Annotated in this window: 51 protein-coding genes and 1 riboswitch (1 of these 52 cut by a window edge); of the genes, 35 read left to right on the top strand and 16 right to left on the bottom strand. The window is 71.7% G+C overall.

Going from position 1 to position 56,700, the window contains the following annotated elements; all coding sequences use genetic code 11:
* The 15 genes from infB to dapB all read left to right on the top strand — a co-directional run.
* Positions 1–2,039: the 3' portion of a translation initiation factor IF-2 gene (infB, locus tag FLL47_RS03485; protein WP_144118930.1), read on the top strand. The gene continues 1,042 nt to the left of window position 1, outside the view; 2,039 of the gene's 3,081 nt are visible here — the last part of the coding sequence; the start codon falls outside the window, past its left edge; it ends in the stop codon at positions 2,037–2,039.
* A 130-nt stretch (positions 2,040–2,169) separates the two neighbouring features.
* The gene (locus FLL47_RS03480; protein ID WP_144118929.1) at positions 2,170–3,186 is read left to right on the top strand and encodes a TRM11 family SAM-dependent methyltransferase; all 1,017 of its coding nucleotides are present in this window, start codon (positions 2,170–2,172) and stop codon (positions 3,184–3,186) included.
* 21 nt (positions 3,187–3,207) lie between these two features.
* Entirely contained in the window at positions 3,208–3,501 is a 294-nt protein-coding gene (locus FLL47_RS03475; protein WP_144118928.1) for a DUF503 domain-containing protein, read from the top strand.
* 202 nt (positions 3,502–3,703) lie between these two features.
* On the top strand, positions 3,704–4,192 hold the full coding sequence (gene rbfA / locus FLL47_RS03470) for a 30S ribosome-binding factor RbfA (protein WP_144118927.1): 489 nt from the start codon (positions 3,704–3,706) through the stop codon (positions 4,190–4,192).
* Positions 4,189–5,286: a DHH family phosphoesterase gene (locus tag FLL47_RS03465; protein ID WP_144118926.1), complete on the top strand. Its 1,098-nt coding sequence runs from the start codon at positions 4,189–4,191 to the stop codon at positions 5,284–5,286. The genes rbfA and FLL47_RS03465 overlap by 4 nt, the downstream gene beginning before the upstream one ends.
* 174 nt (positions 5,287–5,460) lie before the next feature.
* On the top strand, positions 5,461–5,868 hold the full coding sequence (locus tag FLL47_RS03460) for a hypothetical protein (protein ID WP_144118925.1): 408 nt from the start codon (positions 5,461–5,463) through the stop codon (positions 5,866–5,868).
* On the top strand, positions 5,865–6,083 hold the full coding sequence (locus FLL47_RS03455) for a DUF6186 family protein (protein ID WP_186315536.1): 219 nt from the start codon (positions 5,865–5,867) through the stop codon (positions 6,081–6,083). Before FLL47_RS03460 ends, FLL47_RS03455 begins: the two co-directional genes overlap by 4 nt.
* Before the next feature lie 510 nt (positions 6,084–6,593).
* Positions 6,594–7,379 carry a hypothetical protein gene (locus FLL47_RS03450; protein WP_144118924.1) on the top strand — a complete coding sequence of 262 codons (786 nt, stop codon included), beginning with the start codon at positions 6,594–6,596 and terminating at the stop codon, positions 7,377–7,379.
* Positions 7,376–8,716: an MATE family efflux transporter gene (locus tag FLL47_RS03445; protein ID WP_144118923.1), complete on the top strand. Its 1,341-nt coding sequence runs from the start codon at positions 7,376–7,378 to the stop codon at positions 8,714–8,716. Before FLL47_RS03450 ends, FLL47_RS03445 begins: the two co-directional genes overlap by 4 nt.
* A 148-nt stretch (positions 8,717–8,864) precedes the next feature.
* Positions 8,865–9,773: a tRNA pseudouridine(55) synthase TruB gene (gene truB, locus FLL47_RS03440; protein ID WP_281286642.1), complete on the top strand. Its 909-nt coding sequence runs from the start codon at positions 8,865–8,867 to the stop codon at positions 9,771–9,773.
* Positions 9,773–10,708 carry a bifunctional riboflavin kinase/FAD synthetase gene (locus FLL47_RS03435; protein WP_144118921.1) on the top strand — a complete coding sequence of 312 codons (936 nt, stop codon included), beginning with the start codon at positions 9,773–9,775 and terminating at the stop codon, positions 10,706–10,708. The genes truB and FLL47_RS03435 overlap by 1 nt, the downstream gene beginning before the upstream one ends.
* A gap of 359 nt (positions 10,709–11,067) precedes the next feature.
* A complete protein-coding gene (rpsO, locus tag FLL47_RS03430) occupies positions 11,068–11,337 on the top strand; it encodes a 30S ribosomal protein S15 (RefSeq protein WP_120318568.1) in 270 nt (89 codons plus the stop codon).
* Positions 11,338–11,568: 231 nt separating this feature from the next.
* On the top strand, positions 11,569–13,896 hold the full coding sequence (locus FLL47_RS03425; RefSeq protein ID WP_144118920.1) for a polyribonucleotide nucleotidyltransferase: 2,328 nt from the start codon (positions 11,569–11,571) through the stop codon (positions 13,894–13,896).
* A 104-nt stretch (positions 13,897–14,000) separates the two neighbouring features.
* Positions 14,001–15,434 carry a M16 family metallopeptidase gene (locus FLL47_RS03420; protein WP_144118919.1) on the top strand — a complete coding sequence of 478 codons (1,434 nt, stop codon included), beginning with the start codon at positions 14,001–14,003 and terminating at the stop codon, positions 15,432–15,434.
* A 165-nt stretch (positions 15,435–15,599) separates the two neighbouring features.
* Positions 15,600–16,355 carry a 4-hydroxy-tetrahydrodipicolinate reductase gene (gene dapB / locus FLL47_RS03415; RefSeq protein ID WP_144118918.1) on the top strand — a complete coding sequence of 252 codons (756 nt, stop codon included), beginning with the start codon at positions 15,600–15,602 and terminating at the stop codon, positions 16,353–16,355.
* Positions 16,356–16,691: 336 nt separating this feature from the next.
* Here the strand turns inward: dapB and FLL47_RS03410 are convergent, their stop codons facing one another.
* Positions 16,692–17,264: a GNAT family N-acetyltransferase gene (locus tag FLL47_RS03410; RefSeq protein WP_144118917.1), complete on the bottom strand. Its 573-nt coding sequence runs from the start codon at positions 17,262–17,264 to the stop codon at positions 16,692–16,694.
* Positions 17,265–17,296: 32 nt separating this feature from the next.
* Between FLL47_RS03410 and FLL47_RS03405 the strand changes: the two genes are divergently transcribed.
* Complete coding sequence (locus tag FLL47_RS03405; protein ID WP_144119030.1) at positions 17,297–18,553, top strand: glycosyltransferase 87 family protein; 1,257 nt, start codon at positions 17,297–17,299, stop codon at positions 18,551–18,553.
* Here FLL47_RS03405 and FLL47_RS03400 read toward each other — a convergent pair.
* Positions 18,464–18,994, bottom strand: a complete 531-nt coding sequence (locus FLL47_RS03400) for a GNAT family N-acetyltransferase (RefSeq protein WP_144118916.1) — start codon at positions 18,992–18,994, stop codon at positions 18,464–18,466. The two genes, FLL47_RS03405 and FLL47_RS03400, sit on opposite strands and share 90 nt — an antisense overlap.
* Before the next feature lie 245 nt (positions 18,995–19,239).
* On the opposite strand from FLL47_RS03400, the gene FLL47_RS03395 reads away from it, so the two are divergent.
* Entirely contained in the window at positions 19,240–20,430 is a 1,191-nt protein-coding gene (locus FLL47_RS03395) for a winged helix-turn-helix domain-containing protein (protein WP_144119029.1), read from the top strand.
* A complete protein-coding gene (locus tag FLL47_RS03390; RefSeq protein ID WP_144118915.1) occupies positions 20,427–20,945 on the top strand; it encodes a DUF2752 domain-containing protein in 519 nt (172 codons plus the stop codon). Before FLL47_RS03395 ends, FLL47_RS03390 begins: the two co-directional genes overlap by 4 nt.
* A gap of 215 nt (positions 20,946–21,160) precedes the next feature.
* Here the strand turns inward: FLL47_RS03390 and FLL47_RS03385 are convergent, their stop codons facing one another.
* Positions 21,161–21,973 (bottom strand): DUF4097 family beta strand repeat-containing protein, encoded by an 813-nt coding sequence (locus FLL47_RS03385; RefSeq protein ID WP_144118914.1) that lies wholly within the window; start codon positions 21,971–21,973, stop codon positions 21,161–21,163.
* 12 nt (positions 21,974–21,985) lie between these two features.
* A complete protein-coding gene (locus FLL47_RS03380) occupies positions 21,986–22,465 on the bottom strand; it encodes a toxin-antitoxin system HicB family antitoxin (protein ID WP_144118913.1) in 480 nt (159 codons plus the stop codon).
* A 260-nt stretch (positions 22,466–22,725) separates the two neighbouring features.
* Between FLL47_RS03380 and thyX the strand changes: the two genes are divergently transcribed.
* The 4 genes from thyX (at position 22,726) to FLL47_RS03360 (ending at position 28,829) form a co-directional block, all read left to right on the top strand.
* Complete coding sequence (thyX, locus tag FLL47_RS03375) at positions 22,726–23,469, top strand: FAD-dependent thymidylate synthase (RefSeq protein ID WP_144119028.1); 744 nt, start codon at positions 22,726–22,728, stop codon at positions 23,467–23,469.
* 41 nt (positions 23,470–23,510) lie between these two features.
* Positions 23,511–24,407: a 4-hydroxy-tetrahydrodipicolinate synthase gene (gene dapA / locus FLL47_RS03370; protein ID WP_144118912.1), complete on the top strand. Its 897-nt coding sequence runs from the start codon at positions 23,511–23,513 to the stop codon at positions 24,405–24,407.
* Positions 24,408–24,545: 138 nt separating this feature from the next.
* Entirely contained in the window at positions 24,546–26,216 is a 1,671-nt protein-coding gene (locus FLL47_RS03365; protein ID WP_144119027.1) for a ribonuclease J, read from the top strand.
* A gap of 114 nt (positions 26,217–26,330) precedes the next feature.
* Complete coding sequence (locus FLL47_RS03360) at positions 26,331–28,829, top strand: FtsK/SpoIIIE family DNA translocase (protein WP_144118911.1); 2,499 nt, start codon at positions 26,331–26,333, stop codon at positions 28,827–28,829.
* A 203-nt stretch (positions 28,830–29,032) separates the two neighbouring features.
* Here FLL47_RS03360 and FLL47_RS03355 read toward each other — a convergent pair whose 3' ends face one another.
* The gene (locus FLL47_RS03355) at positions 29,033–29,293 is read right to left on the bottom strand and encodes a CBU_0592 family membrane protein (RefSeq protein WP_144118910.1); all 261 of its coding nucleotides are present in this window, start codon (positions 29,291–29,293) and stop codon (positions 29,033–29,035) included.
* A 12-nt stretch (positions 29,294–29,305) separates the two neighbouring features.
* Positions 29,306–29,362: riboswitch (guanidine-III (ykkC-III) riboswitch) on the bottom strand.
* Positions 29,363–29,533: 171 nt separating this feature from the next.
* On the opposite strand from FLL47_RS03355, the gene rimO reads away from it, so the two are divergent.
* The 5 genes from rimO to FLL47_RS03330 all read left to right on the top strand — a co-directional run bounded on the left by rimO (position 29,534) and on the right by FLL47_RS03330 (position 33,716).
* The gene (gene rimO / locus FLL47_RS03350) at positions 29,534–31,015 is read left to right on the top strand and encodes a 30S ribosomal protein S12 methylthiotransferase RimO (RefSeq protein WP_144118909.1); all 1,482 of its coding nucleotides are present in this window, start codon (positions 29,534–29,536) and stop codon (positions 31,013–31,015) included.
* A gap of 10 nt (positions 31,016–31,025) precedes the next feature.
* Positions 31,026–31,610, top strand: a complete 585-nt coding sequence (pgsA, locus tag FLL47_RS03345; RefSeq protein WP_186315535.1) for a CDP-diacylglycerol--glycerol-3-phosphate 3-phosphatidyltransferase — start codon at positions 31,026–31,028, stop codon at positions 31,608–31,610.
* Positions 31,607–32,581: an arylamine N-acetyltransferase family protein gene (locus tag FLL47_RS03340; RefSeq protein ID WP_144118907.1), complete on the top strand. Its 975-nt coding sequence runs from the start codon at positions 31,607–31,609 to the stop codon at positions 32,579–32,581. Before pgsA ends, FLL47_RS03340 begins: the two co-directional genes overlap by 4 nt.
* Positions 32,578–33,051 (top strand): CinA family protein, encoded by a 474-nt coding sequence (locus FLL47_RS03335; protein WP_144118906.1) that lies wholly within the window; start codon positions 32,578–32,580, stop codon positions 33,049–33,051. The genes FLL47_RS03340 and FLL47_RS03335 overlap by 4 nt, the downstream gene beginning before the upstream one ends.
* A 221-nt stretch (positions 33,052–33,272) precedes the next feature.
* Entirely contained in the window at positions 33,273–33,716 is a 444-nt protein-coding gene (locus tag FLL47_RS03330) for a helix-turn-helix domain-containing protein (RefSeq protein ID WP_144118905.1), read from the top strand.
* Positions 33,717–33,880: 164 nt separating this feature from the next.
* Here FLL47_RS03330 and FLL47_RS03325 read toward each other — a convergent pair whose 3' ends face one another.
* The 4 genes from FLL47_RS03325 to FLL47_RS03310 form a co-directional block, all read right to left on the bottom strand.
* Positions 33,881–34,756, bottom strand: a complete 876-nt coding sequence (locus FLL47_RS03325) for an SCO6745 family protein (protein ID WP_144118904.1) — start codon at positions 34,754–34,756, stop codon at positions 33,881–33,883.
* A gap of 244 nt (positions 34,757–35,000) precedes the next feature.
* On the bottom strand, positions 35,001–35,780 hold the full coding sequence (locus FLL47_RS03320) for an SAM hydrolase/SAM-dependent halogenase family protein (RefSeq protein ID WP_144118903.1): 780 nt from the start codon (positions 35,778–35,780) through the stop codon (positions 35,001–35,003).
* Between the two features lie 35 nt (positions 35,781–35,815).
* A complete protein-coding gene (locus FLL47_RS03315; RefSeq protein WP_144118902.1) occupies positions 35,816–37,099 on the bottom strand; it encodes an acyltransferase family protein in 1,284 nt (427 codons plus the stop codon).
* Between the two features lie 107 nt (positions 37,100–37,206).
* Positions 37,207–41,652, bottom strand: a complete 4,446-nt coding sequence (locus tag FLL47_RS03310; RefSeq protein WP_144118901.1) for an ATP-dependent helicase — start codon at positions 41,650–41,652, stop codon at positions 37,207–37,209.
* A 217-nt stretch (positions 41,653–41,869) separates the two neighbouring features.
* Here FLL47_RS03310 and FLL47_RS03305 point away from each other — a divergent pair, with 217 nt between their 5' ends.
* Positions 41,870–42,244: a hypothetical protein gene (locus FLL47_RS03305; RefSeq protein WP_144118900.1), complete on the top strand. Its 375-nt coding sequence runs from the start codon at positions 41,870–41,872 to the stop codon at positions 42,242–42,244.
* Between the two features lie 222 nt (positions 42,245–42,466).
* Here FLL47_RS03305 and leuE read toward each other — a convergent pair whose 3' ends face one another.
* Positions 42,467–43,123, bottom strand: a complete 657-nt coding sequence (leuE, locus tag FLL47_RS03300; protein ID WP_144118899.1) for a leucine efflux protein LeuE — start codon at positions 43,121–43,123, stop codon at positions 42,467–42,469.
* Between the two features lie 168 nt (positions 43,124–43,291).
* Positions 43,292–44,530, bottom strand: coding sequence for a bifunctional pyridoxamine 5'-phosphate oxidase family protein/GNAT family N-acetyltransferase (locus tag FLL47_RS03295; RefSeq protein WP_144119026.1), 1,239 nt, complete (start codon positions 44,528–44,530; stop codon positions 43,292–43,294).
* An 88-nt stretch (positions 44,531–44,618) separates the two neighbouring features.
* Here FLL47_RS03295 and FLL47_RS03290 point away from each other — a divergent pair, with 88 nt between their 5' ends.
* Positions 44,619–45,950: an aminotransferase class I/II-fold pyridoxal phosphate-dependent enzyme gene (locus FLL47_RS03290; protein WP_144118898.1), complete on the top strand. Its 1,332-nt coding sequence runs from the start codon at positions 44,619–44,621 to the stop codon at positions 45,948–45,950.
* 60 nt (positions 45,951–46,010) lie between these two features.
* Here the strand turns inward: FLL47_RS03290 and FLL47_RS03285 are convergent, their stop codons facing one another.
* Positions 46,011–46,316: a TFIIB-type zinc ribbon-containing protein gene (locus FLL47_RS03285; RefSeq protein ID WP_144118897.1), complete on the bottom strand. Its 306-nt coding sequence runs from the start codon at positions 46,314–46,316 to the stop codon at positions 46,011–46,013.
* 84 nt (positions 46,317–46,400) lie between these two features.
* On the opposite strand from FLL47_RS03285, the gene FLL47_RS03280 reads away from it, so the two are divergent.
* The 6 genes from FLL47_RS03280 to rny all read left to right on the top strand — a co-directional run bounded on the left by FLL47_RS03280 (position 46,401) and on the right by rny (position 53,175).
* Positions 46,401–46,907, top strand: a complete 507-nt coding sequence (locus FLL47_RS03280) for a GNAT family N-acetyltransferase (RefSeq protein WP_144118896.1) — start codon at positions 46,401–46,403, stop codon at positions 46,905–46,907.
* Between the two features lie 187 nt (positions 46,908–47,094).
* Positions 47,095–48,528, top strand: coding sequence for an MFS transporter (locus tag FLL47_RS03275; protein WP_144118895.1), 1,434 nt, complete (start codon positions 47,095–47,097; stop codon positions 48,526–48,528).
* Between the two features lie 4 nt (positions 48,529–48,532).
* Complete coding sequence (locus tag FLL47_RS03270; protein ID WP_144118894.1) at positions 48,533–48,733, top strand: DUF3046 domain-containing protein; 201 nt, start codon at positions 48,533–48,535, stop codon at positions 48,731–48,733.
* Between the two features lie 218 nt (positions 48,734–48,951).
* Entirely contained in the window at positions 48,952–50,001 is a 1,050-nt protein-coding gene (gene recA / locus FLL47_RS03265; protein ID WP_144119025.1) for a recombinase RecA, read from the top strand.
* A 26-nt stretch (positions 50,002–50,027) separates the two neighbouring features.
* Entirely contained in the window at positions 50,028–50,816 is a 789-nt protein-coding gene (locus tag FLL47_RS03260; protein WP_144118893.1) for a regulatory protein RecX, read from the top strand.
* Between the two features lie 502 nt (positions 50,817–51,318).
* Positions 51,319–53,175: a ribonuclease Y gene (rny, locus tag FLL47_RS03255; protein WP_144118892.1), complete on the top strand. Its 1,857-nt coding sequence runs from the start codon at positions 51,319–51,321 to the stop codon at positions 53,173–53,175.
* Positions 53,176–53,272: 97 nt separating this feature from the next.
* Here rny and FLL47_RS03250 read toward each other — a convergent pair whose 3' ends face one another.
* The 4 genes from FLL47_RS03250 to FLL47_RS03235 all read right to left on the bottom strand — a co-directional run bounded on the left by FLL47_RS03250 (position 53,273) and on the right by FLL47_RS03235 (position 56,658).
* Positions 53,273–54,184, bottom strand: coding sequence for an amino acid ABC transporter permease (locus FLL47_RS03250; protein ID WP_144118891.1), 912 nt, complete (start codon positions 54,182–54,184; stop codon positions 53,273–53,275).
* 43 nt (positions 54,185–54,227) lie between these two features.
* Positions 54,228–54,902 (bottom strand): amino acid ABC transporter permease, encoded by a 675-nt coding sequence (locus tag FLL47_RS03245; RefSeq protein WP_144118890.1) that lies wholly within the window; start codon positions 54,900–54,902, stop codon positions 54,228–54,230.
* A 68-nt stretch (positions 54,903–54,970) separates the two neighbouring features.
* The gene (locus FLL47_RS03240) at positions 54,971–55,831 is read right to left on the bottom strand and encodes a glutamate ABC transporter substrate-binding protein (protein WP_144118889.1); all 861 of its coding nucleotides are present in this window, start codon (positions 55,829–55,831) and stop codon (positions 54,971–54,973) included.
* Positions 55,832–55,914: 83 nt separating this feature from the next.
* A complete protein-coding gene (locus tag FLL47_RS03235) occupies positions 55,915–56,658 on the bottom strand; it encodes an amino acid ABC transporter ATP-binding protein (RefSeq protein ID WP_144118888.1) in 744 nt (247 codons plus the stop codon).
* Between the last annotated feature and the right edge of the window lie 42 nt (positions 56,659–56,700).

The raw sequence follows: 56,700 nt of genomic DNA, 5'->3' as shown, positions 1-56,700 counted from the left end.
CCGGTGGCGGCGGCGGTTACCGCGGCGGTCCCGGTGGTGGCACCGGTGGCCCGCCGGCGGGTGGCGCAGGCCGTCCGGGTGGCGGTGCCGGTGGTCGTGGCCGTGGTGGCGGCGCTGCCGGTGCGTTCGGTCGTGGCGGCGGCAAGTCGCGCGGCCGCAAGTCCAAGAAGCAGCGGCGTCAAGAGTTCGACAACCTGTCCGCGCCCACGATGAGCTCGGGCGCACCGCGTGGCCAGGGTCAAGAGATCCGGCTGCCGCGCGGCGCCTCGCTGTCGGACTTCGCCGACCGCATCAACGCCAACCCGGGTTCGCTCGTCCAGGAGATGTTCAACCTGGGCGAGATGGTCACGGCGACGCAGTCCTGCACGGACGAGACCCTGCAGCTGCTCGGCGCGCACCTCGGCTTCGAGGTGCAGATCGTCAGCCCCGAGGACGAGGACCGCGAGCTGCTGGCCCGGTTCAACATCGACCTCGATGCCGACGTCGACGAGGAGCGTCTGGTCAGCCGGCCGCCGGTGGTGACCGTCATGGGTCACGTCGACCACGGTAAGACCAAGCTGCTGGACGCGATCCGGTCGGCGAACGTGGTCGAGGGCGAGGCCGGCGGCATCACCCAGCACATCGGCGCGTACCAGGTGCACGTCGAGCACGAGGGTGAAGAGCGGGCGATCACGTTCATCGACACCCCGGGTCACGAGGCGTTCACCGCCATGCGTGCCCGTGGCGCCCAGGCCACCGACATCGTGGTCCTGGTCGTGGCGGCCGACGACGGCGTCATGCCGCAGACGATCGAGGCGCTCAACCACGCCAAGGCGGCCGACGTGCCGATCGTGGTCGCGGTGAACAAGGTCGACAAGCCGGAGGCCAACCCGGGCAAGGTGCGTCAGCAGCTGACCGAGTACGGCCTGGTCGCGGAGGAGTACGGCGGCGACACCATGTTCGTCGACATCTCCGCCAAGAGCCGGATCAACATCGACGGCCTGCTGGAGGCGGTCCTGCTGACCGCCGACGCCTCGCTGGAGATGCTGGCTCCGATCGACGGCCACGCCCAGGGTCTGGCCATCGAGGCCCGGCTCGACAAGGGTCGCGGTCCGGTGGCGACGGTCCTGGTGCAGAAGGGCACGCTGCGCGTCGGCGACTCGATCGTGGCGGGCAACGCCTACGGTCGCGTCCGGGCGATGCTCGACGAGAACGGCCACCCGCTGGCCGAGGCGGGCCCTGCCCGTCCGGTGATGGTGCTCGGTCTGACCGCGGTGCCGGGTGCGGGTGACACCTTCCTGGCCGCCGACGACGACCGCACGGTCCGTCAGATCGCCGAGCAGCGGCAGGCCCGTAAGCGGGCTGCCGAGCAGGCGAACCTGCGCGGCCGGGCCACGCTGGAGACGCTGCTCGAGAAGATCAAGGAGGGCGAGCGCACCTCGCTCGACCTCATCATCAAGGGCGACGTGTCCGGTTCCGTGGAGGCACTGGAGGACGCGCTGGTCGCGCTGCCGATCCCGGAGGAGATCCAGCTTCGGATCATCCACCGTGGCGTCGGTGCGATCACCGAGAACGACGTCAACCTGGCGTCGGCCTCGTCGAACTCGACCGCGATCATCATCGGCTTCAACGTGCGGCCGATGGACCAGGCACGCGACCTGGCCGACCGCAACGGCGTGGAGATCCGGTACTACACGGTCATCTACCAGGCCATCGAGGAGATCGAGGCGGCCCTCAAGGGCATGCTCAAGCCGGAGTACGAAGAGGTCGCCCTGGGCTCGGCGGAGGTCCGCGAGGTCTTCCGTTCGTCCAAGGTGGGTCTCATCGCCGGCTGCATCGTCCGGTCGGGCCTGCTGCGCCGCAACGGCAAGGCACGGGTCGTCCGCGACGGCGCGGTCGTGGCGGAGAGCGCCTCGATCAGCTCGCTCAAGCGGTTCAAGGACGACGCGACCGAGGTCCGCGAGGGCTTCGAGTGTGGTCTGACCCTGGGTGGCTACAACAACCTGCAGGTGGGCGACATCATCGAGACCTTCGAGATGCGCGAGAAGCCGCGGGTGTGATCCCGTGACGCGGGGCGGGGCCCCGGTGCGAAACTGCACCGGAGTCCCGCCCCGCTCCGTGCCCGCAGGTCATGCGGGCAACAGTTCTTGCTGGATCGTCGTTGAGAAGACGGCGGAAGGAGTGGCACAGGTGACCAGGTACGGGCTTCTGGTGGCGCCGTCGGCGAACCGGGTCTACACGCAGTCGGCGCCGGAGTTGATGGCGGCCGAGCTCGCCGTGTTCTCCGAGCGGGCGCTGGGCGGGCGGATCGAGCCGGCCGAGATCGTGGAGTTCGCCGGGCGGCCGTACCTGACGTTCGAGGTCGAGGACGGCACGCTCGGCACCGACGAGCTGCGGGTGCTGGCGAACCTGTCGTCGGCGTACGCCCTGTTCGAGATGGTCGAGGGCGGGCTGCTGCGGCCGCTCGGCGAGCCGTCGCTGGAGCGCTACGACGACGACCTGATCACCATCCAGAAGTACGCCGGCAAGACCAACGAGCACTTCACCAAGCTGCTGCTCAACGTCACCGCGCTGGCCACCTCCTGGGCCGAGCAGCTGCTCACCAAGCGGTTCACCGTGCTCGACCCGGTCGCCGGCCGGGGCACCACGCTCAACCAGGCGCTGATGTACGGCTGGGACGCGGTCGGCATCGAACTCGACGGCAAGGACGTCGAGGCGTACAGCGCGTTCCTCAAGACCTGGCTCAAGAACAAGCGCATCAAGCACACCACCGACATGACGCCGCTGCGCCGCGAGGGCAAGCGCCTCGGCCGCCGCTTCGACGCCCGCATCGGCGACGTGCGGGAGAGCCCGCAGCACCTGTCCCTGTTCGAGGCGGACACGATCCAGTCCCGGGCGCTGCTGAAGGGCAACTCGGTCGACATGATCGTGGCCGACCTGCCGTACGGTGTGGTCCACGGCAGCCGCAGCGCCAAGGGCCTCGCCCGTGGCCCGCTGGAGCTGCTGGAGGAGGCCCTGCCCGGCTGGACCTCCCTGCTACGCCCCGGCGGCGCGCTGGGCATGTCCTGGAACACCCACGTCGCCCCGCGCGAGGACGCCCTGGACCTGCTCGAGGAGCACGGCCTGGAGGCGGTCGACATCGAGGGCTTCGAGCACCGCGTCGACCAGGCCATCACCCGGGACATTCTGGTGGCCCGCAAGGTGTGATCTGGCGTACTGTCATCGCTCGTGTATACCGGAACATCCGTTTTCGACCTGCTCCTGCCCGGTGACTCCCGGTCGCTGAAGGAGAAGCGTTCGTACGTCCGTCCGATCATCGCGGCGCTGAAGAAGTACGAGGTGGCCGTCGCCGAGGTCGGCGCGATGGAGCTGCATGGCCGTGCCGAGATCGGGGTGGCCGTGGTCGCCGCCGACCCGGCCCACGTCAACGAGGTGCTCGACCACTGCGAACGCCTGGTGGTGGGCCGCCCCGAGGTAGAAGTTCTGTCCGTCAAACGCCGCTGGTACGGCGACGACGACTGACCCGCGTCCGCGCGGGTCCCGCAAACGCCGGTGTATCCGTGGTCACAGCCCCGTACGGGGTGTGCGGGAGCGCTCAGCTCCCACGCGTGACAGTCGGGCCCGGCGGGTAGTGTCATGGTGTTGGTTTCGACCCTGGCTCGTCACCGCGGCCGGCGTGAGTCGGCGCGGGCGCGTCGTGGTCGTCGGTCGCGGAGGTGACGTGATGGCTGATCCGGCCAAGGTTCGCAAGCATGCGGAGCGAGTGCGAGAGCTCGTCGCATCGGTGGTTCGTACCCAGATCAAAGACCCCAGGCTGGGGATGATCACGATCACCGACGCGCGGATCACCGCAGACCTGCGCGAGGCGACCGTCTTCTACACCGTGCTCGGCGACGCCGAGGAGCAGGCAGGCACCGCCGCGGCGCTGGAGAGCGCCAAGGGCATGCTGCGCGGCGTGGTGGGCCGGGCCCTCGGCCTGCGCCACTCGCCGTCACTGGCGTTCGTCTCCGACGACGTCCAGGAGCACGTGAAGCACATCGACGACCTGCTCGCCGAGGCGAAGCAGCGCGACGATCAGGTCCAGCAGCTGGCCGCGGGCGCGGCCTACGCCGGTGAGGCGCAGCCCTACAAGGTCGACGAAGACGACGACGAGGGCGCGCCGGACGACGATGACGAGGACGAGCCGGCGCTGCGCGCGGCAGCCCAGCGGTGAAGCCCGCGACGCCGGCAGCCGGGACCACGGGCCGCCCGACCGAGCAGGACTGGGCCGCCGCGGTCGACGCGGTGCGTTTCGGGCTGCGGCCGGGCGCCCGGGTCCTGCTGGTGTGCCACGTCAACCCCGACGGTGACGCGCTGGGCAGCATGCTCGGCTTCGCCCAGGGGTTGCGCCGGCTCGGGGTGACCTCGCTGCAGTGCACCTTCCCCGGCCTTCCGCAAGTGACCCGTCCCGACGGCCCGCCTGGACGGCGGCCCATCGAGGACTCCTCACCAGCGGTGAGCGTGCCGGAGCCGCTGCACATGCCGGCGATGGACCTGCTGATCCCCGAAGCCGAGGCCGACCCGGCCCCGGACCTGCTGGTGACCTTCGACGCGGCCAGCGAGTCGCGGCTGGGCGCGCTGGTGGACCGGCTGGAGACCGCGACGGTCAGCCTGGTGCTGGACCACCACGCCTCCAACACCGGCTTCGGCAAGGTGTCGCTGGTCGACCCGTGTGCCGCCGCCACCTCCGTGGTCGCCGCGGAGCTGCTGCGCCGGCTGGACGTGCCGCTCGACCGGGACATGGCCGAGTGCCTCTACATCGCCCTGGTCACCGACACCGGCTCGTTCAAGTTCGACCTGACCACGCCCGAGGTGCACGAGCTTGCGGCCCGGTTGGTGGCGACGGGCATCGACGTCGGCGCGATCTCGCGCCGCATCTTCGACAGCCGCCCCTTCGGCGCGGTCCGGATGTTCGGCGAGGTGATGGGTCGCGCGCAGCTGGAGCCGGAGTCGGCGGGCGGGCGCGGTCTGGTGTACGCCGTGGCCACCCTCGACGACCTGGCCAAGCACGGCCAGCCGCCGTACGTGCTGGAGGCCCTGATCGACTCGGTGCGCTGCGTGTCCGAGGCCGACGTCGCGTTGCTGCTCAAACAGGTCGCCCTCACCGAGTGGGCGGTCTCCATGCGCAGCAAGGGCGGCGCGGACGTGAGCCGGGTCGCGGTCGCCCTCGGCGGCGGCGGGCACCGGTTGGCGGCCGGCTTCACCGGCCACGGCACCGCGGAGCAGATCATCTCAGCGGTACGCGACCAGCTGGCCGCCCAGGCCTGACCGCCTCCGCCCCGCCGCTGCTCCTCGGTCGGCCGAGGCGGCGGGGAGATCGCTGTCTCGTGCGCATGATCTGCGGTCTCACCGCCGGTTCTGGCACCAAACGGCGATCTTGCCGAACGGGCTTACGGACGGAAAGATCTCCCGGAAGACCGGTCAACGGAGCACAATCAGGTCATGGAACAGCGTCCTGAGCTCACCGTGGAGCCGGTGTCGCCCTGGGCGCGCGCGCAGGTCATGCTGCCGGTGTTCGTCCCCTTCGCGCTGATCGGCGGGCTGCTCCCGTCGTTCTCGCTGGCCGCGAACCTGTACGTGCTGGCCCTGGGTGGCGGTCTGATGCTGGCGGGCATGTCCTCGCGGCTGCCGCGGCGGGTCGCGCCGATGACCCTGCTGCCCGGTGTCGCATGGTGGCTGGTGCCGGTGGCCATCTTCGTGGTGGTCGAGGTCGTCACCTTCGGCATGGGCTCCACCCACGACTATCCGACCCTGTCCCTGCTGGCCGACCCGCTGCTCGACGGCTACCTGCTGCGTTGCATGGCGTACTTCGGCTGGCTGGCCGGATTCTGGGGGCTGGTGCGCCGATGAGCCTGACCCGTGTGCTCGCCATCGCCGGGTTCGTCCTGGCCGGGCTGGCGGTGCTCGCCGTCGAGTGGGCCGCCCGCCGGCCGGATTCCCGCATCCCGACCATCGGCGACGTCTCCGCGCTGGTCATGCGCTACGACGTCGGCGGTATCCCGGTGGGGCGCCTGGCCATCCTCAGCTTCTGGTTCTGGCTCGGCTGGCACTTCCTCGCCCGCTGACGCCCACTTCCCGCCACCCGGCGCCGAACGCCTGCCGTCGCAAGGGTGTGACGAAACAGCAATCGGACATATCCGACTGGTCGTGCGTTAAGTCAACCCCCAGCAGCGTTGTCGTATGGCTGACGTTCCGTGATGTGGGAACGACTGTGCAGGATGTGGAACTGAACGATAGTTTTGTCTGCAGCGGTGCCGCCCGCGGTCCACGACGACCTGCGGCCCCGCGGCAGTCACACCGGCGATACAGCTCGGCGATCCCGAGAGCGGCGGCGGACTACAGAAGAGCACGGCGCGTCCCTGACGCGACCGCGCGACGAAGTTGACCCGTTGTTGTGCTTGGAAAGGACCGTCCCATGCCTACGTCGAAGAAGCCCCAGCCGCAGCCCACCGAGGAAGAGCGCGAGCGCGAGCAGGCTCGTCGCGCCCTGCAGACCTCGATGGACACCCGGCAGTAGTCCGCCCCGGCAACAAACGGGGACTCGGCGGGGTGATCGCTGCGTCTAGGCTGTCGTGATGTCCTCGACAGCCGTGCCTGCGGCCCCCGCCATCGACGAAGTTCTCGCGGACCTGGCACTGCAGACCAACCGGCTGCGTATCGCAGCCTGGGCCGTCGGCGGTGCCGGTCTGCTCGTCACGGCCGCCGTCGCGAACATCCCGGGAGACGCCGCAGCGCTGTGGCGGCTGGTGGCGATGCTGGTGTCGGTTGCGACGCCCTTCGCCTACATCTTCGCCGTCCGGCCGCTGTGGCGGTTGCGCAGGCAGCCCATGCTCACTCCGTCGGATTCGCGGCTCGGCTTCGTCACCGTGGTCGGGCCGCCGGGCCACGCACTTACGGCGTTCGTGCTGGCCGGTGGCGGGATTCTGCTGGGCTTGGGCAGGCCCGGCGCGGCGTTCGCGCTCGCACTGGTGCTTCTCGCGGTGCTGATGAGCCTGCGTCCGACCCGGATCGTGGTGACTCCCAGCGCGCTGCGGGTGCGCAGCCGGCTCAGGACACGATCGGTTCCGTGGGCGCGGCTCACCGGGGTGCGGGTGACGGGCGCGGGCGACGATCTGCGGCTCGCTGTCGACCGGGCCGGGCGTGCGCCGGGCACGGTGCGCCTCCGGCTCGCCGCCCTCGACGTCGACCCGGCGTTCCTCGTTCACCTGCTGCAGCACTACCGCACCGTGCCCGAGGACCGGACCGCGATCGGCGCGCCCGCCGAACTCGCCCGCCGCCGCGCGGCCTATCTCGCCTCCTCCGGGTCCGCCCCCGACCTTCGCGTCGATCCGAGCGCGCAGCCTGCCGCGGCACTGCCGTGAGCACCGTGGCGACGCCGACGGCCGGATACCGCCGGATCGCGGCGCTGGCGTTGCCCGCCCTGGTGGTGCTGGCGGCCGAACCGCTCTACGTGCTGGTCGACACCGCCGTGGTGGGTCATCTGGGCCGAGTGCCGCTGGCCGCGCTGGGCATGGCCGGCACGGTGCTCGGGCTGGCCGTCTGGCTCGGCAACGTGCTGGCGTACGGCACCACGGGCCGGGCCGCGCGCCGCTTCGGGGCGGGCGACCGGGCCGGTGCCGTGCGGGAGGGGGTGCAGGCGTCCTGGCTGGCCGTGCTCGCCGGGCTGGCGCTGCTGGTGGCGGCGCAGCTGTTCGCGGGCCCGCTGACCCGGGCGCTGTCCGGCAACGGACCGGAGTCCGCCGAGGTCGCCGCGCAGGCTGAGCTGTGGCTGCGGGTGGCCGTGCTCGGCGCACCGTTCATCCTGCTGGCGATGGCGGGCAACGGCTGGATGCGCGGCGTGCAGGACACCCGCCGCCCGCTGCGTTACGTGCTCGGCGCGAACCTCGCCTCGGCGGTGCTGTGCCCGCTGCTGGTGTACGGGCTGGGCTGGGGCATGGTCGGCTCGGCGTGGGCCAACGTGTTCGCACAGGCCGCCTCCGGCGGGCTGTTCCTGCGGGCGCTGGTCGTGGAGCGGGTGCCGCTCGCGCCGCAGTGGGACGTGCTGCGCCGTCAGCTGTCGGTCAACAGCAACCTGATCGTGCGGGGTGCGGCTTTCCAGGCATGCTTCCTGTCCGCGGCGGCGGTGGCGGCCAGGTTCGGCGCGGCCGCGCTGGCCGCCCACCAGATCGCACTGCAGCTGTGGTTCTTCAGCGCGATGGTGCTGGACTCGGTGGCGATCGCGGCCCAGTCGCTGGTCGGCGCGGAGCTGGGCGCCGGTGACGCGCCGGCGGCCAAGCGCACCGCGCGCCGCATCACCTGGCTCGGCGGCTGGTGCGGGGTCGCGTTCGCCGTCGTGCTCGGCGCGGGCGTGGCGGTGCTGCCCGCGCTGTTCATCGACGATCCCGCGGTATGGGACCAGGCGTCGCTGATCTGGCCGTGGTTCCTCGTGCTGCTGCCACTGGGCGGGATCGTGTTCGCGCTGGACGGGGTGCTGATCGGTGCGGGCGACGTGGCATACCTGCGGAATCTGACGATCATCGCGGCGGTGGCCGGCTTCCTGCCGTTGGCCTGGCTGGCCTACCACCTGCAGCTGGGCCTGGGCGGGGTGTGGGCCGGGTTGACCATGTTCCTGGTGGTGCGCTTCGTGGCGCTGCTGCTGCGGATGCGCACCGGCGGCTGGGCCGTGCCCAGCCCGGGACCGGTGACCGCCGCACCCTAGGCTGGACCCGGACCGCCGGCCCGCGGTGCCGACGCGAGGCGTCGGTGCGGACCGGGGCGCGACGGGTCGCTGCCGGCCGCTGCGGCTCCACGCCGACCCGCGGGAGCGCAGCCGGTCCGCGCCGTCGGGGAGCGCGATGAGGAGAAGCGTGAGCAGCAGGAAGAACGAGCGCCCGGTGACCGACGGGCTCATCGTGGTCGACAAGGCCGGCGGCATGACGTCGCACGACGTGGTGGCGCGGGTGCGCCGGATCGCCGGGACCCGCAAGGTCGGCCACGGCGGCACGCTGGACCCGATGGCGACCGGGGTGCTGGTGCTCGGCGTCGGCCGGGCCACCCGGCTGCTCACCTACGTCGTGGGCACGGCCAAGGTCTACCGGGGGGTCATCCGGTTGGGCCAGGACACGGTCACCGACGACGCCGAGGGCGACGTCACCGTCACCACGCCCGCCGGGCACGTCACCGACGAGCAGATCCGGGCCGGGCTGGCCGCGCTGACCGGCGAGGTCGACCAGGTGCCGTCCTCGGTCAGCGCGATCAAGGTGAACGGGGTGCGCTCGTACCACCGGGTGCGCCAGGGGGAGCAGGTCGAGCTGCCCGCGCGCCGGGTGACGATCTCCCGGATCGACGTGTCGGAGATCACCCGTACGGAGGACGTGGTCGACGTCGCCGTGGAAGTGGCCTGCTCGTCGGGCACCTACATCCGGGCCATCGCCCGTGATCTGGGCGCCGCGCTGGGTGTCGGCGGTCACCTCACCGCGCTGCGGCGCACCGCCGTGGGCGGGTTCACCCTCGCCGAGGCGTACACCCTGGAACAGCTCGCGGAGCTCGCCGACCCGGTGGCGCTGCCGCTGGCGCAGGCCCTGGGCCGCGCCATGCCGGTGCGCGAGGTCGACGCGGACGCCGCGAAGACCGTGTCGCACGGCGGGCCGCTGCCCGCCGTCGGCCAGGCCGGGCCGTACGGTGTGGTGGGCCCGGACGGGGCCGCGCTGGCGGTCATGTCCGAGCGCGGCGGCCGGGCCAAGGCGGAGATCGTCCTGGTGGGAGGCGAGCAGTGATGCAGCGTTGGCGGGGGTACGACGCGGCGCCGGGCGGCTGGGGCCGCGCGGTCGTCACCATCGGCGTCTTCGACGGCGTGCACACGGGCCACCAGCAGACCATCGGCCACGCCGTGAAGCGTGCCCGCGAACTGGGCCTGCCCGCGGTGGTGCTGACCTTCGACCCGCACCCGTCCGAGGTGGTGCGCCCCGGCTCGCACCCGGCGATGCTGACCTCCCCGCAGCGCAAGGCCGAACTGCTGGCCGGCCTGGGCGTCGACGTGCTCTGCGTACAGCCGTTCACGCTCGACTTCTCCAAGCTGGACGCGGACCGGTTCGTGCACGACGTGCTGGTCGAGCACCTGCACGCGGCGCTGGTCGTGGTGGGGGAGAACTTCCGGTTCGGGCACAAGGCCGCCGGGGATGTCGAACTGCTGGCCAAGCTGGGCCGCACGTTCGGCTTCGCGGTCGAGTCGGCCCCGCTGGTCACCGGCGACGGCACCGTCTACTCCTCGACATATGTGCGGGCCTGCGTGGACGCCGGCGACGTGGAGGCGGCCGCGGCGGTGCTGGGCCGCCCGCACCGGCTGGAGGGCGTCGTGGTGCGCGGCGACCAGCGCGGCCGGGAGATCGGCTTCCCGACCGCCAACCTGATGGTGGCCAAGTACGCGGCGGTGCCCGCGGACGGCGTGTACGCCGCCTGGCTGGTCCGCGGCAACGAGCGGCTGCCCGCGGCGGTGTCCATCGGGACGAACCCCACGTTCGCGGGACAGGACCGGCGAGTGGAGGCGTACGTGCTCGACTTCTCCGGCGACCTCTACGGCGAGCGGCTGGCCCTGGACTTCGTCAGCCACCTGCGCCCGACGCTCAAGTTCGACGGCATCGATGCTCTCGTGGAGGCCATCGGCGACGACGTCGCGCGCACGCGAGCGGTGCTGGGCGTGCCGAAGCCGTAGGATCGGCGGCTGTGAACACCCGTGGCGCGAGGTCGAGCCGCTGCCGAAACTGAACGGCGCGGTCTCACCGGTGCTGCTCACCATCGACTCCCTGCGCCGCCTCTACTGAGCCGCTCCGGGGAACGCTTCATGATCGGCGTTTGGTGTCGATTTGCTGCGTCTGGCTGCAGATCATGACACAAGTGGTGATCTTGGGTGGGGTGGGAAGGCGCGGGGAACGCGTAGTTTGCGTATCCCGGCGGGGTGGTATCTCACCGGCTGGTAGCCTGGAAGGGACACCGGGTCACCGGTGTGGGCCCGGTATGCCTGCACGACGCCGCGGGATATCGGGTGGCACAGAACCCACAGTTAGGGAGACCATGGCGCTCGACGCTGAAGTCAAGACCCAGATCATGGCGGATTACGCCGTCGTCGAAGGGGACACCGGTTCGCCGGAGGTCCAGGTGGCCGTGCTCACCAAGCGGATCCAGGACCTGACCGAGCACCTCAAGCTGCACAAGCACGACCACCACAGCCGTCGTGGTCTGCTGCTGCTGGTCGGCCGCCGCAAGCGGCTGCTGGCTTACCTGCAGAAGTCGGACATCGCCCGCTACCGTGCGCTCATCGAGCGCCTCGGCCTGCGCCGATAGTTCTGACGGGGGAGCGGCGCCAGTCGCTCCCCCGATGTTTGACCACACCTGGCACGTACCCGCCGTCGGGAAGAACACCGGGCCTGGCGCAAGCAACACACCCAGGCCAGCCGGTTTGGGTCGGTCCTCGGTAGTGGTGTCCGGAGCGAGCTCCGGGCGCTTCGATCGAAGACCGACTGTCCTACCCGGCAACGGGCGGCACGTGCCGCGACAGAAGGAGCACACAGCTTCATGACCGAGCACAACCTCGGCGAAAAGACCAGCAAAGCAGTGATCGACAACGGGTCGTTCGGTACCCGTGAGGTCATCTTCTCGACCGGACGGCTGGCCCGACAGGCCGCCGGCTCCGTCACTGCCCAGCTGGGCGACACGGTGGTCCTCTCCGCGACCACCGCGGGCAAGCAGCCCAAGGACCAGTTCGACTTCTTCCCGCTGACGGTGGACGTCGAAGAGCGGATGTACGCCACCGGCCGCATCCCGGGTTCGTTCTTCCGCCGTGAGGGACGTCCCAGCGAGGACGCCATCCTCACCTGCCGCCTGATCGACCGGCCGCTGCGGCCGTCGTTCGTGAAGGGCCTGCGCAACGAGGTCCAGGTCGTCGAGACGGTCCTCGCGCTCGACCCGGAGCACCCGTACGACGTGGTCGCGATCAACGCGGCCAGCATGTCCACCAAGCTGTCCGGCCTGCCGTTCAGCGGCCCGATCGGGGCCACCCGGGTGGCACACATCGACGGCCAGTGGGTGGCGTTCCCGACCCACACCGAGCTGGCGCGCGCCACCTTCGACATGGTGGTGGCCGGTCGTGCTCTGGAGGACGGCGACGTCGCCGTCATGATGGTCGAGGCCGAGGCCACCGCGAACACTCTCAAGCTGGTCGCGGACGGCGCGCAGGCGCCGACCGAGGAGATCGTGGCCGGTGGTCTGGAGGCCGCCAAGGTCGCCATCCGCGAGCTGTGCCGCGCGCAGAGCGAGCTGGCCGCGGTCGCCGCGAAGCCGGTGACCGAGTTCCCGGTGTTCCTGGACTACCAGGACGACGTGTACGCGGCCGTGAAGGCGGCGGCGGGCTCGGAGATCACCGAGGCTCTCAAGATCGCCGGCAAGGCCGATCGCGAAGAGGCCCTCGACCTGGTCAAGGAGAAGGTCGTCGGCCAGGTCGCGCCGCAGTTCGAGGGGCGCGAGAAGGAGGTCTCGGCCGCGTTCCGGTCGGTGACCAAGTCCGAGGTGCGCAACCGCGTGCTGCGGGACGGCGTCCGCATGGACGGCCGTGGGCTGCGGGACATCCGCCAGCTCACCGCCGAGGTGCAGGTGCTGCCGCGGGTGCACGGTTCGGCGCTGTTCGAGCGCGGCGAGACCCAGATCCTGGGCGTCACCACGCTGAACATGCTGCGCATGGAGCAGGCGCTGGACACGCTCTCGCCGGAGAAGACCAAGCGCTACATGCACAACTACAACTTCCCGCCGTACTCGACCGGTGAGACCGGCCGGGTCGGCTCGCCGAAGCGCCGCGAGATCGGCCACGGCGCGCTGGCGGAGCGGGCCCTCATCCCGGTGCTGCCGGCGCGCGAGGAGTTCCCGTACGCCATCCGGCAGGTGTCGGAGGCGCTGAGCTCCAACGGCTCGACCTCGATGGGTTCGGTCTGCGCGTCGACCATGTCGCTGCTGAGCGCCGGTGTGCCGCTGAAGGCCCCCGTCGCCGGTATCGCCATGGGCCTCATCTCCGACGAGGTGGACGGCAAGACCCAGTACGTGACGCTGACCGACATCCTCGGTGCCGAGGACGCGTTCGGCGACATGGACTTCAAGGTCGCCGGCACGCCGGACTTCGTGACCGCCCTGCAGCTGGACACCAAGCTCGACGGCATCCCGTCGGACGTGCTGGCCGCCGCGCTGCAGCAGGCCCACGAGGCGCGCCAGACCATCCTGGGTGTGATGGCCGCGGCCATCGCCGCCCCGGGTGAGATGAGCGAGTACGCCCCGCGGGTGACCTCGGTCAAGATCCCCGTCGACAAGATCGGCATGGTGATCGGGCCCAAGGGCCAGACCATCAACGCGATCCAGGACGAGACCGGCGCCGAGATCTCCATCGAGGACGACGGCACGATCTACGTCGGCGCGACCAACGGCCCGTCGGCGCAGGCCGCCGTGGACCGGATCAACGCCATCGCGAACCCGACCATGCCGAAGGTGGGCGACCGCTTCCTGGGCACCGTGGTGAAGACGGCGGCGTTCGGCGCCTTCGTCTCGCTGACCCCGGGCCGCGACGGCCTGCTGCACATCTCCAAGGTGGGCGACGGCAAGCGGGTCGACCGCGTCGAGGACTTCCTCAACGTCGGCGACAAGGTCGAGGTCGTCATCGCCGACATCGACGCGCGCGGCAAGGTCTACCTGGACAAGATCGGCCCCGACGGCAACCCGATCGTCAGCGACAAGCCGGCCCCCCGCGAGGGTGACCGGGGCGGCGACCGGGGTGGCGACCGCGGCCCGCGCCGCGAGGGCGGCGACCGGCCGGCCCGCAGCGGTGAGGGCGGCGAGCGCCGGCGCACCCAGCGCCGCGACTGACACTCGTCGGTGACCAGCCAGAACAGCTAGAACACAGCCCGCGGGGAAGGACAACCTTCCCCGCGGGCTGTGCCCATTACCTGCACCGGAGAGCCGCCGAGGCCATGCGTACCACTTCCACCGGCCCGACGGCCGGCACCCCGAGCACCGTTCCCGCGAACCCCGCCGCAGCCTCCCGGGCTCAGGGCGCGCCGCGCGGTGAGACCGCCGCGCCCGGCAAGAACGCGCCGCGGGCGGTGACCCGGGTCCTCGACAGCGACCCGCTCGGCGGGACGGTACGGCGTACCGTGCTGCCCAACGGGATGCGGATCCTCACCGAGGCCGTGCCCGCGATGCGCAGCGTGACCTTCGGCATCTGGGTCGGCGTGGGCTCGCGCGACGAGGCCCCCCAGCTCGGCGGGGCCTCGCACTTCCTGGAGCACCTGCTGTTCAAGGGCACCCGGAAGCGGTCCGCGCTGGACATCTCCGCGCAGATCGAGGCCGTCGGCGGGGAGACCAACGCGTACACCGCCAAGGAGTACACCTGCTACTACGCGCGGGTGCTCGACGAGGACCTGCCGCTGGCCATCGACGTCATGTGCGACGCGGTCGCCGACTCGGTGCTGGCGGAGGCCGACGTCGAGACCGAGCGCGGGGTGATCCTCGAAGAGATCGCCATGCACGCCGACGAACCCGGCGACGAGGTGCACGACCTGCACGCCGAGGTCCTCTACGGCGACCACCCGCTGGGCCGGCTGATCTCGGGCACCGTCGAGACCATCACGCCGATGACCCGGAAGCAGATCAACGGCTTCTACCGGCGGCGGTACACCCCGCCGGTGATCGTGATCGCGGCCGCGGGCAACCTCGACCACGCGACCGTGGTCAAGCAGGTCCGTGAGGCTTTCGCGGGCACCCCGCTCGGCGATGCGCTGCCGGCCTCTCCCGAGCCGACCCGCTCGCCGCACTCACGGGTCAAGCACCGCCCGCCGGCCACACTCGTGCGCCCGGACGACACCGAGCAGGCCCACCTGGTGCTCGGCGGCCCGGCCCTGCACCGCCACGACGAGCGCCGGTTCGCGCTCGGGGTGCTCAACAACGTGCTCGGCGGCGGCATGTCCAGCCGCCTGTTCCAGCAGGTCCGCGAGAAGCGCGGGCTGGCGTACTCGGTGTACTCCTACACCTCGCAGTACGCCGAGACCGGCTCGTTCGCGGTGTACGCCGGCTGCGCCCCGGCCAAGGCCGACGAGGTCCTGGCCCTGATCCGCCAGGAGCTGTCCGACACCGCCGCGCACGGCATCACCGCCGAGGAGCTGCGCCGCGGCAAGGGCATGCTGAAGGGCTCGCTCGTGCTGGGCCTGGAGGACACCGGCTCCCGGATGAGCCGCCTCGGCAAGGGCGAACTCCTGCACGGCGACCTGATGTCCGTCGACGAGCTGCTGCGCCGCATCGAGGCCGTCACCCTGGACGAGGTCAACCACATCGCCACCAAGGTCCTCACCGCCCCCATGTCCCTCGCCGTGGTCGGCCCCTTCGAAGAAACCGCCTTCCAGCTCTGACCGCCCTCGCCCTCCCGGGTTGATCATGAACTTATGGCACGGTTCGGCGGTGTGTCGCGGGCACAACTTCATGATCAAAGTGGTGGGTGGCGCAGGTCGGGCGGCGTGTTCCCGAATGCGCGTGGTCGGCGCGCCGGGGGCCGTCGCATCCGCTAGGTTGGGCGCGTGACTGATGAAGTGGAGCCGCTGCGGGTCGGCGTGCTGGGTGCTCGCGGCCGGATGGGTGTCGAGGTGTGTCGCGCCGTCGACCGGGCCGAGGACCTGGACCTCGTGGCGATGATCGACCAGGGCGACTGGCTGTTCAACGCGTCCGACGCCGCCGCCCAGGTCGTGGTGGACTTCACCGCGCCCGACGTGGTGATGGACAACCTGCACTGGTGCATCGACCAGGGGATCAACGTGGTCGTCGGCACCAGTGGCTTCACCGACGCGCGGCTGGAGCAGGTCAAGGGCTGGCTCGCAGCGAAGCCCGAGGTCGGCGTGGTGATCGCACCCAACTTCGGCATCGGCGCGGTGCTGATGATGGAGTTCGCCGAGCGGGCGGCCCGCTACTTCGACTCGGTGGAGATCATCGAGCAGCACCACCCGAAGAAGGTCGACGCGCCCAGCGGCACCGCCCTGCACACCGCCCGCCTCATCGAGCAGTCCCGCAAGGCGGCCGGCAAACCCGCGATGCCCGACGCGACCACGGACGAGATGCCCGGCGCGCGCGGAGCCGAGGTCGCGGGCGTACGCATCCACAGCGTGCGCGCCGCCGGCCTGGTCGCCCACCAGGAGGTCCTCTTCGGCACCACCGGCGAGACCCTGACCATCCGCCACGACTCCTTCGACCGAGCCTCCTTCATGCCCGGCGTCCTCCTCGCCATCCGCGAGGTCGTCAAACGCCCCGGCCTAACCCTCGGCCTAAGCCCCCTCCTCTAACCCGCCCCGCGCCCCCCCCCGCGCCCCCTACGCCCGCCAAGATCGCGACGATCTTGCGCGAACTGTGGGTACGACGCGCCCATTCCGGGCGAATCCCCAACAGTTCCCGCAAGATCGTCACGATCTTGAGCCGTGCTGCGCCGTGCCGGTTGTCGGTCGTGCGTTGATCATGAAGTTGTGGGCAGGACACGCCGTCGAGCCGTGCCATAAGTTCATGATCAACCGGCCCGTGCCCGGCCCGTGCCCGGCCCGTGCCCGGCCCGTGCCCGGCCCGTGCCCGGCCCGTGCCCGGCCCGTGCCGCGCGGTGCTGTGGGGCGGGCAGGTGGCGGGTGGGGTCAGAGGGTGGTGTGGAGGCGGAGTTGGGGGACGAGTAGGTCGTCTACGTCGAGGGCGCGGGTGGCGCCGTCGGGGGCCCAGCCGGCCGAGGTGAGGAACTTGCGGGTCGCGGCGTCGGCGTCGAAAGCCCAGCACACGGCGCTGTCGAAGCCGTCGCCGCGCCACAGGTCGACGCTGGCGGCCAGCAGCCGGCTGCCGTGGCCGCGTCGGCCCCAACGGGGTTCGACCAGCATGTCCGTGACGGCCGCCACGTTCTCACGCTCCGGCGTGTGATCCTCGTCCGCTGCCAGCGCCCCGTCGTCGAAGGGACCGGATGCGGCGAAACCCACCACGTATTCTTGGACGGCCTGCTCCACCGCGTTCTGCTCGACGGCGACGAGGACCCGATGGCGGGCGGTGGGGGGCGCGGTGACCGCGTCCGACCAGCGTTGCGCCAGGAACGCCTCGTCGATCTCGTCGAGGACGTGTTTGGGCAGCACCCGGCGATAGGCGACCCGCCAGGTCGCCAACTGGATACGTGCGATCTCGCCGGCGTCGTCGGGACGCGCCGGTCGGACGAACCCGACTGCCACGCCCGAAGCGTACCGAGCCCATCCGGGCACTGATCAGGAGGTCGAGCTTGAGCCGCGGACGGCAGATCGCGACCGTGTCGGCACTGGCCGTCGCGGCGCTGGTGTTCGTCGCGCTTTTCGCGCAGCGGCACGGCTTCTTCGACCTCAACGTCTATTACGGCGCTGTCCGGTTCTGGACCGCGGGTGGCGAGATCTACGACTTCGTCCGGCCCAACAGCACGTACGGCTTCACGTACCCGCCGTTCGCCGCGCTGACGATGCTGCCCATGGCGGTGCTGTCCTGGCCCGCGGCGATCGTGGTGAGCTCGGTCGCGACGGCGCTGGTCACGTGGTGGCTGCTGCGGCTGCTGCTCGGCCCGGTGATCGCGGCGCAGCGCTGGACGCCTTGGTTCACGGTGGCGGTGGCGCTGTGCCTGGTCGCCGTGTACGAGCCGATGCGCGAGACCTTCCTGTTCGGGCAGGTGAACATGCTGCTGCTCGGGCTGGTCGCGGCGGACTTGCTGCTGTTCACGCGCAAGGGCAGTAAATGGGGCGGCGTGGGCATCGGCCTGGCGACGGCGATCAAGCTGACCCCGGGCATCTTCATCGTGTACCTGCTGATCACCAAGCGCTGGCGCGCGGCGGCGGTGGCCAGCGGCACGGCCGCGGCGGCGACGCTGGCGGCGGGGGCGGTCGCGCCGGACGCCACACGCGAGTTCTGGACCAGCGCGCTGTGGGACACCGACCGGGTCGGCGTGCTGTCGTTCATCTCGAACCAGTCCCTGCAGGGTGTGGTCGCGCGGCTGTCCACGGGGCACCCGAGCAAGGCGCTGTGGGCGGTGCTGGTGGTGGCCGTGCTGGCGGTGTGGTTCGTGCGGTCCCGGGCGGCGATCGCCCGCGGCGACGAGGTCGCCGGGCTGGCCTTCACCGGCATCATCGGCGTGCTGATCAGCCCCGTCACCTGGGTACACCACCTGGTGTGGCTCATCCCGGCGCTGGTGCTGCTGGTCGAGCGCGGCCTCGCGTCCGCGCCGGGCAGCAGGCGGCGCTGGGCGCTGCTGGGCCTGGCCGGGGTGTCGTACGTGATCCTGTCCAGCCGGGTGGTCTGGCTGTGGGAGGGCGAGGTAGGCGGGGTCGGCACGCTGCTCGGCTCGAACCTGTACGTCTGGGTGTGCCTGGCACTGCTGTGCTGCACGCCGCTGGCGGACCGACCCGCCGGGTCAGCCTCGCCGGAGGGAGCAGCGCAGCTCGGGGATGTCGGCGTCGCTGCCGGTCGGCCGGTAGGTCGCCCGAAGACCGTCCGGGTGTAGCCCGTACCGGGCGTAGAAGCGCAGCGCCCGGTGGTTGTCCGCGAGCGCCCACAGGCGCACCTCGGGCTGCGCCAGGGCGTCGAGCGCGGCCAGCAGCAGAGCGTCGCCCGTGCCGGTGCCCCAGCGGTCGGGGTGCACGTAGATGGCGAGGATCTCGCCGACCTCCGGCTGCAGCGGGCTGCCGTCCAGCTCCTGGGCGCGATAGGGGCCGTGGCAGACGAAGCCGGTGACCGTGTCGCCGTCGAGCGCGACGAGGTTGTGGAACGGGTTGTCCGGGTCGGCCAGGCGGTCGAGCCGCCAGGTGGTCCGGGCAGCGACGTCGAGTGCGGTGAGCACCTGGTCGGGCACGATTCCGGCGTACGCCACCTGCCAGGCGCGGATGTGCACGGCGGCGACGGCCGCGCAGTCGGCGGGCGTCTCTGCCCGAACGGTGATCCCCATGCCCGCAAAGCCTACGAAGACCCGCCCAAGCGAGCAAAGAGGTTACGAACGCACTGCTCACGCGGGCGGGGCGTTAAGAAGGTGCCCTTCCTCTACGTGTAGCGATGTGAAGGTGCCCTTCCTTCGGCGGGTGCGGGTGTGCTTCTTTCGGCGGGTGTGGAGGTGCGCTCCTTCGGGCAGGGTGTCGGGGGTGCGGGGTAGCGTCGGGCGGCGTGGAGACGGTGACGGTCGCGCAGGCGCGCAGGATGGCGCTGGCGGCGCAGGGGTTCGCGGATCGCGCGCCGAAGGGTCCGGTGGGGGCGCGGCAGCTGCGCAAGGTGGTCGGGCGGACGGGGCTGCTGCAGATCGACTCGGTGAACGTGTTGCAGCGGGCGCATTATCTGCCCGCGTACAGCCGGATCGGGGCGTACGACCCCGCGGTGCTGGACGGGGCGAGCGCGCGGCGGCCGCGCTGGCTGTTCGAGTACTGGGGGCACGAGGCGTCGCTGCTGCCGGTGGAGCTGCAGCCGCTGATGCGGTGGCGGATGGCGACCGCGCAGGGGGTCTGGGGCGGGCCGCGCAACATCGCTGCGGAGCGGCCGGACCTGGTGGCGTGGGTGCTGCAGGAGGTGCGCGACCGGGGCCCGGTGACCGCGGCCGTGATCGAGCAGGACGTGCCCAAGCCGAAGGACAACTGGGGCTGGAACTGGTCGGACGCGAAGAAGGCCCTGGAGTGGCTGTTCTACTCCGGGGAGATCACCTCGGCGGGCCGGACCAGCCAGTTCGCCCGGCTGTACGACCTCACCGAGCGGGTGCTGCCGGCCGGCGTGATGAACACTCCGACGCCGGAGCCCGCGGCGGCGTACCGGGCGCTGGTCGAGATCGCGGCGCGCGGGCTGGGTGTGGCCGCCGAGCCGGAGCTGCGAGACTACTTCCGGCTGCCGCTCGCCGGTGCCCGCACCGCCGTCGCCGAGCTGGTCGAGGCCGGGGTGCTGATCCCCACCCAGGTCAAGGGCTGGACGCGGCCGACCTGGCGGCACCGCGACGCCGCGCTGCCGCGCAAGGTCGCGGTGTCCACGCTGGTCAGCCCGTTCGATCCACTGATCTGGGAGCGCTCGCGCACCGAGCGGCTGTTCGACCTGCGCTACCGGATCGAGATCTACGTGCCGCAGGAGCAGCGCGTGCACGGGTACTACGTGCTGCCGTTCCTGCACGGCGACCGGTTCGCGGCCCGCGTCGACCTGAAGGCCGACCGCCGGGCCGGGGTGCTGCGGGTGCCCGCCGCCTGGGCCGAGCCGGGGGTGGACGAGCACGCCACCGCCGAGGCCCTCGCGGTCGAGTTGCGCCGCCTCGCGGCCTGGCTGGGGCTCGGCGAGGTGGCCGCGCCCGAGCGTGGTGATCTCGCTGCCGCGCTCGCCGACGCGGGTATGCGGGGCAGTGTAAGTTCAGTGTTGTGACCGAGGCCCCCGCCGCTGTGACCCCGCACGGCCCGCAGTTCGCGGGCGACCCTTTCACGCCCCCGCCCGCCGACCGGATCACCCGGTTCACCGACTGGCTGCGCGCGCACACGCCGGTCTGGGCGGGTCCGCTGGCGGCGCTGGCCTGCATCGGCGGCGCGCTCGGCTATACCCAGCTGGCCGACCCGGCCAACGTCGGCGCGGACGCCATGCCGACCTGCCTGGTCAAGATGCTCACCGGCTTCGACTGCCCGGGCTGCGGCGGCACCCGCGCCGCCTGGTACCTGATGCAGGGCGACCTGCCCGCCGCGGCACGGCACCACCTGATGTTCGTCTTCGCCGTGCCGTTCCTGATCTACATGTACGTGGCCTGGGCGGGTAACACCACCTTCAAGTGGAAGCTGCCCCAGCTCAAGATCGGGCCGAAGCACATCGCGTACTTCCTGGGCGCGTGGGCCGTGTTCATGGTGCTGCGCAACCTGCCCTGGGCCCCGTTCACGTACTTCTTCGTCTGACCGCTCCCGGCCGCCCGCCATGCGACGGCCGCACTCAGCGCCCCGTCATGACCCCGCGCACCCGCGGCGAGCAGGACCGACCCGGGTGAGCGCGGCGGCGATGCCCGCGTGCGCACCCGCCCTCGCCCCACCGCAGGGACGATCTTGCGCGAATGGCCCTTCGACACCCGATCAGGGCGTGTCGTGGGGTCACCCGCGCAAGATCGCGGAGTGGGTCAGGCGGGCGGGACGCGGCGGAGGGCGATGTCACCGGAGGCGGTGCGGACCTTGAGGGTGAGGGTGGTGGGGGCGGCTTCGGCGGGTGGGGTGGGGCCGGTCATGTGCAGGTCGCTGGTGGTACGCCCGGCCGCGGTGCTCAGGTCGAGCCAGACGCCCGTGCCCGCGGCGACGCCGACCTTGATGTCGCCGCTGGCCGTGTTCAGCTTGGCCTCGCCGCTGCGGGCCACGCCGATGGCGATGTCGCCGGAGGCCGTGAGGACCCGCGCGTCGCCGTCGGTGCCGCCCAGTTCGATGTCGCCGCTGGCGGTGTTGGCGGTGACGGTGCCGCCGACGTGCCCGGTCCGCACGTGGCCGGAGGCGCTGGTGACGCGCAGGTGCCCGCCGACCGGGCCGAGGCGCACATTGCCGCTGGCGGTGTGGACGGTGACGTCGCCGGTCACCGGACCCACGGTCACCTCGCCGCTGGCGGTGTGGATCACCGCGTCGTGGTAGGAGCCCTCGCACACCGTATCGGCGGAGGCGACCTTCGCCGACAGCGCGCTGCCGGTGGGCAGCTCGACGCGAACGAGCAGTCTGGCGCGGCGGAACAGCCGCCAGCCGCCGTGCTCGGGGGCCTGGACCAGCAGGTGCCGGCCCTCCTTGAAGTCGATTTTGGTCTCACGCACCGCTTCGGCGCTGGCCTCGGAGGAGTCCATGGCCACGATGCTGACGGTGACGGTGTCGCGCGCGGTGGCGACCACCTCGAGGCGGCCGGCGGGCACACGCAGGTCGGCGCGGATGGCGCCGTCGCAGGGGAAGGTCTGGTTCATGTCCGGCTCCTGTCAGGCCTGGGCGTAGCCGGTGATCCGGCGGCCGAGGTGTGAGGTGGGGGGCGGGGTGACCGGGCGCAGCGCGTGCGCGGTGGCGCGCACCAGCCAGGCGTTGACCGAGATGCCTTCGGCCGCGGCGGCCCGTTCGGCCGCCTCCTTGAGCTGCTCGGGCAGGCGCAGGGTGAGCCGCGCCTGGTCGCCGCCCTCGGTGAGCGGCGGGACGGGCGCCGCGGCCTCGTGGACCGGGGCGGCGGGCGTGCTGACGACCAGGTCGGCCTCACGTCCGCGGATGCGCACCTCGACGGTCGGGCCGTCGAGCTTGGTGGTGATCTCGGCGCTCGCGTCGGCCAGCACCTCGATGAGGCAGAGCCGGGCCGACGCGTCGAGGGCGAGGGTCAGCAGTTCCGCGGTGCGGGCGACGTCGTCGCCGGCGGGCGCGGCCGCCGCGGCGAGATCCCGCCGCAGCGACTCGAGGTACGGGGACAGGTCCATGACACCACTATGACGTCACATCTGACGTCATGCAAGTGTCATCCTGACGTCGCCGTCTCGCTCGATGACGTCATGGCGACAAAGCGCCTGGTAGATCGCCGTTTCGTGTCTGAAAGTGCGGTGGGAGCTCACTTCCCGACCTGCAACGGTGATCTACCGCCGCGGCTACCCGAGGCTCGCGTCGCCAACCGGACAATGGCGGCTATATCCCACCAGCAACCTGGCCTCACCGGGCCGCTAAGCTGGCGCGTGTGACTGAGATGGTGAAGCCCTCCGTGCAGCTGATCGCCTGGACGAACTTCCAGGCCCCGGCCGACGTGCCGTGGGACACCGACGCCGAGGGCGGCCAGGCGCTGGCGGAGTTCGCCGGCCGGGCCTGTTACCAGTCCTGGTCCAAGCCGAACCCGGCCACCGCGACCAACGCCGGCTACCTGCGCCACATCCTCGAGGTGGGCCACCTGTCGGTGCTCGAGCACGGGACCGCGACGTTCTACTTCACGGGCGTCTCACGTTCTTTCACGCACGAACTGATCCGCCACCGGCACTTCTCGTACTCCCAGCTGTCGCAGCGCTACGTTCCGGAGCGCGACGCGGCCATGGTCGAGCCCGAGGTGATCGCGGCCAACCCGGAGCTGCACAAGAAGTTCGTCGAGGCCAGCGAGGCCGCGGTGCGGGCTTACAACGAGCTCCTGGAGGGCCTGGAGGCGACCTTCGCGGACGTGCCCAACGCCACGCTGCGTCGCAAGCAGGCTCGTCAGGCCGCCCGCGCGGTGCTGCCGAACGCCACCGAGACCCGGATCGTGGTCACGGGCAACTACCGCGCGTGGCGGCACTTCATCGCCATGCGGGCGACCGAGCACGCCGACGTGGAGATCCGCGAGCTGGCCGTGGCCACCCTTCGCGAGCTGCAGAAACTCGCACCGAGCGTATTCGACGACTTCTCGATCAGCGCACTTCCGGACGGCTCGGAGATCGCCTCCAGCGTCTACACCTGGGAGTCCTGAGGGCCACGATGGCGCCCGCCGTATTCCGCTAGGTTGTGTGCATGACGAACAACGCCCAGAGGCCGTTCGGCCGCCTGCTCACCGCGATGGTCACGCCGTTCGGTGCCGACGGGACCGTCGACGCCGACGGTGCCGCCCGCCTCGCGGTGTACCTCGTCGACGAGCAGCGTAACGACGCGTTGGTCGTCAACGGCACCACCGGGGAGTCGCCCACCACGACCGACGCCGAGAAAGAGGCTGTGATCAGGGCCGTCGTCGAAGCCGTCGGCGACCGGGCCCGGGTGGTGGCCGGGGTGGGCACGTTCAGCACCCACCACACCGTCGAGCTGGCCCGAACGGCGGAGAAGGCGGGCGCGCACGGCCTGCTCGTCGTCTCGCCCTACTACAACAAGCCGCCGCAGGCCGGGCTGGTCAAGCACTTCACGATGGTCGCCGACGCGGTCGACCTGCCGGTCCTGCTGTATGACATCCCACACCGCACCGGCGTCGCGATCTCCACCGAGACCATGGTCACCCTGGCCGGGCACCCGCGCATCGTGGGCGTCAAGGACGCCAAGGGCGACCTGGCCGCCGCGTCCTGGGTCATGCGGCGGGCCGAGTTCGCCTACTACAGCGGCGACGACGCGGCCACCCTCCCGCTGCTGTCGATCGGGGGCGTCGGCGTCGTCGGCACCTCCACCCACTTCACCGGGGTCGGCACCAAAGACTTGATCGAGGCGTACGAGCGCGGAGACGTCGCCGAGGCCCGGCGCCTGCACCAGGCGCTGCTTCCGCTGTACACCGGAATCTTCCGCACCCAGGGCACCATCCTGGTCAAAGCGGGCCTGGCCGCCCGCGGCCTGCCCGCCGGGCCGGTCCGCCCGCCACTGGTCGACGCGACCGAGGCCGAGCTGGCGCAACTGCGCATCGACTGCGCGGACGCCGGCCTGCCGCTCTAGACGCCAAAGGGGCGCGAAGCCCCAGCACGAACGGCGCGCCGCGTGCCGCAGCCCTGAAACGGCGGCACCCGCGCCGGAGAACATAAGGAGTGATGTTCATTGACCGGGCCACAACTGGAGACCGGGCGTAGCGCCAATCTGGGCGCGCCCCCGCCGCTGCCCGAGGGCGGCCTGCGGATCATCCCGCTGGGCGGGCTGGGGGCCATCGGCCGCAACATGACCGTCTTCGAGTTCGGCGGCAAGCTGCTGATCGTCGACTGCGGCGTGCTGTTCCCGGACACCGCCGACCAACCCGGCGTGGACCTGATCCTGCCGGACTTCGCGCCGATCCTCGACCGGCTGGGCGACGTCCAGGCGATCGTGCTCACGCACGGCCACGAGGACCACATCGGCGCCGTGCCGTACCTGCTGGCCCACAAGAACGACATCCCGCTGGTCGGCTCCCAGTTCACGCTGGCGCTGATCGAGGCGAAGCTGGCCGAGCGGCGCATCACGCCGTACACGCTGACCGTCGCCGAGGGGCAGCGGGAGCGGCTCGGGCCGTTCGAGCTGGAGTTCTTCGCGGTCAACCACTCGATCCCGGATGCGCTGGCGGTGGCCATCCGCACCGACGCCGGCCTGGTGCTGCACACCGGCGACTTCAAGATGGACCAGCTGCCGCTGGACGGGCGCATCACCGACCTGGCCGGCTTCGCCCGGCTCGGCATGGAGGGCGTGGACCTGCTGCTGTCGGACTCCACCAACGCGGAGATCCCCGGCTTCGTCTCGCCGGAGAAGCAGATCGGCCCGGTGCTCGGATCGATCTTCGGCAAGGCGACCGGGCGCATCATCGTCGCCTCGTTCGCCTCGCACGTGCATCGGGTGCAGCAGGTGTTCGACGCCGCCGAGGAGCACGGCCGCAAGGTGGCCCTGATCGGCCGGTCCATGGTCCGCAACATGGGCATCGCCCGCGACCTCGGCCTGCTGAAGGTCAAGGCCGGCCTGGTGGTGAACATGGAGGAGGCGGCGAGCCTGCCGCCGAACGAGATCGTGCTGATGTCGACCGGTTCGCAGGGCGAGCCGATGAGCGCGCTGGGCCGGATGTCCACCGGCGACCACCGCCACATCACGGTCGGCCCCAACGACACCGTGGTGCTGGCGAGCTCGCTGGTCCCCGGCAACGAGACCAGCGTGTACCGGGTGATCAACCAGCTGGCCCGGCTCGGCGCCAACGTCATCCACAAGGACGTGGCCAAGGTGCACGTCAGCGGCCACGCTCCCGCGGGCGAGCTGCTCTACCTGCTCAACGTCGTGAAGCCGAGCAACCTGATGCCGGTGCACGGCGAGTGGCGGCACCTGCGCGCGCACGCCCAGCTCGGGGTCGACTCCGGGGTGGACCCGGCGCGGGTGGTGCTGTGCGAGGACGGCGACGTGGTCGACCTCGTGGAGGGTCACGCCAAGCTGGTCGGCCACGTGAAGAGCCGGTACGTCTATGTGGACGGTCTGGCCATCGGCGACGTCGGCGAGAGCCTGCTCACCGAGCGCCGGGTGCTGGGCGACGGCGGCTTCATCGCGGTGACCGTGGTGGTCGACTCCGTCACCGGCAAGGTCGTCGGCGGCCCGCTGCTGTCGGCGAAGGGCTTCTCCGAGGACCCGGCCGCGTTCGACCCGGCACTGCCGCTGGTCACCGAGGCTCTCGACCGGGCGGCGCTGGACGGTGTGACCGACTCCCACCAGCTCCAGCAGATCGTTCGCCGGGTCGTCGGCCGCTGGGTCAACGAGGCCTACCGCCGCCGCCCGATGATCGTCCCGAACGTCCTGGAGGTCTGACCCCGACTGTCCGCCGTGGATTCCCTCCGCGTTGATCATGAACTTAGGACAACGACACGCCGTCGAACCGTTCCATAAGTTCATGATCAACGCGGAGGGACTACGGTGTGGGACATGGCGGGCCGTAGTTCCTCACCGAGCCGTCGTCGAGCTGCCACGCCGACGAAGGCGACGGCCGCGCGTACCCGACAGACGGGGCGTGCGCCCGCCCGCCGGGCCCCGGCCCGGCGGCCCGCCGCGCGCCGCCGGACCCGCGCCACGATCAATCCTGCGGCGCTGCTCGGGCGCCTGCTCGGCGGCATCTGGATGGCGATCGCGCACGGCCTCGGCTGGATGATGCGCGCCGTCGGCACCCAGGCGGGCAAGGCCCGCGACCTCGACCCCGAGCACCGCCGCGACGGGCTGGGGCTGCTCCTCATCGCCCTGTCCGTGCTGTTCGGCGTCGCGGTCTGGGGCTCGGCCCAGGGCGGCGGCGGGAAGTTCGGCATCTGGCTGTCCGAGACCACCCGGTTCTTCATCGGCGCCACCGCGGCGTCGCTGCCCCTGCTGCTGTTCGTGTGCGGAGTGCGGGTCATGCGCTCCGATCCCGACCCGGCCCAGCGCGGCCGCGGCATCGTCGGCTGGACCGCGCTCACCCTGGCCTCGACCGCGCTGCTGCACATCGCTTTCGCTCCGGTCGACGTCACCCAGATGGAGCAGGCCGGAGGGCTGCTCGGCAAGCTGATCGGCGGCGGAGTCGCGGGCTGGATGACGGGTTTCGTCGCGGTGCCGCTCTTCCTCATCCTGCTGACGTTCGGCGTGCTGGTCATCACGGCCACGCCGGTGAACAAGATTCCGGAACGGCTGGCGCACCTGCGCGACAGCTTCCTGGGTGTGGCCACCCCGGAGCGCTCCGATGAGGACGTGGACGACGAGCAGGACATGCCCGCGCCGCGCCGGCGCAAGCGGCTCACCCCGCCCGCGGCGTTCAGCCCGCCGGACCCCGACGACGACTTCGACGACGAGGAACTGGAGCGGCTCGCCGCGCAGGAGACGGTCGTCATCGACCGCACGCCCAAGGCGCCCCGCCGTAAGCCGGACCCGCCGCAGCACACCCCACCGCCCACCAAGACCGAGCAGCTGCTGCTGCCCAGTCTCGGCGGCGACTACACGCTGCCGCCCGCGAACCTGCTCAAGCCCGGCGAGGCGGCCAAGACCCGGTCCAAGGCCAACGACGAGGTCATCGCCGCGCTCGCGCACGTGTTCGACCAGTTCGACGTGGACGCGGCGGTCACCGGGTTCACCCGCGGGCCGACGGTCACCCGATACGAGGTCGAGCTCGGGCTCGGGGTCAAGGTCGAGCGCATCACCGCCCTGTCGCGCAACATCGCGTACGCGGTGAAGAGCCCCGACGTGCGCATCCTCAGCCCGATTCCGGGCAAGAGCGCGGTCGGCGTGGAGATCCCCAACACCGACCGGGAGGACGTGGCGCTCGGCGACGTGCTGCGCTCCCGGGTGGCCACCTCCGAGACGCACCCGATGGTGGTCGCGCTCGGCAAGGACATCGAGGGCGGCTACGTGGTGGCCAACCTCGCCAAGATGCCGCACATCCTCATCGCCGGCGCGACCGGCGCGGGCAAGTCGTCCTGCCTCAACTCGCTGCTGGTGTCCATCCTGGCCCGGGCCACGCCGGACCAGGTGCGGCTGCTGCTGATCGACCCCAAGCGCGTCGAGATGACCAACTACGAGGGCATCCCGCACCTGGTCACCCCGATCGTGACGAACCCGAAGAAGGCCGCCGACGCCCTCGAGTGGGTCGTCCGCGAGATGGACATGCGCTATGACGACCTGGCGGCGGCCGGCGTGCGCCACATCGACGACTACAACCGCAAACTGCGGGCCGGGCAGATCAAGCCGCTGCCCGGCTCCGAGCGGGTGCTCAAGCCGTACCCGTACCTGCTGGTGGTCGTCGACGAGCTGGCCGACCTGATGATGGTCGCGCCGCGCGACGTCGAGGACTCGATCGTGCGCATCACCCAGCTGGCCCGCGCGGCCGGCATCCACCTGGTGCTGGCGACCCAGCGCCCGTCGGTGGACGTGGTGACCGGTCTGATCAAGGCGAACGTGCCGTCCCGGCTGGCGTTCGCGACCAGCTCGCTGGCCGACTCCCGGGTCATCCTGGACCAGCCCGGCGCGGAGAAGCTGATCGGCCGCGGCGACGCGCTGTTCCTGCCCATGGGCGCCAGCAAGCCGCAGCGCATCCAGGGCTCCTGGGTCAGCGAGACCGAGATGAACGACATCGTGGCGTTCTGCAAGCGCCAGCGCGAGCCGGAGTTCCGGCCCGAGGTGCTGGCCCCGGTGCAGGATCCCAAGAAGAAGGTCGACGAGGAGATCGGCGACGACCTGACCCTGCTCATCCAGGCGATCGAGCTGGTGGTGGTGTCCCAGCTCGGCTCGACCAGCATGCTGCAGCGCAAACTGCGCGTCGGTTTCGCCAAGGCGGGCCGCCTGATGGACCTCATGGAGACCCGCGGCATCGTGGGCCCCTCCGAAGGCTCCAAGGCCCGCGAGGTCCTGGTCAAGCCCGACGAACTCGCCGAGGTCCTCGCCTCCCTCGGCGTCGCCGACGACTGACCACGGCGCTCTCCCGGGTGATCATGAACTTCTGGCACGGTTCGACGGCGTGTCGCCGCCCTAACCTCATGATCACCAGGTCTGTGCGGGGCGGCCGGGCTGACGGCGGGATGCAGTTTCGGGGAAACTGCGTTCTCGGCGCGTCACGTAGATGCACTTTCCCCGAAACTGCGCAAGGCGCTGAGGCCTGACGCGACGGCCCGTCAGGAGGGGGTGGGGTCCGGGGTGCGGCGGGCGCGGAGGACGGAGACGAGGGCCACCGCGCTGACGGCCGACCAGACCCCCTCCAGCAGGAGGAAGCCCCAGTCGTGGCTGGTCCAGGCGAGCCAGGCGAGCACGCCCGCGCCGAGGGTGTTGGCAGTCAGATAACCGATCGAGCGCGGAGAGGTCCAGCCCAGCTGGGCGGTCACATATCCGGCCAATACGGTCAGCGCGCCCAGGATCTGCAGGACGTCGTGGTTCATGATCGTGTGTTCTGCGCGCCGTCTTGTCGTTCCGGGTACGGCGAGCGGTCGTCCGGGGCGGGCGCCGGAGGGCGCGGCCGCCGCCAAGGTTAGCTCGAAGGAGTTGAGAAGGGCACCTTTTGGCACCTATAGCGATGAGAAGGTGCCCTTCCTTACATGGAAGGCAGTACTCGGTATGTCGTCTCGGCCCGGTAGCCTGGTCGGGTGCCAGTTAACTCCCCGTCTTCCCATGATCTTCCCGTGCCCGAGACCGGGCGGCGGGTCGCGCTGCTGACCCTGGGCTGCGCTCGCAACGAGGTCGACTCGGAGGAGCTGGCCGCCCGCCTGGCAGCCGACGGCTGGCAGGTCAGCACCGACGGCGAGGGCGCGGACGTGGTCCTCGTCAACACCTGCGGCTTCGTCGAGAAGGCCAAGCAGGACTCGATCGACACGCTGCTGGCCGCCGCCGACACCGGCGCGAAGGTGGTGGCCGCGGGCTGCATGGCCGAGCGGTACGGCAACGAGCTGGCCAAGAGCCTGCCCGAGGCTGACGCGGTGCTGGGCTTCGACGACTATCCGTCGATCTCCGCCGCGCTCGGCTCGGTGCTGCGCGGGGAGGCGCACGACGCGCACACCCCGCGCGACCGCCGTGAGCTGCTGCCGATCGCCCCGGCCAAGCGCCGCGAGACCGGCGTGATCGTGCCGGGCCACGCGGCGTTCACCAACGACGAGCACACCCCGGCGCACCTGCGGCCCGTGCTGCGGCACCGGCTCGACAGCAGCCCGGTGGCCTCGCTGAAGCTGGCCAGCGGCTGCGACCGGCGCTGCTCGTTCTGCGCCATCCCGGCGTTCCGCGGCTCGTTCGTCAGCCGCACGCCCGACGAGCTGCTGGCCGAGGCCGAGTGGCTGGCCGGCACGGGCGTACGCGAGCTGGTGCTGGTCAGCGAGAACTCCACGTCGTACGGCAAGGACCTGGGCGACCCGCGGGCGCTGGAGAAGCTGCTGCCGCAGCTGGCCGCGATCCGGGGCCTCGTCCGGGTGCGGGTGAGCTACCTGCAGCCCGCGGAGACGCGGCCGGGGCTGGTCGAGGCGATCGCCACCACGCCGGGCGTCGCGCCCTACTACGACCTGTCCTTCCAGCACTCGTCCGAGCCGGTGCTGCGCCGGATGCGGCGTTTCGGCTCCACCGAGCGTTTCCTGGAGCTGCTGGACAGCGCCCGCAAGCTCGCCCCGGAGGCGGGTGCGCGCAGCAACTTCATCGTCGGCTTCCCCGGCGAGACCCGCGCCGACTACGAGGAGCTGGTGCGCTTCGTCAGCGAGGCGAGGCTCGACGCGATCGGCGTGTTCGACTACAGCGACGAGGACGGCACCGAGGCCGCGACCATGGACGGCAAGGTCGGCGCGAAGACGATCCGCGGCCGGTACGACCGGATGCTGAGCCTGGTCGAGGAGCTGTGCGGGCAGCGGGCCGAGGAACGCCTGGGCAGCTTCGTGGACGTGCTCGTGGACACGGTCGACGGCAACGGTGTCGAGGGGCGCGCGGCGCACCAGGCACCTGAGGTGGACGGCTCGACCATGCTGGTCGCCGGGGCCGACGGGGTCGACCTGGGCGCACTGCACCCCGGTGACCTGGTGCGGGCCCGGGTCACCGGCACCGAGGGGGTCGACCTGGTGGCCGTGCCGGTGGAAATGATCGACGCGGCTCCCGCCGGTCGGCCTGCGCTGGCCGTGGTGGCTGGTTAGCGTGTCTGCCGTGCAGGAACGTTCACGCCGGGTGCCACCGCTGCTCAACGCCGCCAACGTCCTCACGGTCGTGCGCATCGTGCTGGTGCCGGTCTTCGTGGCACTGGTGATCGTTTCTGGGATGTCCGACAACCGCTGGCGGATCGCGGCCGCGATCACCTTCGGCGTCGCGTCGTTCACCGACTACGTCGACGGCTGGATCGCCCGGCGCTTCGAGCTGGTCACCTCGTTCGGCAAGGTCGCCGACCCGATCGCGGACAAGGCCCTGACCGGCTCGGCGCTGGTCCTGCTGAGCTGGTACGACCTGCTGCCGTGGTGGGTCACCGTGGTGATCCTGGTCCGGGAGTGGGGCATCACGCTGCTGCGCTTCTGGGTCATCCGGTACGGCGTGATCGCGGCCAGCCGCGGCGGCAAGCTCAAGACCGTGCTCCAGATCGCCGCGATCGCCTGGTACCTGTGGCCGTTCCCGGCTCCGTGGTCGGCGGTCGGCCCGTGGCTGATGGGCGCGGCGCTGCTGGTCACCGTGGTCACCGGCGTCGACTACGTGGTGGCGGCGATCCGGCTGCGGCGCGGCGCGCCCCGGCCCGTCTCGTGATCGAGGCATACCTGGGCCTGCTCGGGGTGCCGCGCAGGGCGCCCTCGGCGGCGTACCTGCGTGAGCTGCACCGCGCGCACGTGGCCCGGGTGCCGTACACCAACGCGGAGATCATGCTGGGCCGTCCCGGCACGGTCGCGCTCGACGTGGCGCTGCGCCGGGTCACCTCCGGGCTCGGCGGCTACTGCTTCCACCTGAACGCGGCCTTCAGCGAGCTGCTGCGCGCGCTGGGCTTCACCGTCACCCTGCACCGCGGCTACGTGGTGGCCGCCCTCGACGAGGTGGACCCCGCGCTGAACCACCTGGCCCTGCTGGTGCACGACCTGCCGGACCCGGCGAACCCGGGCGGGCGGTGGCTGGCCGACGCCGGGCTCGGCGATGCGCTGTTCGACCCGGTGCCGCTCGTCGACGGCGAGCACAGGCAGGGTCCTTTCGCGTACACCCTGACGGCCTCGCCGCAGCCGGAGCCCGGCTGGCGGCTGCGCCACGACCCGGCGGGGTCCTTCGCGGCCTGCGACATCGTCGCCGCCCCGGCCGTGCTCGCCGACTTCGCCACCGCGCACGAGTACCTGTCGACGTCCGAGCAGTCGCCGTTCACCCGGTTCCTCACGGCTCAGCGCCGCACCGCGGACGGGGTGGACATCCTGCGTGGCTGCACGCTGCTCGGCATCGACGCCACCGGGCGGCGCGAGGAGCATCTGGCCACCCGGGAGCGCTGGCGGGAGGTGCTCGCCGAGCTCTTCGGCCTGAGCGGCGGCGACCTCGACGAGCTGTGGCCCGGCGCGGTGGCCGCGCACGAGGAGTGGGTATCCCGGCGGCGCGCCTCGGCGGAGGAGAACCTGCCCTCCCCGCGGGAAGCGGCAGACGACGGTGTGGCCGCGCTGACGGCGACCGAGGGCGGTGCGAGCGGCGGGGACCTGCTGCCGGTCGCGCGGTCCGTGCCGGCAGCGGCACCGGAGCCCGCCGCATGATCGACGTCCAGGAGCTGGTCGGCAGGCTGGTCGAGCGGGGGCAGACCGTCGCGGCTGCGGAGTCGCTGACCGGCGGCCTGCTCACCGCAACCCTGGTCACCGTGCCTGGAGTGAGCCGGGTGCTGCGTGGCGGGCTGGTGGTGTACGCCACCGACCTCAAGCACAGCCTCGCCGGGGTGGACGCCGCGCTGCTGGCCGAGCGGGGACCGGTCGACCCGGACGTGGCGCTGGCGCTGGCCCGCGGCGCCCGCGAGCGCTGCGGCGCCGACTGGGGCCTGTCCACCACCGGGGTGGCCGGACCGGGCCCGCAGGACGGGGTGCCCGCCGGGACGGTGTACGTCGCGCTGGCCGGCCCGGACGGGCAGGCCGAGGTGCGTGAGCTGCATGTCGACGGGGAGCGCCAACACGTGCGGGACACGGCGGTGGCGACCGTGCTGAGCCTGCTCCGCACCGCGGTCACCGATCCGTGAGACGTGATCTCTTCGTGACCTGAGCGGGGTTTGGCCAGACTGTCGTAGTGTGTATCAAAGTGGCGTCGGCCGCCGAGTGAGTTCGGGATCCGCCCCGGCGGGGCGGGGTGTCGAACTGGCATGAAGAGAGTACGGTTCTTCTCAGCCGTCGGTGACAACCGGCGGCTGACGGCATATCGGCCGACAGCGTCGTGACGGGGAACAGTCCAGGGGGTGCGAACATGGTGCTTCTGCGTCGAGTGATCGGTGATGCCCTCCGTGCCCGCCGGCAGGGACAGCACCGCACCCTGCGTGAGGTCTCCACCGCTGCCAACGTGAGTCTCGGCTACCTGTCCGAGATCGAACGTGGGCAGAAGGAGGCGTCCAGCGAGCTGCTGACCTCGATCTGCGACGCGCTGGGTGCGCGCCTGTCCGAGGTCCTGCGCGAGGTCAGCGACACCATGGCCGTCGCCGAGCAGGTCGAAGGCGTGCTCACGCCGCTGCCGCGCGGGGACCAGCAGGTGGCTGAGATCGGGCACCGGCCGCGGACCGAGGTGGCCACCGACGGCCAGGTCTCGGTCACGGTCCGCCGGGACAATCCGCTGCGCACCACGCTGCGGACGACCCGCAACATGCGTCCGGGCAATCCCGGCAACGCGCGCGGGCGCGAGGTCGTCGGCGTCTGAGGACGCCGGATCCCGCTTCACCGGCCGCATTTTGCCTGCGGCGAGCCGCCCGCGGCGTGTCCGTGTGGGAAGGTGTGCCCGTAAGCGGGCGGCAGCAGTAGCCACTGGCCTGCTCGGCCGCCCGCCACTTCGTCGTTCCCGGACTGCGTGCTTCTTCCTGATGTTCAGCGCCGTGCGCCAAGGCCCAGCGTGCTCTGCCGGGGGAAGATCCCCGAACGGGCCAGGGTGACCGCAGCCGGCCCGACCAGCTGCGCGAGCCGGCCCGCGCCGGCCTGCCCCAGGGCCCGCCACGGACCGGCGGCCAGTTCGTCGGTGATCCGCTCGATCTCGTCCCGCCCGGCCCGTCCCGCGTCGGTGGCGAGTCCTTGCGCGTCGAGCCAGCCACGGACGGCCAGGCGTTCCTGCGCGGCCTGCCATTCGTCGGCCGTCCAGCCCCGGCTGGCGAAGACCTCGACCGGGGCCGCGCCGACCGCCGCGAACGACACCAGGGCCTCGCACGGGTCCAGCCCGGCGGCGAGCAGTGCCGCGAGGTGCCCATCGCCACGGTGCTCGCGCAGCACGGAGGCGGCGTGCCAGAGCACCAGGTGCGACTCGTCCGGCCAGGGCAGGTCGGCGTTGGCTGCCGCCAGCGGGCGACCCGCGGTGACGGCCGCCCCGGCGGCGCGGCGGGCGAGCGCGGCCGCCTCGGCCAGTTCCGGGCTGCCGACGAAGTCGGGAAGCAGCGCGCGCAAGGTGCGGTCCACGGCCCGGAGTCGTGAGGTCAGCACCTTGTCCGGCGTGGCGGTCTCCCAGATCGCGGGGACATGGGTGCGGACCAGGGCAGGGCTGAAGCTGTAGTAGGTCGCGGCCACCAGTTCAGGACCGGCCGCGCCGAGCGGTGCCGACCGCCACGCGAAGTAGCTCGGCCAGCGCGCTTCGGTGTCGTAGCCCAGCGCAGCGGCCTCCTCGTTGGCCTGCGGCGCGAAGTAGATCGCCGCGTGCACCGGCTCCAGCACCTGCCACATCTGACGCACCAGCGCCGGGGGCACCGTCTCGGACATCGTCGTTCCTCCCTCAACATCGTGACACTCAGAATGCATCTTGATGCTGACAAGATTTTCACGACACCCGTAACTTGTCAATGACTAGATTCAAGGGCCAGGCTACCTCGACGAGCTGGTCGGCAGGACCACCGCCACCAGGCGCCTGGGCGCCGACATCCGCGAATCGATCATGAAGTTAGGGCGGGGACACGCCGTCGAGCCGTGCCATAAGTTCATGATCAACGCGGCGGGAGGGGGTGGGTCAGGAGATGCGGACGAGGTCGCCGGGGGTTACGGCGAGCATGACGGCGGCGCGGCCGCCGTTGACGGCGATGGCGACGCGGTCGGCGGAGTCGGCGAAGACGACCAGACCGCCGGAGGGGGCATCGGCGAAGGTGGTGCCGCGGATCGCGCGGCAGCCGCCGACGGTGAGCCGGTCGGGGAGCAGTTCCAGGGTCGAGCCGGCGGCGGCCAGCTGCACGTTGCCGAAGCGGTCGACGGTCAGCACCTCGGCCTCCAGCCAGCCGTCGCCCCAGGCCACCACCGGCTCAGGCAACTGAACCAGGCTGTCCGGCGCGACCGGAGGCCCCGCATCGGCCGGGTCGGCGCCGCGGGCCAGCCGGGCCGTGACCGGGGCGAAGACGTCGCGGCCGTGGAAGGTGCGCGAAACGCTCGGCGCGAACCAGTCCTCGCTGGCCAGTTCGTACGCCGCGGACGGCCCGCCGAGCGCCTGTGCGGCCCAGACCAGCAGTCCGTTGTCGGGGCCGACGAGCAGCCCGCGCGGGGTCTGCACGACCACCGCCCGGCGCGGGGTGCCGACGCCGGGGTCGACGATCGCGAGGTGGACCGCGTCGGGCAGGTACGGCACCGTCTGCGCCAGCACCGCCGCGCCGCGGGTGACGTCGCCGGGCGCGATCAGGTGCGTGACGTCGATGACGCGGGCCGCCGGGGCGAACCGGGCGATCGTGCCGTGGCAGGCGGCGACGAAACCGTCCGACAGCCCGTAGTCGGTCGTGAACGAGATGTAGTCGTATCCGGGCATGCCTATGAAGGTAGACCGATCCGGCCCGTTGTCCACTATGGCCGACGCGGCGAGCCGATCTCCTCCGACGCGTCGGCATCGGCCCGCTCGGCGTCCGTGCCGTCCGGCGACGCCTGCCCGGGCACGGCAGCCTCGCCCGTCGGCGCGGGGCCGCGCTCAGCGGAGCCGCCGGGCGCCTGCCCGCGCTGGGCGGGGACGGCAAGCGACGCGGCGGCCGCCTTGCTCGCGGCTCCGCGGCGCTGGATCCTGCGGAACAGCAGCAGCACCGGGATGGTGCAGATCAGCGGCCCGATGATGGCCAGTGGCCGGGTCAGCCACCAGCCCAGGTCGACGTCGGCCGGCTTGTCCATGTCGTAGCGCAGCCACAGCCAGGTCAGGAACAGGAACAGCGCCATGCCGGTGGTGTGCACCAGGTAGAGCGGCAGCGAGAACTCGTTGATCAGCTCGTTGACGCGCTTCCAGCGCGGACGTTCCAGCAGGATCTGCATCCGTGGGCGCAGCAGCTCGGCGAATCCGATCTGGAACAGCAGCAGCGCCACGATGACGAAGGTGGGCGGGGCCATGTTCGAGAAGCGCTCGCCCGGCACGCCGACCATGGAGCCCGGATAGAGCCCCGAGCCGACGAGCCCGACCAGGCCGAACAGGCCCGCCCAGAGCAGCGCCCAGTCGTTGCGGCGGGGTGAGTCGACCACGTTCTGGTAGAAGAAGCCGGCCTGGTGCGCCAGGCCCCAGACAAGCACCATGTTCAGCCAGCCGATGTCCTCCATGCCCTTGCCGAAGCGGGCCACGTCGACGACCATCGCCGCACCGGCCAGCCACACCAGGGCCAGCAGCCCGGCCTTGCGGTGCAGCCACAGGCCGATCGGCAGCAGGGCGATGAGCATCAGGTACACCCCGAGGAACCACAGCGGGCTGACCACGAGCTTCACCGCCCGGCCGACGCCGGTGAGGTTGAAGTAGCTGCCGATCAGGCCGCCGAGCGCGATCCATACCAGCAGCACGATGCCGGCCGGGATGAGCAGCTGGCGCATGCGCCGCCAGACGAACGCGCCCATGCTGACCCCGCGCGCCTGCGCCCGCTCCCAGGTGCGGATGTGCACGAAGCCGCCGATGAAGAAGAACAGCGGCATGACCTGGAACAGCCACGTGGCCAGCCACAACCCGCGGGTGAAGCCGAGCGGGCTGGTGGCGTGCGGGCCGTCGGCGCGCCAGTCGAGGATCGTGAACGCCCAATGCCAGACCACGACCACGATCAGGCTCAACGCCCGGAGGAAGTCCACATAGGTGTCACGGCGCGCGGGGGCGGCGGCAGTGGTCATGAACCGCAGCATGCCACCGGCGCGGCGCGACCCGCCAGCGTCAATCCGACACGTCTTCCCCCGGTATTTCCCTGATGGCCGTCTCCGGGTAAGCCATGGGATCATCCTCAGCCGCGTAACCGCAGCCCACGCGGGGTGATCCGGAAGCCCGCCGCCTCCAGCGCCGCGCCCAGCGGGCTGCCGGTGACCGACTCGCCGTCGGCCCGCTCCACGGTCAGCGGCCCCAGCGCCCCGCTGGTCACCGCCTCGGTGAGCGACGCCGCGGCGGCCGCCATGACCGCCTCGTCGTCGCTGAAGGAGAGCAGGGTACGGCCGCCGCGCTCGACGTACAGCGCGAGCGCTCCGGCGACGAGGACGACCAGTGCGCCCGCCTTGCGGCCGGGGCGGTGGCCCTCGGTGTTGTGCGGCCAGGGCAGGGCCGCGCCGTACGGGTTGGCGGGGTCGGTGGCGGCGAGCACCAGTGCGCGGGGCGTGCCGTCACGGGTGTCGGCGTACGAGCGCAGCCGGTCCACCGCCCCCGGCAGCGCGAACTGCGCCGCGCCGAGCCCTTCGACGAAGTAGCCGCGCCGGGCCGCGCCCCGGTCCTCCAGAGCGGCCAGCACGGGGTAGACCGCGGCGAACCCGCCGGGCTGGTTCTCGGCGGCGACCGCGCCCCGGATCACCACGCCGTACCGTTCCAGCAGCGCGTCGGCGAGCGCCGCGGCCCGGGCGGTGGGGTCGGTGTCCCGCTCGCCCAGTGCGTGCCAGCGGCCCGCCGCTGCGGGCAGGTGCGCCGGGCCGCGGGCCGCGGCCAGTGACCGGCCCCCGGTCAGGCTGGGGCGCCGATAGCGGGCCCGGCCCGGGGTGGGCTTCGCCCGGTGTGCGCCGCCGCCGGACAGCCGTGCCCGCACCGGGGCGAGCGTGTCGTTGCCGACCAGCCCGGCCCAGACCAGATCCCACAGCGCGGTCAGCAGCTCGTCGTGCTCGGCTTCGATCTGGTCGGCGAGCTGCCGGAAGAACAGCGCTCCGCCGCCCAGCGCGGACAGCAGCGACTCGTGCACGCCGGTCAGGGCGAGTTCGGTGGGCGGGGGCAGCAGCAGCGGGGCGGCGTCGGCGAAGGCCAGCACGATCCAGCCGTCGTTGCCGCCGATCGGACCGGCACCCGCCCAGACGACCTCGCCGGTGGCGCACAGCTCGTCCAGGTAGGAGGGCCGGTAGTCGGCGACCCGGGCGGGCAGCACGAGGCGTTCCAGGGCCGAGGCGGGCACGGGAACGCCCTGGATCTGGTCGATGGCGGCGGCGACCGCGTCGATGCCCTCGCTGCGCCGCCCGATGTGCTGCCAGGCGGGCAGGAAACGGCCCAGCACCTCCGGGGGGACCGGTTCGATCTCCTTGCGCAGCGCGGCCAGGCTGCGCCGACGCAGCGTACGCAGCACCTCCGCGTCGCACCACTCGATGAACCCACCGTCCGACGACGCGGTGAACTCGCCCGACACCAGGCGCCCCGAGGAGGACAGCCGCCGCAGCGTGTGCTCGACCACCGCGACGCCCAGCCCGAACCGGATCGCGCAGTCGTCGGCGCGGAACGGCCCGTGCGTGCGCGCGAACCGGCCGATCAGGTCGAGCAGCGGGTCGGCGACCGCGGCGGTGTACGCGGCGGGCAGGCCGGGCGGCAGCGCCACCCCGAGCGCGTCCCGGTAGCGGCCGGCGTCCTCGGCGATGATGAAGCGCTCCTGCCCGGCGACCCGGACGCCGAGGATGCGACCGGTGCGGGCCAGCTCGTCGAGCCAGCCGGGCGCCACGCCGCGCTCGGTCAGCTCGTCCGGGGACAGGTCGCCGAGCTGGCGCAGCATCTCCACGGTGTCCTCGGCGTCGCGCACCCGCCGGTCGACCCAGCGCAACCGCAGCGCGGTCGCCTCGATGACCGCCGGGTCGAGCAGCTCGCGCAACTCCACCCGGCCCAGCAGCTCGCCGAGCAGCGTCGGATCGAGGGCCAGCGCGGCTGCCCGGCGCTCGGCCAGCGGGGTGTCCTCGCCGTACAGGAACGCGCCGACGTAACCGAACAGCAGCGAGCGGGCGAACGGGGACGGCTGCGGGGTGGACACCTCGATCATGCGGATCTTCCGCGACGCGATGTCGCGCATCATCGCGGCCAGCGCCGGCAGGTCGAACACGTCGCGCAGGCACTCCCGGGCGGCCTCCAGGGTCACCGGGAAGTCCGGGTACTCCCGGGCCACGTCGAGCAGTTGGGCGGCGCGCTGGCGCTGCTGCCACAGCGGCTGTCGCCGGCCCGGGTCGCGCCGCGGCAGCAGCAGCGAGCGGGCCGCGCACTCGCGGAACCGGGACGCGAACAGCGCCGAGCCGCCCACCGTCTCGGCGACCAGCGGTTCGATCTCGTCGGCGTCGAAGGCGAACAGGTCCGCGCCCGGCGGCTCGTCCGCGGTCTCCGGCAGCCGGATCACGATGCCGTCGTCGGCGGCGTGCACCTGGGCGTCCACGCCGTAGCGCTCGCGCAGCCGCTGCCCGATGGCCAGCGCCCACGGCGCGTTGACCGGTGCGCCGAGCACGTTGTGCAGCACGATGCGCCAGTCGCCCAGCTCGTCGCGGAAGCGCTCGACCAGCACGGTCCGGTCGTCCGGCAGGTGCCGGGTCGCCGCCCGCTGCTCCTCCAGGTATGCCGTCAGGTTGCCCACCGCGGACGGGTCGAGGCTGTCCATACCCGATGGGTTGCGCAGGAACGCTCCGAGCGCCTTGCCCAGCGCGACCGGGCGGCCCGCCTGGTCGCCCTTCCAGAACGGCAGCCGGGCGGGCTGGCCCGGCGCGGGGGAGACCAGCACCCGGTCGGGCGTGATGTCCTCGATCCGCCAGGAGCTGGTGCCCAGCGCGAACACGTCGCCGACGCGGGACTCGTACACCATCTCCTCGTCCAGCTCGCCGACCCGGGAGGCCTTCTCCGACCCGGCCAGGAAGACACCGAACAGGCCGCGGTCGGGGATGGTGCCGCCGGAGGTGACGGCCAGGCGCTGGTTGCCGGGGCGGCCGGTGAGCTTGTCGGCCGCGCGGTCCCAGACGATGCGCGGGCGCAGCTCGGCGAAGGCCGTCGACGGGTAGCGCCCGGCCAGCATGTCCAGCACCGCGTGCAGCGCCGACTCGGGCAGCGCGGCGAACGGTGCGGCCCGGCGCACCAGCGTGGACAGCTCGGCGACGGTCCACTCGTCCAGCGCCGTCATCGCCACGATGTGCTGCGCCAGCACGTCGAGCGGGCTGTGCGGGAAGGCCAGCGGCTCCAGCCGGCCCGCGGTCATCCGCCCCGCGACCACGGCGCAGGACAGCAGGTCGCCGCGGTGCGTCGGGAACACCACACCGCGCGAGACCGCGCCGACCTGGTGCCCGGCCCGGCCTACCCGCTGCAGCCCGGCTGCCACGCTGGGCGGCGCGCCGACCTGCACGACCAGGTCTACCGCGCCCATGTCGATGCCGAGTTCGAGGCTGGAGGTGGCCACCACGGCGGGCAGCCGACCGGACTTCAGCTCTTCCTCGATCTGCTTGCGCTCCTCCTTGGAGACCGAGCCGTGGTGCGCGCGGGCGATCTGCGCCGGTGCGCCGTACCCCGCGCCGGACTGGGCCATGATCTGCGCGGGTGGCGGCACGGCCGTGACCAGGTGCTCGGCCGCCAGCTCGTTGAGCCGGGCACAGAGGCGCTCGGCCCCGCGGCGGGAGTTGGTGAAGACGATGGTGCTGCGGTGCTGGCCGATCAGCTCGAACACCCGCTCCTCGACCGCGGGCCAGATCGAGGCCCGGCGCGGGCCTTCGTCGTCGGGGCGGCCCTCGTCGAGCGCGGTCATGTCCTCGACCGGCACCTCGACGCTGACCTCGATGGTCTTGGCGGACTTCGGCTGCACCACGTGCACCGGCGCGGCCCCGCCCAGGAACTGGGCCGCCGCCTCGACCGGCTCCACCGTCGCCGACAGGCCGATCCGCTGCGCGGGCTTGGCCAGCAGCGCGTCCAGCCGCTCCAGCGAGAGAGCCAGGTGCGCGCCGCGTTTGGTGCCGGTGACCGCGTGCACCTCGTCGACGATCACCGTCTCGACGCCCCGCAGCGACTCCCGCGCCTGCGAGGTGAGCAGCAGGAACAGCGACTCCGGCGTGGTGATCAGGATGTCCGGCGGGCGCCTGTTGAAGATGCGGCGTTCGTCCGCGGGTGTGTCGCCCGTACGCATGCCGACCGTGATGTCCGGTTCCTTCAGCCCGAGGCGGGCCGCCGCGTGCCGGATGCCGGTGAGTGGGGTGCGCAGGTTGCGCTCGACGTCCACGGCCAGGGCCTTGAGCGGGCTGACGTAGAGCACCCGGCAGCGCCGGGTCGGGTCCTCGGGCAGCGCTTCGTGCGCGAGCCGGTCCAGCGCCCAGAGGAACGCCGCCAGGGTCTTTCCAGAGCCCGTCGGGGCCACCACCAGGGCGTGGTCACCGGCGCTGACAGCCTTCCAGGCGCCCGCCTGGGCCGGGGTGGGCGCGGCGAAGGCCGCGTCGAACCAGGCCTGCGTGGCAGGGCCGAACGGGGCGGCGGGCGTAGTCATCACCGACCATCCTGCCCCCCGCCACCGACAATCGCCCGGCACCCGTTTCGGGTCTCGTCCGGGTGATGCCGCAGGTGAGGCGTTAACCACACGCCCCGCAGGGGTAGGCCCAGTGGATGAGACGGTTTCGTTGGGAGTCTTGCCCGGATGCGCCCGAATCACGTACCGTCTTGCTCACGATGAGTAGTCCATCGAACACGGTGTGCGGAGGGTGAGCATGACCGAACGACAGACCACACCGGCCGTCGACAGGAAGAACAGCCGCCACGAATCGGACGTCCTGCTGCGCCAGCTCGACGGGCACCTCGCCCGTCTGCAGGCAGGCCAGTCCCAGCACTCCGGCCACGAAATGGCCCTGGCCGAGCGCATCGCCGCGCACCTGCGCCAGCTGATCCGCGACACGGTGCGCGCCAGCGCCGTCGACCGGGCCCGCGTGCGCGCAGCCGTGCACTACTTCGTGGTGCGCAACCGCGATGCCCGGCACCCGCACACCCACGCCCGCCCCGCGCACGTCGACGTGTGGGTGGTCAACGACATCATCCGCGACCTCGGCCGCCACGACCTGCTGATCCCGGAGCCGGCCGCCGCCTGAGCCCCGCCGGATCCGCCGACGCGCGACCGGCCCAGCGCCGACCGCCGTTTTTTATGGACGTCGGCGACGGTTTTCTCGTAGACGTTGGCCTGTCCGGATGAGTTCGATCTTCGAATTACATCCGGACAGGCCAACGTCTTTTCGTGTACGCCGGTCGAGTCCTTCGTGCGCGGTCCGGGCCGACTGCGGGCCGCGTGCGGAACGGGGGACTTCGGGGGTGCGTCAGGCCAGGGACGAGGTGGCGAGCTTGACGCCGAAGCCGACGAAGAGGGCGCCGATGGCGCTGGTGCCGGCCGCGGCCAGTCGGCGGCGGCTGCGGAAGGTGGCGGCCAGCCGGTTGCCGCTGAAGATCAGCGCGCTCAGGTAGAGCGCGCTGCAGATCTGCACGATGATCGCCAGCAGCAGGAACGACACCGCCGGGTACGCGTACCCCGGGTCGACGAACTGGATGAAGAACGAGACGAAGAACAGGATCGCCTTCGGGTTCATCAGGCTGATCGTGAACGCCCGCCGGAACGCGTTCTCCGCCCGGGGCTCGGGCTCGGGCGTGCTCGCCGCGACCCGTCCCGCGGACCGGTCCCGCCAGCCGCGGATCGCGCCGACGAGCATCTTGACGCCGACGAAGCCGAGGTAGGCGGCGCCTGCGTATTTGACGACCATGAACAGCGCGGGCACCGCGCGCAGCAGCGAGGCCATGCCCGCCGCGGACACCAGCATGAGCACGCCGTCGCCGCAGAAGACGCCCATCGCCCCGCGGTAGCCCTGCCGTACGCCGCGGCGGGCCGCGACGGCCAGCACGTACAGCGAGTTCGGTCCAGGCAGCAGGACGATCGCTATCGTGCCGAGCACGAAGGTGTACAGGTCCGTAACGCCCAGCATGCCTTACATCCTCCCGCGATCGACTCGGCCCCGGCCTCGGCCGATAGGACACCTCGAACGTGCCCTACGTCACCGGCCCAGCCGAGGGAACGGCCGCCCCGGCACCGGGGCGGCCGATCGCTGCGCGCAGGCAGGAGTCAGTTGCCGAGAGGAGAAGGTGCCCTTCCGTTACGCGGGGCGATGTGCAGAGCTGCTGCTCGTCTCGCTGATGCGAGCCGACGGTGCCCTTCCTTCGGTGAGGCGGGTGCGGGCGGTGGGCCATTCGGCGGCGAGCATGCTGAAGGTGACGGTGTCGCGCCACTGGCCGTCGTGGTGCATGCGGTGGTGGCGCAGAACGCCCTCGCGGACCGCGCCGAGGCGGGCGATGGCGGCCTGGGAGCGCTGGTTGTTGTGGTGCGTGTGCCACTCGACGCGTTCGGCGTTCAGGACCTCGAAGGCGCGCTCCAGCAGGAGCAGCTTGGACTCGGTGTTGATCCCGGTGCGCCAGGCCTTGCGGCCCAGGAGGGTGTAGCCGATGCCGAGTTGCCGCCGTACCGGGTCGATGGCGTAGTAGGAGGTGGTGCCCAGGATCTCGCCGGTGGTGGCGGCGCGCTGCACCCACGGGACCCGCTCGCCGCGGGCCTGCATGGCGAGCGCCTCGGCGACGACGGCGGCCATCTCGTCTCGGCTGCGCGGGGCGGGCGAGTGGAGCCAGCGCCAGACCTCCTCGTCGTCGCCGGCAACGGCGTACAGGCCGTCGACGTGGGACATGTCCAGCGGCTCCAGGGTCACCACGTCCCCGCGCAGCACCGCGGGCTCGTGCCACGGGCCGCGGTCGGGGCGCAGGTAGGCCGGGGCGGGCACGGTGACGCCCGGCGCGGGTTCGGCCGGACCGGCGGTGATCTTGAAGGGCAGCACGCCGGCCCAGTACGGCAGGGCCAGGTCCTCCTCGTCATCGCCCGCGGTGCCGGTGCGGGCGCGCACCGAGACCTCGTCCAGCGGCAGTGCCAGCAGTGCCGTCTGGGCCAGTTCCTTGGCCGACGGCGGGCGGGTCCGTGCGGCGTGGCCCGCGCCGATCTTCTCCGCCAGCGCGGTGAACACGCGGAGCTTCTCCTGCTCGTCGGTGACCAGCGTGGCGGTGCCGTGGGCGATGACCGAGCGGTAGTTGGCGCTGTGGTGGAACTGGGAGCGGGCCAGCACCAGGCCGTCCAGGTGGGTTACGCAGGCCGCGACGCGCAGCCCGGTGCGCGCCTCGAGGCCCATCCGGCCGCCGCTGGAGCCGTGCAGGTAGAGCGTGTCGTCGACGCGTATGTGCAGGGTGGGCAGCGCCCGTGGCTCGCCGTCGAGCACGAAGGAGAGGGTGCAGTGCCAGGCTTCGTCGAGGATCGCGTGCGCGGCGCTGCGCTCGTAGGACATGCGCTCGCGCATTCGCAGCGCGGTGGTGCGCGGGGTCTGCGGGAAGGTGGTCACGCCCGCCTCCTTGACTCGAATAATGTACTAGTACATACTAAGCTTTGTGCCAGTACGATATCCGATCATCGGGAGCACGGCAACGGCTATCGCGTCCTGCGTGGAGGAGGGCGTGCGCCGCGGCGCGCTCGCCGCCGGGGACGCGCTGCCCAGCGTGCGGGGCCTGGCCGAGGAGCTCTCCGTCAGCCCGGCCACCGTCGCGGCCGCCTACCAGCGGTTGCGTGACCGGGGGATCGTGGTGACCGCGGGCCGCCACGGCACCCGGGTGCGTCCGGTGACGCCGATCGCGACCGATCGGACGGCCCGCGCCGTGCCACTGCCGGCGGGCGTACGCGACCTGTCCGACGGTGAGCCGAATCCGGCGCTGCTGCCGGACCTCGCCCCGGTGCTGCGCCACGTCGCCGACTCGTTCGACGGCGGTGCGGCCCCGCTGCGTTACGCCGACGCCGGGCCGCTGCCCGAGCTGCTCGAACAGGCCCGTGCCCGGCTGCCCGAGCTGCCGGACGGTGCGGCGTACACCCTGGTCAGTGGGGCTCTGGACGGCATCGACCGGCTGCTCGGCGCCCGGTTGCGGGCCGGTGACCGGGTGGCGGTCGAGGATCCGGGCTGGGGCGCGCTGCTGAACCTGATCGCGGCCCTGGGCCTGGTCCCGGTCTCCATGCCGGTCGACGAGGAGGGGCCGCTGCCGGACGGGGTGCGGGCGGCGGTCGCCGCGGGCGTGCGCGCCGCGGTGATCACCACCCGGGCGCAGAACCCGACCGGTGCGGCGGTGAGCGCGGCGCGGGCGCGGGAGCTGCGGCCACTGCTGCGCGACGTGCTCACGATCGAGGACGACCACGCCGGCGAGCTGGCGGCGGTCCCGTCGCACCCGGTCGCGGACGGGGCGCACTGGGCGTTCGTGCGCAGCGCCAGCAAGCCCTACGGCCCCGACCTGCGCTGCGCGGTGATCGCCGGGGATGCCGAGACGGTGTCGCGGGTGGCGGGGCGGCTGCGGCTCGGCCCGGGCTGGGTGTCCGGGCTGCTCCAGCGCACGCTGCTGGGCCTGTGGCGGGATCCGGCGGCGGAGCGGGCGGTGACCGAGGCCGGCCGGGTGTACGACGAGCGCCGCAACGCCCTGGTCGAAGCCCTGCGCCACCGGGGCGTCGCCGCGATCGGGCGCACCGGGATCAACGTGTGGGTGCCGGTGCCCGACGAGACCGGCGCGGTGACCGCGCTGCGCGACGCGGGATACGCGGTGGTCCCCGGGCACGTGTTCCGCACCGCGACCGGGCCGGGCATCCGGATCACCATCGCGACGCTGCGGTTCGACGAGATCGAGCCGCTGGCCGCGGCGGTGGCCGCGGCCGTCCACCCGTCCGCGGGCGCGGTGCTGCGCTGAACGGGTTTCAGCAGCCGGGAACGGGCGAGCGGGCCGGGTCGCGGCCCGCTCGCGGGTGGATCAGCCGAAGAGGTCCTCGAAGAAGGACTCCTGCTTCTTGTGCTTCTTGTGGTGGCCGTGGTCGTCGTGGCGGTGCTGGTCGTGGCGGGGGTACGACGGGTCCTGGTAACCGTGCTGCTGCTGCGGGGGCGGCGGCGGGGCGGCGTGCTGCTGGCTGCCGTGCCAGGCGTTCTCGGCCGCGGTCAGCCGCTCCAGCTCGCCGCGGTCGAGGAAGATGCCGCGGCACTCGGCGCACTGGTCGACGGTGACGCCGTTGCGCTCGTACTGCCGCATCTGTCCATGGCATTTCGGGCATGTCATCTGCATGTGCCCGAGCCTACCCAGTCGCGTCCAGAGTCGATCATGGGTAATCCGCGGGCCTGGGGGCGGACCGGGCCGTACGGTGACGGCATGACGACGTTGCACGGCGAGCGGGTCACGCTGCGGCCGGCCGGTCCGGAGGACGTGGACGGCCTCGCCGCGATCCGGGCCACGCCGGAGGTCCACGTCCGGTGGCAGGGCGCCGACCTCGCCGCGGAGATCAAGGACGACCTGGCCGATCCGGATCTCGAACTGCTGGCGATCGAGCACGAGGGCCGGGTCGTCGGCGCCATCCAGTGGCACGAGGAGACCGACGCCATGTACCGCCACGCGGGCATGGACCTCTACCTCGACCCCGTGGTGCACGGCCGCGGCCTGGGCTCGGACGCGGTGCGCACGCTGTCCCGGCACCTGATCCAGGAGCTGGGGCACCACCGGCTCGTCATCGACCCCGCCGCGGACAACACCGCGGCCATCGCCTGCTACGCCAAGGTCGGCTTCCAGCCGGTGGGCGTGATGCGCCGCTACGAACTCGGCCCCGACGGCTCCTGGCACGACGGTCTCCTGATGGACCTCCTCCCCGAGGACCTTCGCTGACCATCCGCGCGTCCGGCCGCACCGCCGACAGCCATGTGAGATCGCTGTTCCGGGGTCGGAAACCGCGATCGACCTGAGTATTCGGCACGAAACAGCGACCTCCCGTGGGATCCGGGGCGACGCGGGGGCAGGGGATCGGGCAAGGTAGGGGAAGCGCCCACACCCCTTACACCCTGGGAGCCCCCTCATGACGTCTGCTGTCGCTGTGCGCAGCGCGGTGCAGGTCAGGACCATCCGCCTGCTCATGCTCGTCGAGGTCGTCAGCGGCCTGGGCGTGGCCATGGGCATCTCGGTCGGCGCGCTGCTGACCCGGGCGATGGCGGGCACCGCCCTGTCCGGGGCGGCGCAGAGCGCGGCCGTCGTCGGCGGCGGTGTGCTGGCCGTGCCTGCCGCGGCGCTGATGAGCCGGTACGGCAGGCGGCCCGGCCTGGCCCTGTGCTACCTCACTGGCGCGGTGGGCGGGGTGGCGGTGCTGGCCTCGGCACTGCTCGACTCGATTCCGTTGCTGTTCGTCGGCTTCTTCCTGTTCGGTGCGGGTAGCACGGCGAAGCTGCAGGCCCGCTACGCCGCCACCGACCTGGCCGAGCCGCACCGCCGCGGTCGCCAGCTGTCGCTGGTGGTGTGGTCCACCACGCTCGGCGCGGTGGTCGGCCCGAACCTGGCCTCCCCGCTGGGCGGGGTGCTGTCGCCCTACGGCGTGCCCGAGCTGGCCGGCCCGTTCGCCTTCGCGACCGCTTCATTCCTGCTCAGCGCCCTGCTGCTCACCTTCTTCCTGCGCCCCGATCCGCTGCTGACGGCCCAGGCCCTGGCCGGCGCCCCCGGCCCGGACCCGGTGCCGGCCGGCGCGGGGACGGCCGCCGCTGCCGCACCCACGGCGGCCGCACCCACGGCACCCGGCGCGGCCGCAGCCACGGCACCCGCAGCCCGGACGGCTCCCGCGGTCGCCACGCTCGCAGTGGCCACCGCGTCGGCCGGGGGCCCCGCGCCCGCCGCCGCCGGTGCGGCGCAGCGGCACACGCTGGGCTCGGCGGCGCGGGCGGTGCTGGCCTCGCCAGCCGCCCGGCTCGGCATGGCCGCGATGGCGCTGGGCCACCTGGTCATGGTCGCGGTGATGGCGATGACGCCGGTGCACATCGGCGAGACGCACAGTGCCCCGGACACGCTGCGCATCGTCGGTTTCGTGCTGAGCGCGCACGTGGCGGGGATGTACGGGCTGTCGCCGGTGGTGGGCTGGCTCACCGACCGGGCGGGCCGGGTGCCGGTGATCCTGGGCGGGGTCGCGCTGCTGATCGCCGCGTGTGCGGTCGCCGCCACCGCGGGCCACGACACGGCACTGCTCACCACCGCGCTGCTGATGCTGGGGCTGGGCTGGTCCGGCACCATGGTCGCCGGGTCGACGCTGTTCACCGAATCGCTGCCGACCGCGGTCAAGGCCCGCGCGCAGGGCCTGTCCGACCTGGTCACCGGCTTGGCCGGGGCGAGCGCCGGGGTGCTGTCCGGGATCGTCGTCGAGCTGGCGGGATACGCCGTGCTGGCCGTGCTGGCGGGGCTGGCCACGATCCCGCTGATCGCGCTGGCGCTGCGGCCGTCCACGCTCGCCGCGGTGAAGGTGGCAGACTAGCCCGATGCGACGGACCGACTTCTATGAGCGGCTGACCGAGGTCTTCGGCCCCGCCTACGCCGCCAGCGTCGCCGCCGACCAGGTGCTGCCGCAGCTGGGCGGGCGGACGATCGACACCGCCCTGGCCGAGGGCGAGGAGGTGCACATCATCTGGCGTGCCGTGTGCGACCAGTACGCCGAACGGGTGCCCGGCCGCCTGCGCTGACCGTCTTCCGTGTGCGAGCACACCTACGGCGTGGCAGGATGGCGCTCGTACACGTGTTCGGCTATCGTCCACAACCAGTGCTTTGTGCATGCCGCGGTTGTCCACAGGCCCGGCGTGCCCGTATCGCCTTTGTCGGACCCAGCGCCTAGCGTGTCGGCGTGACGAAGAAGGCTGCGAAGTCGGCGACTGACAGTGCCCTAAAAGAGGTGGCGACGAAGATGGCGGCTAATCCCGATAAGAGCAAGGCTCTCGACCTGGCGCTCGCCCAGATCGACAAGCAGTTCGGCAAGGGCTCGGTGATGCGCCTCGGCGAGCGGCCGCAGGTGCAGATGGCGATCATCCCCACCGGCTCGATCGCCCTGGACGTGGCGCTGGGCATCGGCGGCCTGCCGCGCGGGCGCATCGTCGAGATCTACGGCCCGGAGTCGAGCGGAAAGACCTCGCTGGCCCTGCACGCGATCGCGAACGTGCAGCGCGCCGGCGGCATCGCCGCGATCATCGACGCCGAGCACGCGCTCGACCCTGAGTACGCCAAGAACCTCGGCGTGGACACCGACGCCCTGCTGGTCTCCCAGCCCGACACCGGTGAGCAGGCGCTGGAGATCGCGGACATGCTGGTGCGCTCCGGCGCGCTGGACCTCATCGTGATCGACTCGGTGGCGGCGCTGGTGCCCCGTGCCGAGATCGAGGGTGAGATGGGCGACAGCCACGTCGGCCTGCAGGCCCGCCTCATGAGCCAGGCGCTGCGCAAGATGACCGGTGGCCTGCACGGCTCCAACACCACCGCGATCTTCATCAACCAGCTGCGCGAGAAGATCGGCGTCATGTTCGGCAGCCCGGAGACCACCACCGGTGGCAAGGCGCTGAAGTTCTACGCCTCGGTGCGCCTGGACATCCGCCGCATCGAGAGCCTGAAGGACGGCACCGAGGTCGTGGGCAACCGCACCCGCGTCAAGGTGGTCAAGAACAAGGTCGCCTCGCCGTTCAAGCAGGCCGAGTTCGACATCATGTACGGCAAGGGCATCTCGCGTGAGGGTTCGCTGATCGACGTGGGCGTCGAGCAGAACATCATCCGCAAGGCGGGCGCCTGGTACACGTACGAGGGCGACCAGCTGGGCCAGGGCAAGGAGAAGGCGCGCGAGTTCCTGAAGGAGAACCCGGACGTCGCCGCCGAGATCGAGAAGAAGATCCTGGAGAAGCTGGGCGTCGGCCAGTCGAGCGTGTCGGACGCCGCGGGCGGCCCGGCGCTGCCGCCGGTCGACTTCTGATCGATGCCTGAGACTGACGGACCGTCATGACGGGACGACGCCGCGGTGCGCGCACCGGCCGGGGATGGGATGCGAAACCGCCCGCCCCGGCCCGGCCCGCGCGCCCCGGTGACGACGGCACGGGCTGGTCCGGGCCCTCGGACGGCGAGGCCGCGGAGGGTGCGGAGGGCCGTTTCGCCGCAGGAGGCGGTCGTCGGCCAGCGGGCCGGTTCGGGTCCGCCTCCGGCGACGGCCCGGCGAGCGACGACGGGTCCCCGAGAGCGGAGCGGGCCGCGCGGCGGCAGGCCGAGCGGGATCCACACGAGCTGGCGCGGGAGATCTGCCTGCGCCAGCTCTCGGTGCGTCCGCGCACCCGGTCGGAGCTGGCCGCGGCGATGCGGAGCAAGGGCGTGGCCGACGAGGTCGCCGAGGCGGTGCTCGACCGCTACGACGAGGTCGGCATGATCGACGATGCGGCGTTCGCGCGGGCCTGGGTGTCCAGCCGCCATCACGGCAAGGGCCTGGCGTCCCGGGCGCTGGGGCAGGAGCTGCGCCGGCGGGGCGTGGAGGCCGAGGTGGTCACCGAGGCGCTGGCCGAGCTGGACGACGAGACGCAGGCGCAGACGGCGTACGAGCTGGCGGTGCGCAAGCTGCGCACGACGCGGGGCGAGCCGGACGCGGTGTTCCGCCGGGTGGTGGGCGCGCTGGCGCGCAAGGGTTATCCGGGCGGGGTGGCGGTGCGTGCCGTGAAGGACGCCCTGGCCGCCCGCAGTGCCGAGGACGCGGAGCTGGCGGAGCTGCTCGACCCGGATCTGTTCGACACGCCGGAGCAGTGATTTTCTCGGCCTTCGGTCGGGTTCGCGACACGCCGGACAGGGCGTGGGTTCGCCGGTCAGGTCACGGTTCGGCATCGATGGCCTGCCTGACAACCGGACACAATGGGCGATGCGTCCGTCTTGGTGTCCGATCATGAGTTCTTGACCGGACCGCCATCGGCAACCTAGCCTCGCAGGAGAGGTATCACCGACCAGTTCGTGTTAAACCACACAACATAGAACGTGTAACAGTACGACAACAGTTTTTCCTGGTGAGGACACGTGCAGCCGCCGTACCCCTGCGGCTGCCTACATGTAGTCGCAGCTCAGGGCCGTTGAAGCGGTTCGCGGGCTCCGACGCGTCGGTCGCACCCGCTGAAACGGCGGGTGCCGCCGGGCCGCGCCGTGCGCGGCGTGTGACGGGTCCGCACACCTGGTCGGGTTGCCTCCGCGCCGGCACCACCGTGTCGGCGGTTCGGAACGTCAGGAGGCGGGCCATGACCGAGTACGACGGGCGAGTGGCATGACCACGATGGAAGGGCTGCTGCTGGCGGCGATCGTCCTCCTCGCGCTGATGGTGGCGGGGATGCTGGCGGTCGGCGTGCGCCTGGTGCGCCGGCTGGCTGCTCCCACCGCCCCGACCGGTCAGCCGCTGAGCGTGGTCGTGGACGATCCGGAGGCGGTGGCCGAGCGCGAGCGCCAGCGCCAGACCCTGGTCGAGCTGCAGAACTCCGTCTCCGACGCGCAGACCGCGCTGGAAACCGAGCGCCGTTCCGTGGCCGCCGCCCGAGCCGAGGCCACCGCCGTACGCGCCGAGAACGCCGCCGCGAAGGCCGAGGTGACCACGGCCCGCGCCGAGGCGCAGCGGGTGCTCGACGCGGCCCACGCCGAGGCCGACACCGTGCTGCAGCGGGCGCACCGCCAGGCCGAGGAGGACGCCGAGCAGGTCCGGTCGACCGCCCGGCGCACCGGCGAGCGCGAGATCGCGATGCTCACCTCCACCGCCAAGGACCAGGCCGCCGAGGCCGAGCGGCGGCTGCAGCGCCTGGATGAGCGGGAGCGGATGCACGCGGCCGAGGCCGAGCGCCTCGCCGAGCGGGAACGCCAGAACGTGGAGGAGGCCGAGCGCCTCGCCGAACGCGACCGCCGCATCGCCGCAGCCGAGGCCGAGCTCGCCAAGTGGGAGCTGGGCCTGCAGGGCAAGGAGCAGGAGCTGGCCCAGGCGCAGGCGCAGCGGCGCAAGGAGCTGGAGCGGGTCGCCGGGCTGACCGCCGACGCCGCCAAGGGCGAGCTGGTCGAGACCATCGAGAACCAGGCCAAGCGCGAGGCCGCGCTGCTGGTGCGCGACATCGAGGCCGACGCCCGGTCCACCGGCGAGTCCCGGGCCCGCCACATCGTGGTCGACGCGATCCAGCGGGTGGCCAGCGAGCAGACCGCCGAAAGCGTGGTCAGCGTGCTGCACCTGCCCAGCGACGAGATGAAGGGCCGCATCATCGGCCGGGAGGGCCGCAACATCCGGGCCTTCGAGACGGTCACCGGGGTCAACCTCATCATCGACGACACCCCCGAGGCGGTGCTGCTGTCCTGCTTCGACCCGGTGCGCCGGGAGGTCGGCCGGCTCACCCTGGAGAAGCTGGTCCTCGACGGGCGGATCCATCCGCACCGCATCGAGGAGGTCTACGACGTCGCCCGGTTCGAGGTCGAGCGGATGTGCCAGCGCGCTGCGGAGGACGCACTGGTCGAGGTCGGCATCACCGACATCCACCCGGAGCTGGTCACCCTGCTGGGCCGGCTGCGCTACCGGACGTCGTACGGGCAGAACGTGCTCAAGCACCTGGTGGAGACGGCGCACATCGCGGGGATCATGGCGTCGGAGCTGAAGCTGGACCCCGAGCTGATCAAGCGGTCGGCGTTCCTGCACGACATCGGCAAGGCGCTCACCCACGAGGTCGAGGGCTCCCACGCGCTGATCGGCGCGGACGTGGCCCGGCGCTTCGGGGAGAGCGACGAGGTGGTGCACGCGATCGAGGCGCACCACAACGAGGTGCCGCCGCAGACCATCGAGGCCGTGCTGACCCAGGCCTCGGACGCCTGCTCGGGCGGGCGGCCGGGGGCGCGGCGGGAGTCGCTGGAGGCGTACGTCAAGCGGCTGGAGCGCATCGAGGAGATCGCCGGGGCCAAGAGCGGCGTGGACAAGGTGTTCGCGATGCAGGCCGGGCGGGAGATCCGGGTCATGGTCCGGCCCGAGGAGGTCGACGAGATCGGCGCCGCGGTGCTGGCCCGGGACGTGGCCAAGCAGATCGAGGAGGAGCTGACCTACCCCGGCCAGATCCGCATCACGGTCGTCCGCGAGTCCCGCACCACGGAGATCGCCCGCTGAGCTGACTCTGCTCAACGCGAAAGATCGCTGTCTCCGGTCAGAACCTGGTGTGACCTCAGGTCTGACCGGAGACAGCGATCTTTAAGGCGGCGAGGGCTCAGCCGGCCACGCCGACGCCACCGCCCAGACCCGCGGCGGCCGCGTTCGCGGCAGCGGCCTTGGTGCTGGTGTTCGTGACGCCGCGGCGGTCGGCGCGCCGCTTGAGCAGATGCGCGACGAGGGTGAGGGTCGCGTTGATCACGATGTAGATCATGGCGAGCACCATGAACGTCGGCACCGCGTTACCGAAGACCGCGGAGCTCTTGCTGCCCTCGAGCATCAGCTCCGGGTAGGACACGATGTAGCCGAGCGCGGTGTCCTTGAGCACGACGACGAGCTGGCTGACGATCACCGGCAGCATGGTGCGTGCCGCCTGCGGCACCAGGATCATCCGCATGACCTGCGACTTGACCAGCCCGAGGCTGTACGCGGCCTCCGACTGGCCCTTCGGCACGGCGAGGATGCCCGACCGGAACGCCTCGGCCAGCACCGAGCCGTTGTAGAAGGTCAGGCCGATGACGACCGACCAGAACGGCTCGATCAACGTGCCGAAGACCCAGAATCCGCCGTACGACAGGAAGAAGATCATCAGCAGCACCGGGACGGCGCGGAAGAACTCCACGACCACGCCCGCCGGCACCCGGATCCAGCGGTGCTCCGACAGCCGGGCGGCGCTGAACACCAGGCCGAACGCGAGCGCGAACAGCATCGCGGTGGCGGCGGCCCGTAGCGTGCCGAGCAGGCCGGGGACGGCGTAGTCGGTCCAGAAGTTGACCTCCTGGCCGCCCGGCAGCGTCACGGTCTGGAAGAACGGCTGCCACTTCTGCCAGGTCCACTGGTCGGTGCTGTCGAAGGACCGGTAGATGCCGTACAGGCCGGCCAGCAACAGCACCGCGAAGACGAGGCTGAGGACGCGGTTGCGCACGCGGGCCCGAGGGCCGGGGTGGTCGTAGAGCAGGTTCGCGCTCATCGGGCCTCCAACCAGACGGGGCGGGACGGGGTCGGGGGGCGGCTCATCGGCGCACCATCAGCCGGTTGGCCAGTGCGCTGAAGCCATAGCCGACCGGCACCAGCAACGCCACGAAGGTCAGCGCGAACACTGCGAAGATCGCGATGGTCTGGTCGCCGCGAGCCTCGATCAGGGTCTTCATCGAGTTCGAGGCCTCAGGGACGCCGATGACCCCGGCGATGGTCGCGTTCTTGGTGAGCGCGATCACGATGCTGCCGAGCGGGGCCACCACCGAGCGCATGGCCTGCGGCAGGATGATCAGGCGCAGGTTCTGGGTGAAGGTCAGCCCCAGCGCGCGAGCGGCCTCGGCCTGCCCGAGCGGCACGGTGTTGATGCCCGAGCGGATCGCCTCGCAGACGAACGCGGCCGTGTACGCCGACAGGCCGGTGACCGCCAGCCAGTAGTTGTTGATGTGCAGGTCGTCGGAGAACTCCACGCCCACCGCGCTGTAGAGCCCGAAGAAGCAGAACAGGATGACCAGCGTCAGCGGGGTGTTGCGGAACAGGTGCACCCAGCCCGCGCCGAAGGCGCGCAGCACCGGCACCGGCGACACCCGGCACGCCGCCAGCAGCAGTCCCAGCACCAGTGCCAGCAGCGTGGAGGCACCGGTCAGCTTCAGGATCATCAGGAAGCCGTCGATGTACAGCTGCAGGTTCGCCGGATCGGAGAAGACGTCCATCTTGCCCTTCACGGTCCTTCAGGAATGCGGGTGGGACGGGCGAAGGCCGCCCGTCCCACCCGAGATGATCACGCAGGGCAGTTGGTCAGCTTGCTGACGTCCAGGGTCGGCGCCGGGGTGCCGCTCTTGCCGAGCGTCGCGTCCCAGGCCGCCTTGTACGAGCCGTTGGTGACCGACTCCTTCAGGATCTCGTTGATCTTGGTGCAGCCGGCCTTGTCCTCGAGCTTCAGGCCGATGCCGTAGGGCTCCGAGGAGAACGGCTTGCCGACGACCTTGAACTTGCCGACGTACTGCGCCTGCGACGCGTAGCCCGCGAGGATGATGTCGTCGGTGGTCACCGCGTCGACGGTGCCGTTGGCCAGCGCCTCGACGCACTTGGAGTACGCGTCGAACTCCTGCAGCTGCACCTTCGGGAACTTCTCCTTGATCCGCTTGGCCGGGGTCGAGCCGGTCACCGAGCAGACCTTCTTGCCGTCCAGGCCCTCCGGGCCGGCGATCGTCGAGTCGACCTTGACCAGCAGGTCCTGGCCGGCGGTGAAGTACGGACCGGCGAAGTTGACCTTCTTCTTGCGGTCGTCGTTGATGGTGTACGTGGCCACCACGATGTCCACCTGGCCGGACTGGATGAACGGCTCACGGTTGGCCGACACCGTCGTCACGTAGGTGTTCTTGGCCGGGTCGCCGCCGAGGCCCTTCGCGATGATCTTCGCGATCTCGATGTCGAAGCCCTCGTAGGCGGCACCGGCCTGCAGGCCCAGGCCAGGCTGGTCGGCCTTCACGCCGAACTTCAGCGAGCCCGCGGTCGCCTTGCCCACCAGCGGGCTCTCGCCCGACGGGGTGCTCGGGGTCTCCGTGTCGGTGCCGCACGCGGCGGCGCCGAGCGCGAGCAGGGCAACGGCCGCGACAGCGGCCAGACGCTTCATACGCATGGAATGTGTCCTCCCTCATCAGCCCGGCCCCACGGTCAGCGGTGCCGGAGTTGCAGCCGCCGTCGGTCACGACGACGGAAGTCTCAGTGCTGCAGGACCTTCGACAGGAAGTCCCGCGCCCGCTCGCTCTTCGGGTTGCCGAAGAACTCGGCGGGCGGCGCCTGCTCGACGAGCTGCCCGTCGGCCATGAAGGCGACCCGGTCGGCCGCGGCCCGGGCGAAGCCCATCTCGTGGGTCACCACGATCATGGTCATGCCCTCCTTGGCCAGCGAGGTCATGACCTCCAGCACCTCGCCGACCATCTCCGGGTCCAGCGCGCTGGTGGGCTCGTCGAACAGCATCGCCTTGGGCTGCATCGCCAGCGCGCGCGCGATCGCGACGCGCTGCTGCTGGCCGCCGGACAGCTGCACCGGCAGCTTGTCGGCCTGGTTGGCGATGCCCACCCGGTCGAGCAGCGCGAGGGCGCGCTCGCGGGCGACGGCCTTGCTCTCGCCGCGCACCTTGACCGGGCCGAGCATGACGTTGTCGAGGATGCTCATGTGGGCGAAGAGGTTGAAGGACTGGAAGACCATGCCGACCTCGCTGCGCAGCTTCGCCAGGGACCGGCCCTCGGCGGGCAGCTCCTTGCCGTCGAAGCGGATCGTCCCCGAGTTGATCGTCTCCAGCCGGTTGACCGCGCGGCACAGCGTCGACTTGCCGGAGCCCGACGGGCCGATCACCACGACGACCTCACCGCGGTCGACCGTGAGGCTCACATCGCGGAGCACGTGCAGGTCTCCGAACCACTTGTTCACCGCATCCAGCACAATGAGCGGTTCGTGGGACATGCCACCGTCCTTTCGGCGTCCGTACATCGTCGTCCCACAGAA

It is taken from the genome of Catellatospora sichuanensis (genome assembly GCF_007483665.1).
GTDB classification, from domain to species: Bacteria; Actinomycetota; Actinomycetes; order Mycobacteriales; family Micromonosporaceae; genus Catellatospora; species Catellatospora sichuanensis.
The sequence above is the reverse complement of the archived record's forward strand: the minus strand, read 5'-3'. Positions and strand labels throughout refer to the sequence as shown.

Bases quoted from the DNA above. Each gene is read 5' to 3' on its own strand.
- rbfA (WP_144118927.1), top strand. From the start codon at position 3,704: ATGGCTGATCCGGCCAAGGTTCGCAAGCATGCGGAGCGAGTGCGAGAG.
- FLL47_RS03460 (WP_144118925.1), top strand. From the start codon at position 5,461: ATGGAACAGCGTCCTGAGCTCACCGTGGAGCCGGTGTCGCCCTGGGCG.
- FLL47_RS03455 (WP_186315536.1), top strand. From the start codon at position 5,865: ATGAGCCTGACCCGTGTGCTCGCCATCGCCGGGTTCGTCCTGGCCGGG.
- FLL47_RS03450 (WP_144118924.1), top strand. From the start codon at position 6,594: ATGTCCTCGACAGCCGTGCCTGCGGCCCCCGCCATCGACGAAGTTCTC.
- FLL47_RS03435 (WP_144118921.1), top strand. From the start codon at position 9,773: ATGCAGCGTTGGCGGGGGTACGACGCGGCGCCGGGCGGCTGGGGCCGC.
- rpsO (WP_120318568.1), top strand. From the start codon at position 11,068: ATGGCGCTCGACGCTGAAGTCAAGACCCAGATCATGGCGGATTACGCC.
- FLL47_RS03425 (WP_144118920.1), top strand. From the start codon at position 11,569: ATGACCGAGCACAACCTCGGCGAAAAGACCAGCAAAGCAGTGATCGAC.
- FLL47_RS03420 (WP_144118919.1), top strand. From the start codon at position 14,001: ATGCGTACCACTTCCACCGGCCCGACGGCCGGCACCCCGAGCACCGTT.
- FLL47_RS03400 (WP_144118916.1), bottom strand. From the start codon at position 18,994: ATGGGGATCACCGTTCGGGCAGAGACGCCCGCCGACTGCGCGGCCGTC.
- FLL47_RS03395 (WP_144119029.1), top strand. From the start codon at position 19,240: ATGGCGCTGGCGGCGCAGGGGTTCGCGGATCGCGCGCCGAAGGGTCCG.
- FLL47_RS03385 (WP_144118914.1), bottom strand. From the start codon at position 21,973: ATGAACCAGACCTTCCCCTGCGACGGCGCCATCCGCGCCGACCTGCGT.
- FLL47_RS03380 (WP_144118913.1), bottom strand. From the start codon at position 22,465: ATGGACCTGTCCCCGTACCTCGAGTCGCTGCGGCGGGATCTCGCCGCG.
- thyX (WP_144119028.1), top strand. From the start codon at position 22,726: ATGGTGAAGCCCTCCGTGCAGCTGATCGCCTGGACGAACTTCCAGGCC.
- dapA (WP_144118912.1), top strand. From the start codon at position 23,511: ATGACGAACAACGCCCAGAGGCCGTTCGGCCGCCTGCTCACCGCGATG.
- FLL47_RS03360 (WP_144118911.1), top strand. From the start codon at position 26,331: ATGGCGGGCCGTAGTTCCTCACCGAGCCGTCGTCGAGCTGCCACGCCG.
- FLL47_RS03355 (WP_144118910.1), bottom strand. From the start codon at position 29,293: ATGAACCACGACGTCCTGCAGATCCTGGGCGCGCTGACCGTATTGGCC.
- FLL47_RS03335 (WP_144118906.1), top strand. From the start codon at position 32,578: ATGATCGACGTCCAGGAGCTGGTCGGCAGGCTGGTCGAGCGGGGGCAG.
- FLL47_RS03330 (WP_144118905.1), top strand. From the start codon at position 33,273: ATGGTGCTTCTGCGTCGAGTGATCGGTGATGCCCTCCGTGCCCGCCGG.
- FLL47_RS03325 (WP_144118904.1), bottom strand. From the start codon at position 34,756: ATGTCCGAGACGGTGCCCCCGGCGCTGGTGCGTCAGATGTGGCAGGTG.
- FLL47_RS03320 (WP_144118903.1), bottom strand. From the start codon at position 35,780: ATGCCCGGATACGACTACATCTCGTTCACGACCGACTACGGGCTGTCG.
- FLL47_RS03315 (WP_144118902.1), bottom strand. From the start codon at position 37,099: ATGACCACTGCCGCCGCCCCCGCGCGCCGTGACACCTATGTGGACTTC.
- FLL47_RS03310 (WP_144118901.1), bottom strand. From the start codon at position 41,652: ATGACTACGCCCGCCGCCCCGTTCGGCCCTGCCACGCAGGCCTGGTTC.
- FLL47_RS03305 (WP_144118900.1), top strand. From the start codon at position 41,870: ATGACCGAACGACAGACCACACCGGCCGTCGACAGGAAGAACAGCCGC.
- leuE (WP_144118899.1), bottom strand. From the start codon at position 43,123: ATGCTGGGCGTTACGGACCTGTACACCTTCGTGCTCGGCACGATAGCG.
- FLL47_RS03295 (WP_144119026.1), bottom strand. From the start codon at position 44,530: ATGCGCGAGCGCATGTCCTACGAGCGCAGCGCCGCGCACGCGATCCTC.
- FLL47_RS03285 (WP_144118897.1), bottom strand. From the start codon at position 46,316: ATGCAGATGACATGCCCGAAATGCCATGGACAGATGCGGCAGTACGAG.
- FLL47_RS03280 (WP_144118896.1), top strand. From the start codon at position 46,401: ATGACGACGTTGCACGGCGAGCGGGTCACGCTGCGGCCGGCCGGTCCG.
- FLL47_RS03275 (WP_144118895.1), top strand. From the start codon at position 47,095: ATGACGTCTGCTGTCGCTGTGCGCAGCGCGGTGCAGGTCAGGACCATC.
- FLL47_RS03270 (WP_144118894.1), top strand. From the start codon at position 48,533: ATGCGACGGACCGACTTCTATGAGCGGCTGACCGAGGTCTTCGGCCCC.
- recA (WP_144119025.1), top strand. From the start codon at position 48,952: ATGGCGGCTAATCCCGATAAGAGCAAGGCTCTCGACCTGGCGCTCGCC.
- FLL47_RS03260 (WP_144118893.1), top strand. From the start codon at position 50,028: ATGACGGGACGACGCCGCGGTGCGCGCACCGGCCGGGGATGGGATGCG.
- rny (WP_144118892.1), top strand. From the start codon at position 51,319: ATGACCACGATGGAAGGGCTGCTGCTGGCGGCGATCGTCCTCCTCGCG.
- FLL47_RS03250 (WP_144118891.1), bottom strand. From the start codon at position 54,184: ATGAGCGCGAACCTGCTCTACGACCACCCCGGCCCTCGGGCCCGCGTG.
- FLL47_RS03245 (WP_144118890.1), bottom strand. From the start codon at position 54,902: ATGGACGTCTTCTCCGATCCGGCGAACCTGCAGCTGTACATCGACGGC.
- FLL47_RS03240 (WP_144118889.1), bottom strand. From the start codon at position 55,831: ATGCGTATGAAGCGTCTGGCCGCTGTCGCGGCCGTTGCCCTGCTCGCG.
- FLL47_RS03235 (WP_144118888.1), bottom strand. From the start codon at position 56,658: ATGTCCCACGAACCGCTCATTGTGCTGGATGCGGTGAACAAGTGGTTC.